The organism is Plantactinospora sp. B5E13 (assembly GCF_039871775.1).
In the GTDB taxonomy this organism is placed as follows: Bacteria; Actinomycetota; Actinomycetes; order Mycobacteriales; family Micromonosporaceae; genus Plantactinospora.
The window spans coordinates 115,344-164,595 of record NZ_JBDPLT010000016.1; the positions used below are offsets into that span (position 1 = coordinate 115,344).

56 protein-coding genes (1 of these 56 running past the window's edge) are annotated in these 49,252 nt (G+C 70.9%); 34 read left to right on the top strand and 22 right to left on the bottom strand.

Annotation, left to right across the window (positions count from 1 at the left end):
• Positions 1 to 39 carry the start of a hypothetical protein gene (locus ABGB05_RS17130; RefSeq protein WP_347654399.1) on the bottom strand. 288 nt of this gene lie to the left of the window's left edge, so only the first 39 of its 327 coding nucleotides appear in the window; its start codon is at positions 37 to 39; its stop codon lies beyond the left edge, outside the window.
• Positions 40 to 82: 43 nt separating this feature from the next.
• Positions 83 to 370 carry a hypothetical protein gene (locus tag ABGB05_RS17135; protein ID WP_347654400.1) on the bottom strand — a complete coding sequence of 96 codons (288 nt, stop codon included), beginning with the start codon at positions 368 to 370 and terminating at the stop codon, positions 83 to 85.
• A 537-nt stretch (positions 371 to 907) separates the two neighbouring features.
• On the opposite strand from ABGB05_RS17135, the gene ABGB05_RS17140 reads away from it, so the two are divergent.
• The 4 genes from ABGB05_RS17140 (at position 908) to ABGB05_RS17155 (ending at position 2,904) form a co-directional block, all read left to right on the top strand.
• A complete protein-coding gene (locus ABGB05_RS17140) occupies positions 908 to 1,762 on the top strand; it encodes a helix-turn-helix transcriptional regulator (RefSeq protein WP_347654401.1) in 855 nt (284 codons plus the stop codon).
• 5 nt (positions 1,763 to 1,767) lie between these two features.
• A complete protein-coding gene (locus ABGB05_RS17145) occupies positions 1,768 to 2,001 on the top strand; it encodes a DUF397 domain-containing protein (RefSeq protein WP_347654402.1) in 234 nt (77 codons plus the stop codon).
• Positions 2,002 to 2,133: 132 nt separating this feature from the next.
• Positions 2,134 to 2,367 carry a DUF397 domain-containing protein gene (locus tag ABGB05_RS17150; protein WP_347654403.1) on the top strand — a complete coding sequence of 78 codons (234 nt, stop codon included), beginning with the start codon at positions 2,134 to 2,136 and terminating at the stop codon, positions 2,365 to 2,367.
• Between the two features lie 108 nt (positions 2,368 to 2,475).
• Positions 2,476 to 2,904, top strand: a complete 429-nt coding sequence (locus ABGB05_RS17155; protein ID WP_347654404.1) for a DUF4259 domain-containing protein — start codon at positions 2,476 to 2,478, stop codon at positions 2,902 to 2,904.
• A gap of 83 nt (positions 2,905 to 2,987) precedes the next feature.
• Here ABGB05_RS17155 and ABGB05_RS17160 read toward each other — a convergent pair whose 3' ends face one another.
• The 3 genes from ABGB05_RS17160 to ABGB05_RS17170 all read right to left on the bottom strand — a co-directional run bounded on the left by ABGB05_RS17160 (position 2,988) and on the right by ABGB05_RS17170 (position 5,498).
• On the bottom strand, positions 2,988 to 3,476 hold the full coding sequence (locus tag ABGB05_RS17160; protein WP_347654405.1) for a hypothetical protein: 489 nt from the start codon (positions 3,474 to 3,476) through the stop codon (positions 2,988 to 2,990).
• Positions 3,477 to 3,711: 235 nt separating this feature from the next.
• Positions 3,712 to 4,374 carry a response regulator transcription factor gene (locus tag ABGB05_RS17165; protein ID WP_347654406.1) on the bottom strand — a complete coding sequence of 221 codons (663 nt, stop codon included), beginning with the start codon at positions 4,372 to 4,374 and terminating at the stop codon, positions 3,712 to 3,714.
• Positions 4,371 to 5,498 (bottom strand): sensor histidine kinase, encoded by a 1,128-nt coding sequence (locus ABGB05_RS17170; protein WP_347654407.1) that lies wholly within the window; start codon positions 5,496 to 5,498, stop codon positions 4,371 to 4,373. Before ABGB05_RS17170 ends, ABGB05_RS17165 begins: the two co-directional genes overlap by 4 nt.
• 144 nt (positions 5,499 to 5,642) lie before the next feature.
• Here ABGB05_RS17170 and ABGB05_RS17175 point away from each other — a divergent pair, with 144 nt between their 5' ends.
• The 3 genes from ABGB05_RS17175 to ABGB05_RS17185 are packed head-to-tail and all read left to right on the top strand — an operon-like array spanning position 5,643 to position 8,851.
• Positions 5,643 to 6,632: a carboxymuconolactone decarboxylase family protein gene (locus tag ABGB05_RS17175; protein WP_347654408.1), complete on the top strand. Its 990-nt coding sequence runs from the start codon at positions 5,643 to 5,645 to the stop codon at positions 6,630 to 6,632.
• 9 nt (positions 6,633 to 6,641) lie between these two features.
• A complete protein-coding gene (locus ABGB05_RS17180; RefSeq protein ID WP_347654409.1) occupies positions 6,642 to 7,094 on the top strand; it encodes a DUF6220 domain-containing protein in 453 nt (150 codons plus the stop codon).
• On the top strand, positions 7,091 to 8,851 hold the full coding sequence (locus ABGB05_RS17185) for a multicopper oxidase family protein (RefSeq protein WP_347654410.1): 1,761 nt from the start codon (positions 7,091 to 7,093) through the stop codon (positions 8,849 to 8,851). The genes ABGB05_RS17180 and ABGB05_RS17185 overlap by 4 nt, the downstream gene beginning before the upstream one ends.
• Positions 8,852 to 9,044: 193 nt before the next feature.
• Here the strand turns inward: ABGB05_RS17185 and ABGB05_RS17190 are convergent, their stop codons facing one another.
• The 3 genes from ABGB05_RS17190 to ABGB05_RS17200 all read right to left on the bottom strand — a co-directional run bounded on the left by ABGB05_RS17190 (position 9,045) and on the right by ABGB05_RS17200 (position 11,841).
• Positions 9,045 to 9,809, bottom strand: coding sequence for an ABC transporter ATP-binding protein (locus tag ABGB05_RS17190; RefSeq protein WP_347654411.1), 765 nt, complete (start codon positions 9,807 to 9,809; stop codon positions 9,045 to 9,047).
• A gap of 24 nt (positions 9,810 to 9,833) precedes the next feature.
• Positions 9,834 to 10,613 carry an ABC transporter permease gene (locus ABGB05_RS17195; RefSeq protein ID WP_347654412.1) on the bottom strand — a complete coding sequence of 260 codons (780 nt, stop codon included), beginning with the start codon at positions 10,611 to 10,613 and terminating at the stop codon, positions 9,834 to 9,836.
• Positions 10,614 to 10,824: 211 nt separating this feature from the next.
• Entirely contained in the window at positions 10,825 to 11,841 is a 1,017-nt protein-coding gene (locus tag ABGB05_RS17200) for an ABC transporter substrate-binding protein (RefSeq protein ID WP_347654413.1), read from the bottom strand.
• A gap of 396 nt (positions 11,842 to 12,237) precedes the next feature.
• Here ABGB05_RS17200 and ABGB05_RS17205 point away from each other — a divergent pair, with 396 nt between their 5' ends.
• The 10 genes from ABGB05_RS17205 (at position 12,238) to ABGB05_RS17250 (ending at position 24,834) form a co-directional block, all read left to right on the top strand.
• Positions 12,238 to 12,951 (top strand): GntR family transcriptional regulator, encoded by a 714-nt coding sequence (locus ABGB05_RS17205; protein WP_347654414.1) that lies wholly within the window; start codon positions 12,238 to 12,240, stop codon positions 12,949 to 12,951.
• A 122-nt stretch (positions 12,952 to 13,073) separates the two neighbouring features.
• Positions 13,074 to 14,009: a DUF6282 family protein gene (locus tag ABGB05_RS17210; protein ID WP_347654415.1), complete on the top strand. Its 936-nt coding sequence runs from the start codon at positions 13,074 to 13,076 to the stop codon at positions 14,007 to 14,009.
• The gene (locus ABGB05_RS17215) at positions 14,006 to 14,722 is read left to right on the top strand and encodes a PIG-L deacetylase family protein (protein ID WP_347654416.1); all 717 of its coding nucleotides are present in this window, start codon (positions 14,006 to 14,008) and stop codon (positions 14,720 to 14,722) included. Before ABGB05_RS17210 ends, ABGB05_RS17215 begins: the two co-directional genes overlap by 4 nt.
• Entirely contained in the window at positions 14,719 to 15,378 is a 660-nt protein-coding gene (locus tag ABGB05_RS17220; RefSeq protein ID WP_347654417.1) for a 4-carboxy-4-hydroxy-2-oxoadipate aldolase/oxaloacetate decarboxylase, read from the top strand. The genes ABGB05_RS17215 and ABGB05_RS17220 overlap by 4 nt, the downstream gene beginning before the upstream one ends.
• Before the next feature lie 203 nt (positions 15,379 to 15,581).
• Positions 15,582 to 17,201, top strand: coding sequence for a fibronectin type III domain-containing protein (locus tag ABGB05_RS17225; RefSeq protein ID WP_347654418.1), 1,620 nt, complete (start codon positions 15,582 to 15,584; stop codon positions 17,199 to 17,201).
• A 272-nt stretch (positions 17,202 to 17,473) separates the two neighbouring features.
• Positions 17,474 to 18,505 carry a helix-turn-helix transcriptional regulator gene (locus tag ABGB05_RS17230; protein WP_347654419.1) on the top strand — a complete coding sequence of 344 codons (1,032 nt, stop codon included), beginning with the start codon at positions 17,474 to 17,476 and terminating at the stop codon, positions 18,503 to 18,505.
• Positions 18,502 to 19,554, top strand: a complete 1,053-nt coding sequence (locus ABGB05_RS17235; RefSeq protein ID WP_347654420.1) for a GAF domain-containing protein — start codon at positions 18,502 to 18,504, stop codon at positions 19,552 to 19,554. The genes ABGB05_RS17230 and ABGB05_RS17235 overlap by 4 nt, the downstream gene beginning before the upstream one ends.
• A gap of 213 nt (positions 19,555 to 19,767) precedes the next feature.
• The gene (gene lon, locus ABGB05_RS17240; protein ID WP_347654421.1) at positions 19,768 to 22,104 is read left to right on the top strand and encodes an endopeptidase La; all 2,337 of its coding nucleotides are present in this window, start codon (positions 19,768 to 19,770) and stop codon (positions 22,102 to 22,104) included.
• A gap of 183 nt (positions 22,105 to 22,287) precedes the next feature.
• The gene (locus tag ABGB05_RS17245) at positions 22,288 to 24,159 is read left to right on the top strand and encodes an ABC transporter ATP-binding protein (protein WP_347654460.1); all 1,872 of its coding nucleotides are present in this window, start codon (positions 22,288 to 22,290) and stop codon (positions 24,157 to 24,159) included.
• 138 nt (positions 24,160 to 24,297) lie between these two features.
• Positions 24,298 to 24,834 carry a hypothetical protein gene (locus ABGB05_RS17250; protein WP_347654422.1) on the top strand — a complete coding sequence of 179 codons (537 nt, stop codon included), beginning with the start codon at positions 24,298 to 24,300 and terminating at the stop codon, positions 24,832 to 24,834.
• A 153-nt stretch (positions 24,835 to 24,987) separates the two neighbouring features.
• On the opposite strand, the gene ABGB05_RS17255 is transcribed toward ABGB05_RS17250, so the two are convergent.
• The 4 genes from ABGB05_RS17255 to ABGB05_RS17270 all read right to left on the bottom strand — a co-directional run bounded on the left by ABGB05_RS17255 (position 24,988) and on the right by ABGB05_RS17270 (position 28,116).
• A complete protein-coding gene (locus tag ABGB05_RS17255) occupies positions 24,988 to 26,250 on the bottom strand; it encodes an ATP-binding protein (protein WP_347654423.1) in 1,263 nt (420 codons plus the stop codon).
• Positions 26,251 to 26,541: 291 nt separating this feature from the next.
• Positions 26,542 to 27,294, bottom strand: a complete 753-nt coding sequence (locus tag ABGB05_RS17260) for a class I SAM-dependent methyltransferase (RefSeq protein ID WP_347654424.1) — start codon at positions 27,292 to 27,294, stop codon at positions 26,542 to 26,544.
• Between the two features lie 159 nt (positions 27,295 to 27,453).
• Positions 27,454 to 27,594: a hypothetical protein gene (locus ABGB05_RS17265; protein WP_347654425.1), complete on the bottom strand. Its 141-nt coding sequence runs from the start codon at positions 27,592 to 27,594 to the stop codon at positions 27,454 to 27,456.
• Between the two features lie 93 nt (positions 27,595 to 27,687).
• Positions 27,688 to 28,116, bottom strand: coding sequence for a hypothetical protein (locus tag ABGB05_RS17270; protein ID WP_347654426.1), 429 nt, complete (start codon positions 28,114 to 28,116; stop codon positions 27,688 to 27,690).
• 261 nt (positions 28,117 to 28,377) lie between these two features.
• Between ABGB05_RS17270 and ABGB05_RS17275 the strand changes: the two genes are divergently transcribed.
• From ABGB05_RS17275 to ABGB05_RS17285, 3 genes are read left to right on the top strand one after another with little or no spacing between them, the layout of a single operon-like run.
• The gene (locus ABGB05_RS17275; protein WP_347654427.1) at positions 28,378 to 29,181 is read left to right on the top strand and encodes a helix-turn-helix transcriptional regulator; all 804 of its coding nucleotides are present in this window, start codon (positions 28,378 to 28,380) and stop codon (positions 29,179 to 29,181) included.
• Positions 29,172 to 29,354 carry a DUF397 domain-containing protein gene (locus ABGB05_RS17280; RefSeq protein WP_347654428.1) on the top strand — a complete coding sequence of 61 codons (183 nt, stop codon included), beginning with the start codon at positions 29,172 to 29,174 and terminating at the stop codon, positions 29,352 to 29,354. Before ABGB05_RS17275 ends, ABGB05_RS17280 begins: the two co-directional genes overlap by 10 nt.
• Positions 29,355 to 29,401: 47 nt before the next feature.
• A complete protein-coding gene (locus ABGB05_RS17285; RefSeq protein WP_347654429.1) occupies positions 29,402 to 29,740 on the top strand; it encodes a cupin domain-containing protein in 339 nt (112 codons plus the stop codon).
• An 85-nt stretch (positions 29,741 to 29,825) separates the two neighbouring features.
• Here the strand turns inward: ABGB05_RS17285 and ABGB05_RS17290 are convergent, their stop codons facing one another.
• Complete coding sequence (locus ABGB05_RS17290) at positions 29,826 to 30,638, bottom strand: MBL fold metallo-hydrolase (protein ID WP_347654430.1); 813 nt, start codon at positions 30,636 to 30,638, stop codon at positions 29,826 to 29,828.
• Positions 30,639 to 30,685: 47 nt separating this feature from the next.
• On the opposite strand from ABGB05_RS17290, the gene ABGB05_RS17295 reads away from it, so the two are divergent.
• Positions 30,686 to 31,102, top strand: a complete 417-nt coding sequence (locus ABGB05_RS17295) for a MerR family transcriptional regulator (protein WP_347654431.1) — start codon at positions 30,686 to 30,688, stop codon at positions 31,100 to 31,102.
• 91 nt (positions 31,103 to 31,193) lie between these two features.
• Here ABGB05_RS17295 and ABGB05_RS17300 read toward each other — a convergent pair whose 3' ends face one another.
• On the bottom strand, positions 31,194 to 32,324 hold the full coding sequence (locus ABGB05_RS17300; RefSeq protein WP_347654432.1) for an erythromycin esterase family protein: 1,131 nt from the start codon (positions 32,322 to 32,324) through the stop codon (positions 31,194 to 31,196).
• Between the two features lie 81 nt (positions 32,325 to 32,405).
• Here ABGB05_RS17300 and ABGB05_RS17305 point away from each other — a divergent pair, with 81 nt between their 5' ends.
• Positions 32,406 to 33,104: a TioE family transcriptional regulator gene (locus tag ABGB05_RS17305; RefSeq protein ID WP_347654433.1), complete on the top strand. Its 699-nt coding sequence runs from the start codon at positions 32,406 to 32,408 to the stop codon at positions 33,102 to 33,104.
• A gap of 142 nt (positions 33,105 to 33,246) precedes the next feature.
• Positions 33,247 to 33,822 (top strand): hypothetical protein, encoded by a 576-nt coding sequence (locus ABGB05_RS17310; RefSeq protein WP_347654434.1) that lies wholly within the window; start codon positions 33,247 to 33,249, stop codon positions 33,820 to 33,822.
• On the opposite strand, the gene ABGB05_RS17315 is transcribed toward ABGB05_RS17310, so the two are convergent.
• Together ABGB05_RS17315 and ABGB05_RS17320 are read right to left on the bottom strand one after the other, a co-directional pair.
• Positions 33,748 to 34,848 (bottom strand): GlxA family transcriptional regulator, encoded by a 1,101-nt coding sequence (locus ABGB05_RS17315; protein WP_347654435.1) that lies wholly within the window; start codon positions 34,846 to 34,848, stop codon positions 33,748 to 33,750. The genes ABGB05_RS17310 and ABGB05_RS17315 overlap by 75 nt on opposite strands.
• Positions 34,845 to 35,078, bottom strand: coding sequence for an ankyrin repeat domain-containing protein (locus tag ABGB05_RS17320; RefSeq protein ID WP_347654436.1), 234 nt, complete (start codon positions 35,076 to 35,078; stop codon positions 34,845 to 34,847). The genes ABGB05_RS17315 and ABGB05_RS17320 overlap by 4 nt, the downstream gene beginning before the upstream one ends.
• Before the next feature lie 119 nt (positions 35,079 to 35,197).
• Between ABGB05_RS17320 and ABGB05_RS17325 the strand changes: the two genes are divergently transcribed.
• Genes ABGB05_RS17325 through ABGB05_RS17335 form a run of 3 tightly spaced genes read left to right on the top strand, consistent with a single transcriptional unit; the run spans position 35,198 to position 36,271 of the window.
• A complete protein-coding gene (locus ABGB05_RS17325) occupies positions 35,198 to 35,377 on the top strand; it encodes a hypothetical protein (protein ID WP_347654437.1) in 180 nt (59 codons plus the stop codon).
• Positions 35,374 to 35,832, top strand: coding sequence for an AraC family transcriptional regulator (locus ABGB05_RS17330; RefSeq protein WP_347654438.1), 459 nt, complete (start codon positions 35,374 to 35,376; stop codon positions 35,830 to 35,832). Before ABGB05_RS17325 ends, ABGB05_RS17330 begins: the two co-directional genes overlap by 4 nt.
• 10 nt (positions 35,833 to 35,842) lie before the next feature.
• Positions 35,843 to 36,271, top strand: coding sequence for a VOC family protein (locus tag ABGB05_RS17335; RefSeq protein ID WP_347654439.1), 429 nt, complete (start codon positions 35,843 to 35,845; stop codon positions 36,269 to 36,271).
• A 52-nt stretch (positions 36,272 to 36,323) separates the two neighbouring features.
• Here ABGB05_RS17335 and ABGB05_RS17340 read toward each other — a convergent pair whose 3' ends face one another.
• Together ABGB05_RS17340 and ABGB05_RS17345 are read right to left on the bottom strand one after the other, a co-directional pair.
• Positions 36,324 to 36,824 carry a nuclear transport factor 2 family protein gene (locus ABGB05_RS17340; protein ID WP_347654440.1) on the bottom strand — a complete coding sequence of 167 codons (501 nt, stop codon included), beginning with the start codon at positions 36,822 to 36,824 and terminating at the stop codon, positions 36,324 to 36,326.
• A gap of 76 nt (positions 36,825 to 36,900) precedes the next feature.
• Complete coding sequence (locus ABGB05_RS17345) at positions 36,901 to 37,812, bottom strand: LysR substrate-binding domain-containing protein (RefSeq protein WP_347654441.1); 912 nt, start codon at positions 37,810 to 37,812, stop codon at positions 36,901 to 36,903.
• Positions 37,813 to 37,914: 102 nt separating this feature from the next.
• On the opposite strand from ABGB05_RS17345, the gene ABGB05_RS17350 reads away from it, so the two are divergent.
• Positions 37,915 to 38,766, top strand: coding sequence for an oxidoreductase (locus tag ABGB05_RS17350; RefSeq protein ID WP_347654442.1), 852 nt, complete (start codon positions 37,915 to 37,917; stop codon positions 38,764 to 38,766).
• A 20-nt stretch (positions 38,767 to 38,786) separates the two neighbouring features.
• On the opposite strand, the gene ABGB05_RS17355 is transcribed toward ABGB05_RS17350, so the two are convergent.
• Positions 38,787 to 39,035 carry a cell division protein SepF gene (locus ABGB05_RS17355; RefSeq protein ID WP_347654443.1) on the bottom strand — a complete coding sequence of 83 codons (249 nt, stop codon included), beginning with the start codon at positions 39,033 to 39,035 and terminating at the stop codon, positions 38,787 to 38,789.
• Positions 39,036 to 39,139: 104 nt separating this feature from the next.
• Between ABGB05_RS17355 and ABGB05_RS17360 the strand changes: the two genes are divergently transcribed.
• Positions 39,140 to 39,841, top strand: coding sequence for a hypothetical protein (locus ABGB05_RS17360; RefSeq protein WP_347654444.1), 702 nt, complete (start codon positions 39,140 to 39,142; stop codon positions 39,839 to 39,841).
• A gap of 183 nt (positions 39,842 to 40,024) precedes the next feature.
• Here ABGB05_RS17360 and ABGB05_RS17365 read toward each other — a convergent pair whose 3' ends face one another.
• The gene (locus tag ABGB05_RS17365) at positions 40,025 to 40,489 is read right to left on the bottom strand and encodes a nuclear transport factor 2 family protein (protein ID WP_347654445.1); all 465 of its coding nucleotides are present in this window, start codon (positions 40,487 to 40,489) and stop codon (positions 40,025 to 40,027) included.
• 288 nt (positions 40,490 to 40,777) lie between these two features.
• Positions 40,778 to 41,680: a LysR family transcriptional regulator gene (locus ABGB05_RS17370; protein WP_347654446.1), complete on the bottom strand. Its 903-nt coding sequence runs from the start codon at positions 41,678 to 41,680 to the stop codon at positions 40,778 to 40,780.
• A gap of 115 nt (positions 41,681 to 41,795) precedes the next feature.
• Between ABGB05_RS17370 and ABGB05_RS17375 the strand changes: the two genes are divergently transcribed.
• From ABGB05_RS17375 to ABGB05_RS17390, 4 genes are all read left to right on the top strand, one after another.
• Positions 41,796 to 42,641 (top strand): oxidoreductase, encoded by an 846-nt coding sequence (locus tag ABGB05_RS17375; RefSeq protein WP_347654447.1) that lies wholly within the window; start codon positions 41,796 to 41,798, stop codon positions 42,639 to 42,641.
• A 190-nt stretch (positions 42,642 to 42,831) separates the two neighbouring features.
• The gene (locus tag ABGB05_RS17380; protein WP_347654448.1) at positions 42,832 to 43,836 is read left to right on the top strand and encodes an SDR family NAD(P)-dependent oxidoreductase; all 1,005 of its coding nucleotides are present in this window, start codon (positions 42,832 to 42,834) and stop codon (positions 43,834 to 43,836) included.
• 140 nt (positions 43,837 to 43,976) lie between these two features.
• On the top strand, positions 43,977 to 45,125 hold the full coding sequence (locus ABGB05_RS17385; RefSeq protein WP_347654449.1) for an aminotransferase class I/II-fold pyridoxal phosphate-dependent enzyme: 1,149 nt from the start codon (positions 43,977 to 43,979) through the stop codon (positions 45,123 to 45,125).
• Positions 45,126 to 45,200: 75 nt separating this feature from the next.
• Complete coding sequence (locus ABGB05_RS17390) at positions 45,201 to 46,076, top strand: alpha/beta fold hydrolase (protein ID WP_347654450.1); 876 nt, start codon at positions 45,201 to 45,203, stop codon at positions 46,074 to 46,076.
• Between the two features lie 62 nt (positions 46,077 to 46,138).
• On the opposite strand, the gene ABGB05_RS17395 is transcribed toward ABGB05_RS17390, so the two are convergent.
• On the bottom strand, positions 46,139 to 46,960 hold the full coding sequence (locus tag ABGB05_RS17395; protein WP_347654451.1) for a helix-turn-helix transcriptional regulator: 822 nt from the start codon (positions 46,958 to 46,960) through the stop codon (positions 46,139 to 46,141).
• A 169-nt stretch (positions 46,961 to 47,129) separates the two neighbouring features.
• Here ABGB05_RS17395 and ABGB05_RS17400 point away from each other — a divergent pair, with 169 nt between their 5' ends.
• Both ABGB05_RS17400 and ABGB05_RS17405 read left to right on the top strand, forming a co-directional pair.
• On the top strand, positions 47,130 to 48,155 hold the full coding sequence (locus ABGB05_RS17400; RefSeq protein ID WP_347654452.1) for an aldehyde reductase: 1,026 nt from the start codon (positions 47,130 to 47,132) through the stop codon (positions 48,153 to 48,155).
• Positions 48,156 to 48,475: 320 nt separating this feature from the next.
• Positions 48,476 to 49,192, top strand: a complete 717-nt coding sequence (locus tag ABGB05_RS17405; protein WP_347654453.1) for a C39 family peptidase — start codon at positions 48,476 to 48,478, stop codon at positions 49,190 to 49,192.
• Positions 49,193 to 49,252: the final 60 nt, after the last annotated feature.

A 49,252-nucleotide genomic window follows, 5' to 3' on the forward strand; every position in this document is an offset into this window, starting at 1 on the left:
GGTGGGTGGGTCGAGTGGGTCGAACGGCAGTCGGCTCATCGTCCGGTGGCCGGGTGGCGACGTGGGTCGAGTGGTAGGCGGGTCATCGGCCACCTGCCGGTGGTGGCAGCGGGTCGAGTCGGCGTCGCCAGCCGTGGGTGAGCAGTGGTGCGAGGCGCAGCAGCAGGGTCGGTGGCCTGGGTTCCGGCGTCGGTGGTAACACCGGGAACCCCAGTTCGACCAGGCGGTTCGCGGCCACGTTCGCCGGTTGGCACGGGCCGGGGGTCCGGCAGATCGGGCAGGTTCCGGTTTCGGGATCGGGTACGTGCGCGGCGAGGATCGTGTGTGCCGCCTCGGCTTCCCGGCTCGCCCGGGATCGGTACGTCGTCATCGGCTGTCCCTCCTCCCCGGGCGGTTCTGGAAACCGCGCGGGTGACGAAGGGCGGGCACCCGGCCGCCCGGCCCGCCGCTCTCCGAGGGGGGAAGAGGCGGGTTCGGCGGGCCGTGCCGTCGACGTTCCGGGTGCCCGCCCGGCTCAGGCCGGGCCGCGTGGACTGGTCGACGCGGCACCGGGTCGGGACCGGGCGGGACCGGGCCACCTGCCTCGACGTCGCCGCACCGGCACCACCACCGCGCCGACCCGTACGGGTGGGCTGTCTGGGCTGGTCGGGACGTGGTAGACAGACGGGGAGTCGTTCCCCGGGACGCGGTCCATCGTGCTCGCTCCCTTGTCGGCTCGTACGCCGGATCGGGGTGGGCTGGCCGCCAAACCGACCACCCCGGTCCGGATCTCTCCACTTCCGACAGTCACCCCTGGTGACCGTCGACACACGCCCAGCATGCACATGGAATCGTGGCTATGCAAGCTTGCATCGAAACTTTTCTTGCGGAATGCTGATGGCCATCGACGGATGCCGAGGAGGTTGTCGTGCCGAACGAGCAGGCGTTCACCCTGCGGGCCCAGTGGCTCGGTCAGCAGCTCCGCGAAATGCGTGAGTCACGGAAGCTGACCCTGAAGGCGGTCGGCGACTTCATCAAGCGCGACCCGTCGACCGTCAGCCGGATCGAGTCCGGCATGCTGCCGGCCCGGGTGCCCGAGGTGTTGGCCTACCTCGACATCTGCGGTATCGACGACCGGCAGCGCCGGGAAGACCTCAAGACGATGTCCGAGGACGCCTGGCAGAAGGGCTGGTGGGACGGCTTCACCGCGAACGTCGCCTCCTCACTCATCGACTGGATCTGGTTGGAGAGCCGCGCCGCCGAGATCTACTCGTTCCAAGTGAGCGTGCTGCCCAGCCTTTTGCAGACCCGGGAGTACGCCGAGGCGCTCATCCGGGCTGCCCATCCCGATGCGACCGAGGATCAACTCAGCCGGTTTGTCGACCTGCGGATGAACCGCCAGCAGCGCCTGAATGGCGACGGCCCGGTCCGGCTCAGCACCATCATCGACGAGGGCGCGCTGCGTCGGGTGGTCGGTGGTCCGGAGGTGATGCGAGCACAGCTCGCCCACCTGCGGGAAGTGACCCGACGCCGGCATATCGAGGTGCTGGTCCTGCCCTCCGAGGTCGGCGCCCACCCCAGCCCGAACGGCGCCTTCGACGTGTTCCGGATGCGCTCGCCCTACCCGGTCGCCGGCTTCGTCTCCACGCCCGCCGGCAACCTGGTGGTCGAAGGCGACAAGGCTGAAACGCTGTTCCAGAAGTACGATCGGCTGCGTGACGTGGCCCTGCGGGAGAAGGCCACGATCGCATTCCTGACCGAACTGGAAACGCGTCTGGAGTGAGCACCATGGCGGCACAGCACGCAGCGCGGGCCGTCGCGCTGCCCGAGGTGGCCTGGCACGTCAGTACCCGCAGTGGAAACGGGGACGGCAACTGCGTGGAGGCCGGTCCGGTCCTCGACACCAGCGGTCGGGTCGCGGTCCGTGACAGCAAGGACCGCAGCGGACCCGTACTCCTCTACACCGGCAACCAGTGGGGCGTCTTCCTCACCGCTCTCAAGGGCAACGCCCTCTGCGCCTGAACGTCGTGATCACGTAAACCGTGGCCTGCCGCAGCCGGCCAACGTTCACGTGATCACGGATGGCCCGTTCCGCCGGCGTTGGGTATCCGGGGGATTCCTGACCGATCTGGTGACGCGTCTGGAGTGAGCATCATGGCGGCACAGCACGCAGCGCGGGCCGTCGCGCTGCCCGAGGTGGCCTGGCACATCAGCAGCAAGAGCGACGGCGGCAGTGGCAACTGTGTAGAGGCCGGTCCGGTGCTCGACAACAGTGGCCGGGTCGCGGTCCGTGACAGCAAGGACCGCAGCGGCCCCGTACTCGTCTACACCAACAACCAGTGGGGCGTCTTCCTCACCGCTCTCAAGGACAACGCCCTCTGCGCCTGAACGTCGTGATCACGTAAACCGTGGCCTGCCGCAGCCGGCCAACGTTTACGTGATCACGGATGGCCCCAGTGATGCGTGACGTGGTTCTGCAGGAGGGGACGAGGCGTTGTGGGCACGTTCGGAACCGGACCATTCAGCAGTGACGGTGCGCTGGACTTTCTTGACGAACTCGCCGAACGCCCGCCACGGCAGCACGTCGAGGTGCTTCGGCACGTGTTCGAACACGTCCTTGCCCACCGCGAACTCCTATGGCGGGAGTTCTTCCCCGACCAGGTCGTCGCGGCGGCAGCCCTTGTGGCCGCCGCCCTCCCTGGCGGCGAGCAACTACAGCACCGCCTTGCGCAAGTGTTCGACGAACCAGACGCGGTGCTGCCCGAGCCGGTACCGAACCTTGCGGCGTCCGCGCTCGACGCGCTGCACTTCGTGGCTGGTCCCGGCGGGGCATGGCATCAGGGTTGGACAACCGAGACTGACCGTGCCGAGGCTCGGCAAGCCATCGACGACCTCGCAGCCATCCTCCGAGCAGCAAATTCGTAACATCACCAGACACGCCACTCAAGCGAAGATCGCGAAGTGCGGCTGGCGCTAGACGATCATGGAGGGGATCTTCCCGGCTCGGGTCAAAGATAGTCGAAGTAGCGGGTCCACCAGGTGGCGTCGCCCGGTGCGAAGGTGGCGGGGTCCCAGGTGCCGTCGTAGCGTTGCCAGAGGGGTTCTTCGGGGATGAGGGTGTAGCCCAGGTCGTCGAGGGCCTGGCGGATTCGGGTGGAGTCGTCCGGGTGCAGCAGTTGGCCAGCCGCCTCGGCGTCCCAGACGCCGGGGTTGTCGACGGCGAGGACCGCCAGGCCGCCGAAGTTGCTGATGACGATGACGAGCGGGTGGCCGGTGGCGGTGGCTGCGGCCGGGATGGCGATGCGGCCGTGGAAGCTGGCGTCTTGCACGTGCTGGTCGACGTCGGTCTGGCAGTTGAAGTCGCGGTCGAGTCGCTCGGACAGGTGCTTGAATCGTGCCCTGGCTCGTCGGTGGTCGTAATTCGCGGGGATCTCGAGGTGTTCGGGGTCGTCGAGAGAGTGCATCAGCTGCCAAAGCTGGGCTTCGTCGGCCGGCATCCACTCATTGTGCCTGTCCGTTTCTGACCTGAGGGTGCTGAGGTTGTGGGCGCTGGGCCGGGGCGGGGTGGTCCGGCGGGGCGGGCGGTCGCGCAGGCGGGCCCCCATTACGTGAAGTCATCGTGTGACGCTTCAACCGGAGTCGGACACTCGGCGCCTGAACGTCGTGATCACGTAAACCGTGGCCTGCCATGGCCGGCCAACGTTTACGTGATCACGGCGCGGTCGGGAAGGGTCAGCGGCGGCGGGGCGTGACCAGCCCCGACTCGTACGCCCAGACGACCAGTTGCGCCCGGTCCCGGCAGTGCAGCTTGGTCATCGCCCGGTTGACGTGGGTCTTGGCGGTCAACGGGCTGATCACCATGCGCTCGGCGATCTCGTCGTTGCCCAACCCCCGGGCGACCAGCTCGACGATCTCCTGCTCCCGGGCGGTCAGCACGTCCCGCCCGGCGGACGGGTCGGCCGGCGCCGGCCCGGCGACGAACTCACTGATCAGCGTACGGGTCACCGTCGGGGCGAGCAGTGCGTCACCGCGCGCCACGATCGTGATCGCCTGCAACAGGTCGGCGGGGTCGGCGTCCTTGAGCAGGAACCCGCTGGCACCGGCCCGGAGCGCGGCGAAGACGTAGGCGTCGAGCCCGTAGTTGGTGAGGATGAGGACCCGGACCGCGGCGAGGCCGGGATCGGCGGCGATCCGCCGGGTGGCCTCGATGCCGTCGAGTCCCGGCATCTGCACGTCCATCAGGACCACGTCCGGGCGCAGACGTCGGGACAGCTGAACGGCGGCGGCGCCGTCCCCGGCCTCGCCGACAACCGCCAGGTCGTCCTCGGCGTCGAGCAGTGCCCGGAACCCGGCCCGCATCAACGCCTGGTCGTCGACAAGAAGCACCCTGATCACGTTGGCCCGTCCAGCGGGAAGGTGGCCCGGACCGCGAATCCGCCGCCGTCGCGGGCGGCGGTGTGCAGGGTGCCACCCAGCCCGGTGACCCGTTCCCGCATGCCGCGCAGACCCACGCCGGGGGTCACCGGTCGGCTCGGTGACGCCCGGCCGTCGTCGGTCACGCAGACGGTCAGCCGCTCCGGGGCGTACTCGATGTCGACCCGGGCGGTGGCCGGGCCGGCGTGCCGGGCCACGTTGGTCAGCGCCTCCTGGACGACGCGGTATCCTGCCTGGTCGACCTCGGCCGGCAGCTCCCGCTGACCGGTGACGGTCAGCTGCACCGGTACGCCGGCCGCCCTCGTCCGCTCGGCGAGACCGTCTACCCCAGCCAGCCCCACGGGATCCACATCGGACGCGCTGCGCAGCACGCCCAGGGTGGCCCGCAACTCCCGCATCGCGGCGCCGCTGGCCTCCTGAATCGCCAGCAGCGTCGCCGACGGCTCCTTGCCCTGCTTACGGGCCAGGTGTACGGCGATCCCGGCCTGTACCTTGATGACGGAGATGCTGTGGGTCAGCGAGTCGTGCAGATCCCGGGCGATCCGCAGGCGTTCCTCCCCGGCTCGACGTAACGCCATCTCCTCGCGGGTTCGTTCGGCCTCGACCGCCCGCTGCTCGACCTGCTCCAGGTACGCCCGGCGCTGCCGCGCGACCAACCCGGCGACGTTGGCGGCCACGAACCAGCCGAGCAGCAGGGAGGTCCGCTCTGCGACCTGCTGCGCGGGCTGGTCGGCGGGCGCGACCGCGAAGTCGCGGAACAGAAAGCAGCCGAGGAAGACCAGGCTGGCCAGGGCGGCGGCCGCCCGGTGCCCCCGCCAGGCGGCGAGATAGACGGTGCCGAGGACCGGAAACGCGGCGGCCGGGCCGGGATGGAGCCGGAAGTGCACGGCGAGCATGGCGGCGGTCACCACCACCAGCGCCGGCACCGGGAACCGCCGGCAGACGGCCAGCGCCGCCACCATGACCAGGACCAGGGCGACGTCGAGGGCCCGGATCGGCCTGGCGTCGGGCGCGAGCGCGGCGTTGCCGAGCAGTAGGCCGCCGAGGGCGAGGCCACCGAGCGCGTACGGGAGGTCGCGGCGCATGCCCGCACTGTAGAGCGGCCGGTCAGCGGGGCGCATCCCACGGCTGCGGTAGCCGGGGCCTACCACGGACGCGGTATCGGCGGCCGGGCAGGTGTCCACGGCCGTACGACGTTTTCCCGACCCGCCCCGACGAGCATCGAGCCCATGACATACCGCTTCTTCCGTCCCGCACCGGTGCGGTCGGCGACCGGGCTCACCGCCGAGGTCTACCGGCAACTGCGGGACGAGTTCCTCGGGCCGGTGCCCACCTTCCGGGCGCTCTCGGCCGCACCGGAGCTGCTGGCCGCGACCTGGGCGTTGATGCGCGAGTCCCTGCTCGCCGGACAGACGTCCCGGGTCGACCGCGAGCTTGTCGCCTCGGCGGTGTCCCGGGCGAACCACTGCCGGTTCTGCGTCGACGCCCACGTGATGCTGCTGCACGCACTCGGCGAGTCCGAGCTGGCCGAGATGATCGCCAGCGGTGGAACGCCGTCGGAGCCGAGGTACGCCGCACTTGTCGCCTGGGCCGAGACCAGCCGCAGCCCTCGGTCGACCGACTGGACCAGCCCGCACCACCCCGAGATCACCGGCACCCTGCTCGCCTTCCACTTCGTCAACCGGGTCGTCTCGGCGTTGCTCGACCCGGACCTGCTCCCCGGCGGCCTGCAGCGTTCCCCGCTGGTGCGGACCGCCGGGGGCCGGCTCGCCGCGCGACCCGCCCGGCAGCCGAAGGAACCCGGCCGCAGCCTCCCACTGCTCGGCGATGCTGCCACGGCACCACCGGACTGGGCCGGGGACAGCCCGGTCGGTGTCGCGTACGCGGCGCTGCGCGACGCCGCCGCGCAGGGCGGAACCCTGCTGGGCGAGACCGCGCGGGAGACCGTGACCGCCACCGTGCACTGGGAGGACGGGCGGCACCCGGACCGGCCCGTCGAGTGGGCCACCGAACTGGTCCGGGGACTGCCCGACCGCGACCGGACCGGCACCCGGATCGCGCTGCTGGCGGCGTTCGCGCCCGGCGCGATCAGTGCCGACGACGTCGCCCGCTGGCGGCACGGCCATCCGGCCGACGCCGACCTGGTGCGGCTGGTCGCGTACGGCGCGATCACCGCCACCGACCACGTCGCCCGGGCGCTCGTCCCGGCCCACCCCTAGGAGGTCACCATGCGCAAGTCCCTGGTCGTCGTCACCCTCGTGCTGCTCTTCGCGTTCGTCGCGCAGTTCGTCTTCGCCGCCGTCGGCGCCTTCACCCGGCCGGGCGGAGACGGGGCGTACGTCCTGCACAGCGTCACCGGGATGATGGTCATCCCGGTGCTCATCCTGCTCACCATCCTGATCGCCGTGCTGGCGAAGGCACCGGGCCGGCTGGTCGGGCAGGCCAGCCTGACGCTCGGCCTGGTCGTGCTGCAGCCTTTCATCGCCATGCTCGCCAGGGCGTTCAACGACGCGGCGGGCACCAGCACCGGGGTCGGGCTGACCATCGGAGGGCTGCACGCGCTCAACGCGATCATCGTCGTACACGTGGCGGTCGGCGTACACCGGGCGGCGCGGAAGCTGGCCGAGCCGGCGCCGGCGGACCCAACCCCGGTCGGCGTCCGGGAAGTGGAGCCGGCGTGAGCACCGCCTCGCTGCTCGTGGCCGACCTGGTGATCGCGGTTCTGGCAGCCGCCGCGTGGCTGGGCGGCGGCGCCGCGTCCGCCGCCCGGCGGCGTCGGCCCGCCCTGTGGCTGGCCGCCGTCGCGCTGCTCGCCACGCTCGCCCGTGCGGTCACCGTCACCGCGCTCGCCCGCGCCGGCTGGTGGTTCGCGGCGGAGAAGGTCCTGATCGCCGCGCCCCTGTCGCTCGCGGCGCTGGCCGTCGCCGGGTCGCGGCTGCTGCGGGCCCCGGCCGACATCCGGTCCGTCGCGCTCGCGCTGCTCTTCGCCGGGTACGCACACAGCGCCGCCCTGCTCGTGACGGTCCTGCACGGCTACCCGGCGTCGGCGGGTGCCGGACTGCTCGCGGTCGCCGGGGTCGTCGCGGCGACCGCGGTGTCGTGGCGGGCCCTCGGCACGCAGCCGTCCCGGGCGGTGTCCCGGACCGCCCTGGTGGTGGCGGTCGCGGCGCTGGTGACCGGCACCGGGCTGGCCGTCACCCCGGGGGCCGCCCCCGCGGTCCCGCACGACCACGACTATCGCGACACCCAGCCGGTGGGCGAACCGACCCGACGGTTCACCCTGACCGCCGGGACCGCCACCGTGGACGTGGACGGCCGGAAGGTCGCGGCGTGGGCGTTCGACGGGCAGGTCCCCGGGCCGGAACTGACCGCCACCGTCGGCGACGTCGTCGAGGTGACGCTGCGCAACCGGGACATCGGGCGGGGCGTCACGCTGCACTGGCACGGGTACGACGTACCGAACAGCCAGGACGGGGTGCCCGGGGTGACACAGGCGGCGGTGCTGCCCGGCGAGGAGTTCGTTTACCGGTTCCGCGCCGACCAGGTCGGGACGTACTGGTACCACACGCACGCGGTGTCGGACGTCGGCGTGCGGATGGGCCTCTACGGCGTGCTTGTCGTCCGTCCGGCACCCACCTCCGGCGTCGACTCCTCCGTGCCGGGCGTCGACGTCACGGTGCCGGTGCACACGTTGGCCGGACTTCCACTGCCCGTGGCGCGGGTGGAGCCGGTCGGGGCGGGCGTTCCGGTACGGCTGCGTCTGATCAACACCGACAGCACCACCCACCGGTACGCCCTGGCCGGGACCCCGTTCCAGGTCGCCGCGATCGACGGGTACGACCTGCGCGGCCCGACCCCGCTGGTGGAGATCGCCGTGCTGATCCCGGCGGGTGGCCGCTACGACCTGGTCTTCAGCGCGCCGGCCACACCGGTGGCGCTCTTCGTCGACGGTCGGACGGTCTGGTCGACCGGGCCGGTGTCGGCGTCGACCGGCACGTGGCCGGTACTGGACCCGCTCGGCTACGGCGTCAGCGCGCCGGTGCCGTGGTCCAGGTTCGACCGCGAGTTCACCCTGGTCCTCGACCGTGGCCTCGACCTGCGCGGACTGCTTCCCCGGTACGCGCACACCGTCAACGGCGCGGCCGACCCGGACATCCCGTCCCAGGTCGTACGCCTCGGCGACGTCGTCAGGTTCACCATCGTGAACCGGTCACTGGAGGTGCATCCGTGGCACCTGCACGGCCACCACGTCCTGGTGCTGTCCCGCGATGGGGAGCCGGCGCGCGGCAGCCCGCTGTGGTTGGACTCGTTCGACGTACGCCCGGGTGAGGTCTGGGAGGTGGCGTTTCCGGCCGACAACCCCGGGGTGTGGGCCAACCACTGCCACAACCTGCCGCACGCCGACGCCGGAATGGTCCTGCACCTGATGTACGGCTGAACGTCGGCCGCAAGCCTGATCCTTGGAAGGTTGCGGTGCATGCCGAGCCGGAACTCGACACGAATCACGAGGATCTGAGCAGCATGTCGGACCGGGTCGCCGTTGGCCCAGCGGCGCCCGGTCACGGCCGTTGACGAGGGTCCAGCGGTCGGCGGGGTTCGCCGCGCCGCCGGCTCGTCACCCGGCGGCGGACTTACGGCAGGTACTCGTTGCCGAGCAGCAGTTGGTGCAACTCGGCGGAGATGGCGGCGACCTGTTCCATGTGCGCGTTGTGCCCGAACGATCGTGGACGGGGGATGTCCACGTCGACGAGCTTGTTCAGCCGGCCCGGTCGGGCGCTCAGCACCGCGACCCGGTCGGCGAGCAGCACGGCCTCCTGGATCGAGTGGGTCACGAAGACCACCGTCGTGCCGAGCTCGATGTGGATCCGCTGCAGCTCGACCGCCAGCTCCTCCCGGGTCAACGCGTCCAGGGCGGAGAACGGCTCGTCCATCAACATCACCTTGGGACGCTGGATCAGCGCCCGGCAGAGCGAGACCCGCTGCTGCATGCCGCCGGAGAGTTCGTGCGGCAGCTGCTTGGCGAAGCCGTCCAGGCCGGTCATCTCCAGCAGCCGCATCGCGTGGTCGCGGTGCTGTGCCCGCTTCATGCCGAAGATCTCGACCGGCAGCAGGACGTTGTCCAGCACGGTCCGCCACGGCAGCAGTGCCGGCCGCTGGAACACCATCGCGACGTCGCGGCGGGGACGGCTGACCCGCTCCCCGGCGACCAGCACCTCACCGTCGGTGGGTGGGATCAGACCGGCGATCAGCCGCAGCAGGGTCGACTTGCCGCAGCCGGAGCGGCCGATCACGGCCAGGAACTCGCCGTTGGCGATGTCCAGGTTGAGGTTCCGCAGCGCCTCGACGGGGCCGCTCTTGCCCTTGAAGGTCCGGTTCAGTCCGGCGATCTTGATCATTGGGCTCTCCATGAGGGATGCGGATCAGGATGAGATCGACCGCGCCCACGGCACGAGGATCCGTTCGAGACCCACCATGGCGTAGAACAGGGCAGCGCCCATGACGGCGAGCAGGGTCAGTGCGGCGAAGGCGAGCGGTGTGTCGGCCGACTGCCCGGAGGAGGAGATCACGTAACCGAGCCCCTGGCTGGGTTGAACCACCTCGCCGATGATGGCGCCGATGATGGCCAGCGAGGTGGCGACCTTCAACCCGATGAAGATCTGTGGCAGGGCCCAGGGCAGCCGGACCCGGATGAAGGTCTGCCACCAAGAGGCGGAGAGCGACCGGGCCATCTCACCGAGGTCGGCCGGCGTCGAGCTGAGCCCGGCCATGGTGGCGACCAGGATCGGGAAGAAGCAGAGCAGGATGGCCATCAGGACCTTGGCCTCGGGCTCGATTCCGACCCAGATCAGCAGCAGCGGGGCGAGCGCCACCTTCGGCACCGCGTTGATCCCGGCGATCGCCGGAAAGGTCATCCGCTCCACGGTCCGCGAGGCGGCGAGCAGGATGGCCAGCAGGATCGCACCGACCGTGGCGATGCCGAAGCCGATGACGGTCTCCAGCAAGGTCACGCCGGCATGCTTGAACAGGTCCTGAGGGATCTTCAGGAACGACTCCACCACGTCCGGCGGCGCGGGCAGGAAGAACGGCTCGATGCTGAATACCCGGGTGATACCCCACCAGAGACCGATTATCAGCACGGTGCCGAGGGTGGGTAACCCGATGTTGGTCCACCGTTGAGGTGGCCGGGAACTGTCAGTCATGGTGATTTCCCTGAGGGATGGGAGTGGGGGGCGGCGCGGGCCGGAATCACCGTGACGCGCACGTCGGCCGCGCCGCGAGGGGACCGGTGGTGGGACGGCGGCCATCTCGGCCACCGTCCCGACCGTCAGGTACGCCTGCCGCTCGGGCAGGGGATTCCGACCAGGGCCGGAACCGTTTGGTACGGGTGGTACTGGTGGTGCGGTGTTGTCGTCAGGACGCCTTCACGAAGTTGAAGTCGACGACGTTCTGCGGGGTCAGCCCCGACGGGATCAGGCCAGAGCCCTGGAGAACGGCGATGGTCCGGGCCACCCGCTGCTCGTCCATGAGGCCGATCGGGGCACCACCGGCCGGCCGAACGTACGGGGTCATCACGTCGATCTCGCCCTTGCCCGCCGCAACCGCGTACGTCGGCTTGGCCTTGTTCAGGATCGCCGCCGCCTCGTCCGGGTGCTCGATGCTGTACTGCAGACCCTTGAGCGCCGCGTTGGTGAACCGCTGCACCAGGTCGGGGTCGTCCGCGATGAGCTTCGGCGTGGTGATGATCGCGTTGCCGAACAGGTCCCGCAGGTAGTCGCTGTACGGCAGGGTCACGACCTCCTTCTTGGAGGCGGTCGCCAGGGCGCCACGGCTGAGCAGGAAGGTGCCGAGCGCGTCCACCTGCCGGCTCGCCATCAGGCCGTTGAGCGCGGTGGCCTGCACACCCTGGATCTTGACCGACTTCGGGTCGAGCCCGGCCAGCTGGGCGTACGCCGGGAAGAGCAGCTCGGTCACCGAGCCGGCACCCGTGGCGATGGTCTTGCCGGCCAGGTCCTTCGGGGTGGTGATGTTGGTGTCCTTGGTGGTCATCACCGAGATGAGGGTCTGCTGGTGGATGGCCGCGATGGCCCGCCAGTCGGTGAACTCGCCCTTACCGGCCTGGATCACGGCACCGGTGAAGTCGAGCGCGGCGAACTGGACCTGGCCCGCCTTGAGCGCGGTCAGGTTCGGCTGGTTACCCGCACCCTCCTTGATGTCCACCTCGATGCCGGCCTCGGCGAAGAAGCCCTTCTCCTTGGCCACCCAGGCGAACGCGTCCCGGCCGACGGCGCCGAACGCGGTGATGTAGGCGACCTTGTCGGTCTCCTTGCTGCCGACGTCACCTCCCTTGTCGTCGGAGCCGCTGCAACCGCTCACGGCCATCGCCGTGGCCAGCAGCCCTGCTGCCAGCACGCGCGAGCGTCTGATCATTGTGAATGCCTCCAGCTTCAAACGGATCGACGGGCAGCCAGCCGCCGGTGCGCCCGCGCAGGCCGGACATCTCAGGATCGACGCCTGTGCGCGCTCGGCTCTCGCCCGGTCGAGAATGGTAGATGACCCGGGTTGCGCCTGTCACCGCAGAGATCCACAAAGTTGCGGCAAACGCCCGATGTTTTCTGTGCTGCCACAGGTTTCCGCAGCTCACCGCAGTGTTGACATTGTCCGGTCGGGCGGCGATCCTGTCAGCACGATTGTAAATAATCTTGGAGACAATGTTGCGGATGGTGGCCTCCAACCAGGGCGCGGCACACTCTCGCCCCCCGTCTGACCAGGGAAGTTCCCGTTCTTCCAGGTTGGACACAATGTATGGGCACGGAGGGTGACGCGGTGACGACCGAATCACGGGAGGCGAAGTCCACAGTGCGGCGTCCGGCGACCCGGACCGCCGACGAGGCGTACGAGCAGCTGCGGCAGGCGATCCGCAGCGGTGAGCTGATGCCGAACGAGCGGCTCATCGAGGTGGAGTTGGCGGCCCGGCTGCAGGTCAGCCGCGCGGTGGTGCGTACCGTGCTGGTCCGGCTCGGGCAGGACGGCCTGGTGGTGCTCACCCCGAACCGGGGTGCCCACGTACGGCTGGTGACCGAGGCCGAGGCGGTCGAGATCCTCCAGGTGCGGGCGGTGCTCGAGGCACTTGCCGCCCGCCAGGCGGCGATCAACGCGACCGCCCGGGAGATCGGCGGCCTGCGGCGGGTGCTGAACCGGATGACCCAGAAGCTGGAGCAGGACGACCTGCTCGGCTACTCCGAGGGCAACGCCAGCCTGCACAAGGCGATCATCGCGGCGGCGCGGCACGACACCGCCGCCCGGCTGATCAGCGGGCTCCGGGCCCAACTGGTCCGGTTCCAGTACCGGACGATCCTGGTGCCCGGCCGTCCGGCCCAGTCGCTCGGTGAGCACACCGACATCGTGGCGGCGATCGCGGCCCGCGACCCGGACGCCGCCGAGGCCGCCATGCGCCGTCATCTCGGCCAGGTGGAACTGACCCTGTCCAACACCGCCCGCGCGCGATCCGCGACGGTCAACCCCCTCCGTCCGTCCTGAGTCCGCGCCGCGCCCGTGCCGACCGCCGCTCGTGCCGACCCACGTACCCCGACCGATCCGAACCGACCGTCCCGGCCGCCCGTCGTGAACCGACGCGGCGGCAGAGCCCCTCAAGGAGCAGCATGTCCGATCATCCCGTCCCGTCCGCGCGGGCTCGTGCCCTGGTCGCCGGGGCGTACGACACCCACGTACACGTGGGTCCCGACGTGATGGAGCGCCGGATCGACGACCTCGACCTGGCGCGCCGCTGCGTCGAGGTGGGCCTCGCCGGCTTCGTCCTGAAGTCGCACTACGTGGCGACGGCCGAGCGGGCGGCGGTGGTCCGCAAGGTGGTGCCCGAGGTCGACGTCCTCGGCGCGGTCACCCTCAACGGCGCCATGGGCGGAATGAACCCGGCCGCCGTCGAGGTTGCCGGGCGCCAGGGCGCCCGGGTGGTGTGGATGCCCACTGTGGACTCCGGTAACCAGCGGCGCAGCACCGCCACCGACCTGCCCGGGTCCAAGCCGGCGATGTGGGGTGCGCTGCAGGCGGACCTGCACGCCCAGGGCATCGTGCCGGACGTCGTCGAGGTCGTCGACGACGAGGGACGGGTCCTGGAGCAGGTGCGCAAGGTGCTGCGGGTGATCGCCCGGCACGACATGGTGCTCGCCACCGGCCACCTGAACGGTGCCGAGATCCTGGCCGTCGTCCGGGCCGCCAAGGAGGAGGGCGTACGCCGGGTCGTGGTCACCCACCCCGAGTTCACCTCGCAGCGGCTTCCGGTGGAACAGCAGCGGGAACTGGCCGAGGCGGGTGCGCTGCTGGAGCGTTGCTTCACCACGCCGCACACCGGAAAGGTCGCCTGGGCGGATCTGATCGCCAACATCCGGGCGGTCGGCCCGGAGCACTCGATCCTCTCCAGCGACCTGGGACAGCCCTTCAACCCGCCGGTCGAGGACGGTCTGGCGCTCTTCGCCGACCACCTGCTGGAGGCCGGCTTCACCGAACAGGAGATCCAGACCATGGCGGTGGTCAACTCCCGTTTCCTGGCCGCCGCGAAGGCTGAGGTCATCGCATGAGCAAGCGGCGGATGCTGGTGGTCGGGGCGCACTCGGCCGACTTCGTGTGGCGGGCCGCCGGCGCGGTCGCCAAGCACACCGCGGCCGGGGGTGAGGCCCTGGTCGTCGCCCTCTCCTACGGCGAGCGCGGCGAGTCCGGTGAGCTGTGGAAGGACCCGAACCAGACGATCGAGAACGTGAAGCGGCTGCGGCACGCCGAGGCGGAGCGGGCCGCCGCCGCCGTCGGTGCCACGTTCGAGGCGTTCGACCTCGGCGACTACCCGTTGCGGATCCGGGACGAGGACATCGACCGGCTCGCCGGGCTGATGCGGGAGTACGCCCCGCACGTCGTACTCACCCACCCGGACCGGGACCCGTTCAACCCCGACCACCCGGTGGCGCACGCGGCGGTGGCGACCGCGCGGCAGCTCACTGCCGGCGCCGGGGTCTCCAGCGGGTTCAAGACCGCGCCGCCCTCGGAGTTCCTGATCTTCGAGCCGCACCAGCCCGAGCTGTGCGGTTTCGTGCCCACCGTCTTCGTCGACATCACCGACGTGATGCCGGCGAAGCAGGAGGCGATGGCGGCGATGGGTGCCCAGGGCTACCTTCGGGAGTACTACACCCAGCGGGCCGACCAGCGGGGCAACCACGCCCGTCGGGTCACCGGCAACGCCGCGATCAAGCAGGCGGAGGCGTTCCAGCGGCTGATCCCGAACGTGGTGGGGACGCTGTGAGCGGGGCGGACGACACGACGGCTCCGATCGACCCGGAGGTGCTCGGCACGCTGGCCGACGCCGGGGTGGCCGCCGTCTACGAGGCGTCCGGGCGACGCGGCCTGGTCGACGCCGACCTGACACAGATCGTCCCGGGGACCCGGGTCGCCGGTCCGGCCCGTACGGTGCGCTGCGGCCAGGACGACAACCGGGCCGTGCACGAGGCGATGACCCGGTTGCGCCCCGGTGAGGTCCTGGTGCTCACCATGCCGGAACCGGCCCCGGTGGCCCTGGTCGGCGAGCTGCTGGCCACCCAGGCGAAGGTCGCCGGCGCAGTCGGCGTACTGGTGGACGCCTCGGTGCGGGACGCCGACGAGCTGCGGGACCTCGGTCTGCCGATCTGGGCCCGTTGGGTACGGGTGCGTGGGGCGACCAAGCGCGAGCGGGGCGAACTCGACATCCCGGTACGGGTGGGCGGTGCGACGGTCAACCCGGGGGACGTCGTGGTGCTGGACGCCGACGGTGCGGTGGTCGTCGCCCGGGAGAACGTGGCCGAGGTGGCCGCCGCGACGACCGCCCGACTCGCCAAGGAGGCCGGGCTGCGCGCCCGGTTGGAGGCCGGCGAGCTCAGCTACGACCTGCACGGGATGCGGGCGGAGGACGAGTCCGCCGGATGAGGACGAGCCGTCCCGGGCTGGCCCAGCAGCCCGGGACGGCTTCCCCACGCGCCGCCGTCGGTTCCAGCCGGGCCGGTCGCGCCAACCCGCTCGCGTCAAACCCGCTCGATCGGTGGTTACCGCACGGCGAAGTCATCGCTCATGATGAATGTCCGGGTGTCGGGGGAAGCCCTCGACGCCGGCCGTCGAGAGCGAGGATCCGCATGTCCGACCGATCATCCCGTCCTGCCCGGTGGAGGGCCCGCACGCTCTGCCTGTCGATCGTCGCCGCCGTCGCGCTCGCCGCTGGCGGCGCACCGGCGTACGCGGCCGCCGACGACACCGAACCACCGACCACGCCCGGTCCGGTCACCGTCGTCGAGGCCACCGAAACCTCCGTCGTCCTCACCTGGGCACCGTCCACCGACAACGTCGGCGTGGTCAGCTACCAGGTCGCCCGCTTCTACACCGACGTGGGCAACAGCTACACCACCAGCACCAACCGCATCGAGATCACCGGCCTCCGGGCCTCGCAGACCTCCTTCTACCAGGTCGTCGCGATCGACGCGGCCGGCAACCGGTCCGCCTACAGCGACAGCGTGGCGGTGACCCAGCCACCGGGGGACAGTCAGCCGCCGAGCGTGCCCGGCCAGCCGGTCGCCTCGCAGGTCACCAAGACCAGTGTGCTGCTGACCTGGGCCCGCTCCACCGACAACATCATGCTCAACCGCTACGAGATCCTGCGGATCACCGACGACGGCAGCACGGTGGTCGGCACCGCCTCGCAGCACCCGCCGGGGCGCAACCAGTTCACCGTCACCGGGCTGGCCCCGCAGACGTCGTACACCTTTGCGGTGCGGGCGGTCGACGACGCCGGCAACGTCTCGGCGCCGTCCCCGTCGGTCAGCGTGACGACCCTCGACGCGGACGCCGACACCACGCCGCCGAGCCGGCCGGGTGAGATCACCGTCGTCGAGGCCACCGAGACCTCCGTGCTGCTCACCTGGGCGGCCTCCACCGACAACGTCGGCGTCGAGCGGTACGAGGTGACCCAGATCTTCACCGACGTGGCGATGCTGCACCGGACGACGACGAACAGCATCCGGCTGACCAACCTGCAGCCGTCCCGGACGTACACGTTCGGGGTCTTCGCGGTGGACGCGGCCGGGAACCGTTCGGCGGCGCCGCCGACGCTGCGGTTCATCGCGCCGCCGGGGGACGACGAGCCGCCGACCGCACCGACCGACCTGGCCACCACCGTGGTGGGCGAGGAGACGGTCGGTCTGACCTGGTCCCCGTCCACGGACAACGTGGTGCTGCAGCGGTACGAGGTGGTGTCGATCACCCCGGACGGCAGCACCGTGGTGGCCACGGTCGGGCTGCTCCCGCCCGCGTTGCCGAGCACCGGTGCGGTGGTGTACGGCCTGTCCGCAGGGACGACGTACGCCTTCGGTGTGCGGGCCGTGGACGAGGCCGGCAACGTGTCCCCGCTCTCCGCGCCGATCACCGTGACCACCCGGAGTGGACCGGAGGAGAGCTGCACGATTGCCTACGACGTGTCGACGTGGCCCGGCGGCATGCTGGTGCACATGACGGTCCGCAACACCGGCTCCACGGTCTTCGACGACTGGACGTTCGGCTGGACCCTGCCGGCCAGCCAGCAGTTGTACAGCGTCTGGGGAGCCGAGTTGGTCAACCGGGGCGGCGACAGTGTCATCGTCCGGCATCCGCGCCACCGCCCGAGTCTCGAACCCGGTGACAGCGCGACGATCTCGTACGTCGCCTCGGGCTCGACCGGGCCGGCCAATCCGATCCTGAACGGCATCGTCTGCCGGGCCGGCTGACCGTTCCGCGCAAGCCCTTCGTCTCGGGCCGTGGGCGGTGGGATGTGGGGGTGGAGGGCGCGCCGGAGCGTGCGCGCCCTCCACGACCGTAGCGGTCCCCGGCGGCGGCCGATGTCGGGAACATGCCGATCCGGGGTGCCGCGTGTCCTACGCCGTGAATCAGCGTTTCCTTAGGTAATCGCACCGGCGCCGCCGTTGTCGATTGACAGGACTGCCGATATGGCGAAGGAGTGGACGGACGGCCATGCACCCATCGTCGGAACGGTGACCGGGTGACCGAACTGCCGGACGGTGCCGCTGAGATTGCCGTGGACATCGAGCGGGTGGTGGCGTCACCAGTCACCGTGGAGGAGCGGGTCGCGGAGCTGTTCACGGTGCTGCGCCGACTGGCGCCGATCCAGGCTGGTGTCCTTCATCTGCTGGATCCCGAGCATCGCGGCTTCGAATCACTCGGCGGCTTCGGCTACTCCGAGTCGACCATCGCCTGGCAGCGAGGGCTGGAGCACTACCGCGAGATGGAACTGCTCGGAATGGACCGGGACCGGCCGCCGCTGCGGGTCAAAGACACCCCTGTCCCGGTGGCCGAACTGGTCTCCTGGAGCACGCACTTCGCGCCGGCCGGCTTCAAGGAGGGCATCGGGGTCGGGCTGTTCAGCCCGGACGGCCGCCACGTCGGCATGCTGACCATGCACACCGACACCGTCGACCATCCGACCGACGCGGTCCGGGACTTCCTCGGCCTGCTCGCTCCGGTGATCGCCGAGGGAGTGGACCCGCTGCGGTCCATCGTCACCCTCGCCAGGATTGTCGCCAACGCGACGGCCGGCGTGGTGCTGACCCGGGCAGGGAACGTGGTCGAGCTGGCGGGGCTGCCGGACCATCCGGTACTTCGGCCCGGCTCGCCCGTGCTCGGCGCGGTGGCCGAGAGCCTGACCGAGGGGGAGCCGCACGCCGCGTTTCTGTGTCCGTACCGCTCGGGCGCGGGGTGCCGCGAGTTCCTGCGAATCAGTGTGTTGGCCTGTCCGGATCATGCACCGGCGTACCTGCATGCCGTGGTGCTGGTCTCGCCTCCCGGCAACCTGCACGGGCTGACCCGCCGGGAACTGGAGATCCTTGGCATGCTGATCGAGGGCTGGTCCAACCATCGGATAGCCGACACCCTGGTGATCGCCCAACGGACGGTCGCCGCGCACATCGAGCACATCCTGGCGAAACTGGCGGCCCCATCCCGCACCCTGGCCGCGGTACGCGCGGTCCGGCTGGGTCTGTACCTGCCACGATCACTGACCGGGAGCATCAGATGACCCGTACCCCCTCGCTACCCGACATCGTCCGCCAGGCGGCGGCGATCACCGCGAGTCCGATCGGGGAGGACCGGCCGGCCCAGTGGCTGTCCCTGCTGCGCCAGGTGGTGCCCTACGACGCGGCGTGGCTGTCCCTGGCCGACGATCGGAACCACCGGTTCGTCGAGGTGACGTCAACCGGCTACCCCGAGCGGATCCAGACCTACTTCGGCACCCGGGCATCGATGGACCAGGCCGAACAGGCGGGCCTGACCGAGTCGCCCGTCCCGCAGTGCGGCCGGGACCACCCGATACCGGCCGTCGAGTACGAGATCTGGAGCGACTACTACCTGCCGGCCGGGTTCCGGGAGGGGCTGGCGGTCGGTCTGCTCAGCCAGGATCGCCGCCACATCGGCATGCTCGCGCTCAGCACCGAGGACGCGGGCCACCCCACCGACGCGGAGCGGGACCTGATCGGGGTGTTGGCACCCCGGATCGCGGCGACGCTCGATCCGTTGCGGTCGCTGGCGGTACTGGCGCGTGTAGTCCACGACGCCGTCGCCGGGCTGGTGCTGACCCGTGCGGGCGAGCCGTTCTCCCTGTGCGGCCTGCCCGGGCACCCACTGCTGGCAGCCGGGTCGCCGTTGCTCGCGGTGATCGACGAGATGGCCCCACGGGGCGAGGGCTCGGTGTCCTTTCTCTGGCCCGTCCGACAACGGTCCGAACTGGTGCGTGATGTCCCGGAGGCTATCGACGGTCTGTTCCGGGTCGTGCTGCTGGGCTGCGCCGCCGCACCGGCGCCGGTGCTCGGACTGGCGATGCTCGCCCCGCTGCCGAAGGGTTGGTCCGTCCTGAACCGGCGCGAGCTGGTGGTGCTGGGTCTGCTGCTGGCCGGCTGGACCGACGAGCAGGTCGCGGTCGGTCTGGATTTGCCGCTGACCACGGTCATCGACACGGTGTGCCGGAGCATTGTCGCGCTTCAGGCGCCGGACCGGCACGTCGCCCTGCTGCGGGCGGCCCGTCGGGGCTGGTTCATCCCACACCGGGCAGGGACGGCGCCACGGGGCTGACCGGACGGCCGGTATGGAGGTCCCACCGCTCGGATGTCGTGAATCGACGTGTCCCGGTGAAGTGTGGGCCGCTTGGTTAGCTAACCGGATCAGCCGGGGTTTTTGTCGGTGGACAGGACAGTGTCGGTGGCGTGGCGTGGGTCACAAGCCGGAACATGGGACACCGTTTGTTACTTGAGTCGTACAAGCTCAACTAACGATGGCAGGTGTTCGATGGCAACTCTTCCGGTTCTTCCGCTGACCGACGCTGTCCTTCTGCCCGGCATGGTCATTCCGGTGACCCTCGACGCGACCACCCAGTCCGCGGTCGACGCCGCCCGGGCGACGGGTGACAAGAAGCTGCTCGCCGTACCCCGGGTCGACGGGGAGTACGGCTCCACCGGCGTGATCGCCACGATCGAGAAGGTCGGCCGGCTGCCCAGCGGCGAACCGGCCGCGGTGGTCCGTGGCCTGGCCCGGGCCCGGATCGGCTCCGGTGTGCCCGGCCCCGGCGCCGCGCTCTGGGTCGAGGCGACCGAGAGCACCGAACCCGCTCCGGCCGGCAAGGCGAAGGAACTGGCCCGGGAGTACCGCGCGCTGGTCACCTCCCTGCTCCAGGAGCGGGGCGCCTGGCAGGTCATCGACGCCGTCGAGCGGATGACCGACCTGTCGGAGCTGGCCGACTCGGCCGGCTACGCACCCTGGCTCACCCTGGAACAGAAGATCGAACTGCTCGACGCGCCGGACGTGACCACCCGACTCGAACTGCTGGTCGGCTGGGTGAAGGACTACCTGGCCGAGCAGGAGGTCACCGAGCGGATCAACAACGACGTACGCGAGGGGCTGGAGAAGTCCCAGCGCGAGTTCCTGCTCCGCCAGCAGCTCGCCGCGATCCGCAAGGAACTCGGTGAGGACGAGCCGGACGGCTCGGCCGACTACCGCTCCCGGGTGGAGTCCGCCGACCTGCCGGAGAAGGTCCGCGAGGCGGCGCTGCGCGAGGTCGGCAAGCTGGAACGGGCCAGCGACGCCTCCCCGGAGGCGGGCTGGATCCGTACCTGGCTGGACACCGTGCTGGAGATGCCGTGGAACGTCCGGACCGAGGACAACACCGACCTGGTCCGGGCCCGCGAGGTGCTGGACGCCGACCACGCAGGCCTGGCCGACGTGAAGGACCGGATCCTGGAGTACCTCGCGGTGCGTAACCGGAGGGCGGCCCGCAACCTGCAGGTCGTCGGGGGTCGCGGCTCGGGTGCCGTACTGGCCCTGGGCGGCCCGCCCGGAGTCGGCAAGACCAGCCTCGGCGAGTCCGTCGCCCGGGCCCTCGGCCGGAAGTTCGTCCGGGTCTCGCTCGGCGGCGTACGGGACGAGGCCGAGATCCGGGGCCACCGCCGGACGTACGTCGGTGCGTTGCCCGGCCGGATCGTCCGGGCGCTGCGCGAGGCCGGGTCGATGAACCCGGTCGTGCTGCTCGACGAGGTCGACAAGCTCTCCGTCGGGTACGCCGGTGACCCGGCCGCCGCCCTGCTGGAGGTGCTCGACCCGGCGCAGAACCACACCTTCCGGGACCACTACCTGGAGGTCGACCTCGACCTGTCGGACGTGCTCTTCCTGGCCACCGCGAACGTGGTGGAGGCGATCCCCGGCCCGCTGCTGGACCGGATGGAGCTGGTCACCCTGGACGGCTACACCGAGGAGGAGAAGGTCGCGATCGCCCGGGACCACCTGCTGCCGAGGCAGATCGAGCGGGCCGGGCTGACCGTGGACGAGGTGAGCGTCTCCGACGCCGCCCTGGCCGCGATCGCCGGCGAGCACACCCGGGAGGCGGGGGTACGTCAGCTCGAACGCGCCCTGGCGAAGATCCTCCGCAAGGTCGCGGTGGCGCTGGCCTCGACCGAGGGCCCGGTCCGGGTCGACACCGACAACCTGGCCAGCTACCTGGGTCGGCCGAAGTTCACGCCGGAGTCGGCGGAGCGGACGGCGGTGCCGGGGGTGGCGACCGGGCTGGCGGTGACCGGTGCCGGTGGTGACGTGCTGTTCATCGAGGCAACCAGCATGGAGGGCGAGCCGGGGCTGACCCTGACCGGGCAGCTCGGCGACGTGATGAAGGAGTCGGCGCAGATCGCTCTCTCCTACCTGCGGTCGAACGGTCGGAAGCTGGGGTTGGACCCGAACGCCCTGGCCGGGCGGCGGATCCACGTCCACTTCCCGGCGGGTGCGGTGCCGAAGGACGGCCCGAGCGCGGGCATCACCATGGTCACCGCGCTGGCGTCGCTGGTCACCGGTCGCCCGGTACGCCCCGAGTTCGGGATGACCGGCGAGGTGACCCTCTCCGGTCGGGTGCTGCCGATCGGCGGGGTGAAGCAGAAGCTGCTCGCCGCGCACCGGGCCGGTCTGACCGAGGTGATCATCCCCGCCCGTAACGAGCCGGACCTGGACGACCTGCCGGCCGAGGTGCGCGAGGCGTTGACCGTGCACACCCTGGCCGACGTCGCCGACGTACTGGCGCTGGCCCTGCGGCCGGCCGACATCGGCGCGGAGGCGCTGGACGGCCCGGCGCTCGCCGCCGCCTGATCCGCCTGACCTGACGGTGGGCGCCCACAACGGTGTGGGCGCCCACCGTCGTTTCGGCTCCCTGGTCGCGGTTGACCTCGACAATGGTTGAGGTTTTACTGTCGGACCCCACCGGTACGGTCCGAAACCGCGGCCGGGCGAAGGGGCGTAGCGATGAGCATGGAAGTCACCGCGTGGAACTCGATGTACCGGATGACCCACGCGCAACAGGACAAGCGGCCGTTCTCCATGGCCACGCTGCGCCGGATCGGGGGTTTCGCCCGGCCGCACCGGCGCCGGATCATCGGCTACCTGCTGCTCAGTGTCGTGTTGGCGGTGCTGGCGGTGGCCACCCCGGTGCTCGCCGGGCGGGTGGTCGACACCATCGTCGGCGGCGGTGACCCCGGGCTGGTGATCCGGCTCGCCCTGCTGATCGCCGTGGTCGCGCTCGCCGAGGCCGGTCTCGGGCTGCTCAACCGCTGGCTGTCGGCGAGCCTCGGCGAGGGGCTGATCCTCGACCTGCGTACCGCCGTCTTCGACCACGTGCAGCGGATGCCGGTCGCGTTCTTCACCCGTACCCGGACCGGCGCCCTGGTCAGCCGGCTCAACAACGACGTGATCGGCGCGCAGCGGGCGTTCAGCGACACCCTCTCCGGGGTGGCCGGCAACCTGGTCACCCTGCTGCTCACCCTCGTCGTGATGATCAACATCTCGTGGCGGATCACCCTGCTGGCCCTGGTGCTGCTGCCGGTCTTCGTGCTGCCGGCCCGGCGGATGGGCAACCGGCTGGCCCGGCTCGGCCGGGAGGCGGCGGACCACAACGCGGCGATGGGCAACCAGATGACCGAGCGGTTTTCCGCGCCCGGCGCCACCCTGGTCAAGCTCTTCGGCCGCCCCGGCCGCGAGTCGGCCGAGTTCGCCGACCGGGCCCGCCGGGTCCGCGACATCGGGGTCCGCACCGCGATGGTCCAGACCGTCTTCCTCACCGCGCTCACCGTGGTCTCGACGCTGGCCCTGGCCCTGGTGTACGGCCTCGGCGGCTGGTCGGCGCTGCGCGGCGACCTGGAGGCCGGCGCGGTCGTCGCGCTCGCCCTGCTGATCACCCGCCTCTACGCGCCGCTGACCTCCCTGGCCAGCGCCCGGGTCGAGGTGATGAGCGCGCTGGTCAGCTTCGAACGGGTCTTCGAGGTGCTCGACCTGAAGCCGCTGATCACCGAGAAGTCGGACGCCCGGCCGGTGCCGGCCGGGCCGGTCTCGGTCGAGCTGGCCGGGGTCCGGTTCGGCTACCCGTCGGCGGAGAAGGTCTCGCTCGCCTCGCTGGAGGAGGTGGCGACCCTGGACACCCGGGGCGGCGTCGAGGTGCTGCACGACGTCTCGTTCCGGGTCGAGCCGGGGCAGCTGGTGGCCCTGGTCGGCTCCTCCGGGGCGGGCAAGTCCACCATCGCCCAGCTGGTGCCCCGGCTCTACGACGTCGACGCCGGCGCGGTACGCCTCTCCGGGGTCGACGTACGGGACCTGAGCTTCGAGTCGATCCGGGACACCCTCGGCCTGGTCACCCAGGACGGGCACCTGTTCCACGACACCATCCGGGCCAACCTGCTGCTGGCCCGCCCCGAGGCGACCGACGACGAGGTGTGGGACGCGCTGCGCCGGGCCCGGCTCGCCGACCTGGTCGAGGCGCTGCCCGACGGGCTGGAGACCGTGGTCGGTGAGCGCGGCTACCGGCTCTCCGGCGGCGAGCGGCAGCGGCTGACCATCGCCCGGCTGCTGCTGGCCCGCCCCCGGGTGGTGATCCTCGACGAGGCGACCGCCCACCTGGACTCGACCTCGGAGGCGGCGGTGCAGGCGGCGCTGGCCGAGGCGCTCGCCGACCGTACCGCGCTGGTGATCGCCCACCGGCTCTCCACGGTCCGGGCCGCCGACCAGATCCTGGTGGTCGAGGCCGGCCGGATCGTGGAACGCGGCACCCACGACGAACTGCTCGCCCTCGACGGCCGGTACGCCGAGCTGTACCGCACCCAGTTCGCCCAGGACAGCCCGGCGCGGGTCGAGGACGGCGAACTGGTCGCGGGCTGAGCCGGGGAACACCGACCCCGGCGATCGGCCAACAACAGGCATGACACGACAGAGCCGGGTCGGAAGACCGACGGATCGAGTGGGATCCGACGGGATCGGACGTGGCAGGTCGGGGTGGATTGGTCGGACAATGGCCCGGTGACATTCGAGCCACCCCGTTCCGGACAGCCCGCGCAGTCGCTCTCCGGGTCGGTCCCCGCCCAGCCCTCCCCGCCCGAGACGACGCCGCCGCCGGAGACGGCCCCGCTGCCGGCCCCGGCACCCGGCCCGGAGACGTCGCCGGAACCGGCCCCCGCGCCGGAGGTGCCGCCGTCGGTGGAGCCGCCGGCCGTGCCGACCGGCTCGCCGTCGACGGTCACCGTGCCGGCCGGAACACCGACCCCGGGCGGCGAGCCGTCCGGCGCGGAGACCCCGGCCGCGAAGTCGGACGACAAGGACGCGCACCAGACAAAGGTGCGGATCGACACCCCGGGCGCCACGATCGAGATCGAGGCGAACGAGCCGCTCTCCGAGGTCGTGGCGACCGCGTTGCGGCTGTTCCACGAGGCCGGCGGCTGGCCGCAGGTGCCGTACCGGTCGGCCGGGTTCGCCCAGGCCGAGCGCCGCGACACCCTCCCGGTCCAGCCCAGTTCGATGCCGTACGGGCCGGGGTCGTACCCGATCCAGATGCCGTGACGGGACCGGCTCAGGCCGGCCCGGTCGCCTGTCCCCGGCGGCGGTGGTGGTCACCGCCGCCGGGGACGGTGGCCGCCCGGCGGGGTACCACCCGGGTCTGATCTGAGCGTGTCGCCGGTCACCGCCCTGATGGTTGCCCTGCCCTGCGCGAGGTCAGGCGGTTGGCGGGGTGGGGGTCTGCCACAGGGCGCTGACCGGCATGGCACGGAGTCTGTCGCCGAACGGCAGCGTGGCGGTTCCGGTGTAGAGGACGATGCCGGCGACGAATTCGTCGCCGAGGCGCTCGGCGAGTCGGCGTAGTCCGCGGAAGTCGCCAGGTCCGACCGTGGTGGCCGCTTTGACCTCGATCCCGACGACCTGGCCGGATCGGTTCTCTAGCACCGCGTCGACTTCGTACCTGCTCTGGTCGCGGTAGTGGGACAGATCGACGAACTGTGTAGACCAGGTGAGCTGCCGGGACAACTCGGACAGGACGAATGACTCGAGCAGCGGGCCGAACGGTGCACCCGGCCGGAGTAGCGCCCGGGCGTCGGTTGCGATCTCGTTGGCGGCGATTCCCGAGTCGACAAAGATCAGTTTGGGTGCGGCCGTGGTGCGGGTGCCCAGGTTGCGGGACCAGCCGGGAATTCGTTTGACCAGGAAGATCTCTTCCAGGGCCCGGAGATAGCGTGCGATCGTCGGCCGGCTCAACCCGAGTGCGGACTCGAGGGAGTTGGCGGCGATGATCGTCGCGGACCTGGCCGCGAGGAGGCGGACCAGCTTGCGGAGCTCGCCCTTGTGCTGGATGTCCGACAGTTGCCGGACATCGCGGTCGATGAGCGCCTGGACGTACGCGTCGAAGAACCGTTGGCGACGGCGGGGGTCCGCGCGGGCGGTGGCCTCGGGTAGACCGCCGCGGACGATTCTGGCCGCGTAGTCGGCGCGGGTCACCTCCGACTCGTGTCGCAGGTCCGGACCGAGCGCGAAGATGGCGTCGACGAATCCGTCCGGCGCACTGTCGAGTTCTCCCTGGGAGAACGGCCACAGCTCGACGGTTTCCATCCGGCCGGGCAGCGCGTCCGGGGCTGCCACCATGCCGAAGAGCCGAGACGAGCCGGTGAGCAGATACCGGCCGGGACGGGGATCCTCGTCGACGGCTGCCTTGATCGCCAGCAGGAGCTCCGGAGCCCGCTGGATCTCGTCGACGACCAGGAGTTCGGGGGAGTCGACGAAGCCGACCGGGTCGGCGATCGCCGCCTCCCGGTCCTGCGCCCGGTCGAGATCGCGGCGCTCGGCGAGACGATCGCCGGCAACGATGCGAACGAGGGTGCTCTTGCCTGCCTGGCGCGCGCCACTGATCAGCACGACACGGGTGTCGGCCAGGGCCGCGTCGACCTGCGCGGCAGCGTGGCGGGGAACCAGGTGCGGTGTGGGCACGCGTCATGATAGCTGGCGCGGTTTCGATCTGCGGGGCCAGGTGCTTTCGATCTGCGGCAGAAGTCATGTGCGGAATGCGGGTCCTGGGTGTTCGATCTGCCGGCCCTGTGGTGCCCGCTCCCGCTCCCGCTCCCGCTCCCGGTTCCGGTCCCGGCACCGACGTCGGTCGGGACGATGGCACGGGCGCCCGCCGAGAAGCATCACTGCCGGTTCAACGTTATGCCTCAGCGGCATAAATATGACTCGGTGGCATGTCGCCCGACCGGCATGTGTCGACCGGAGGTCTGGCGATCAGGGCGTCGGCCGGTCCGACGGCAGACGGTAGACCGAGACGTGGGACCGGGACTCGGCGGTGAACTCGGCACCGGCCCAGTCCGCGTACCGGCTCTCCAGCTCGAAGCCGGCCAACCGCGCCATCAGGTCCAGTTCGGCGGGCCAGATGTAACGGTGCGGGCTGCGGAACAGCCGGGCGTCGGTGTTGTCGCCGAACCGGAAGTGGTGCGACACCACCTGCTGCCGCAGCACGTCGTAGGTGTCCAGTCCGACGTACCCGGCCTCGGAGCGCCAGACCACGGCCTGCTGACCCGGTGGCAGCTTGCGCAGCTCCGGCACCCACAGCTCGACCACGAACCGGCCGCCCGGGCCGAGGTGCCGGGCCGCGTTGCGGAAGCACGCCACCTGGCCCTCCTGGGTCAGCAGGTTGGAGATGGTGTTGTAGACGAGGTAGACGAGGGTGAACTCGCCGGGCGCCCCGGTACTCGCCATGTCGCCGACGACCACCGGGATCGTCGCCTCGTCCACCTTCGTCCGGAGCTGGTCGACCATCGGCTGGGACAGCTCGATGCCGGTGATCGGTACGCCCCGCGCGGCGAGCGGTACGGCGACCCGCCCGGTGCCGATGGCGAACTCCAGCGCCGCCCCGCCATCGGCCAGTTCGGCGAGCCGGTCCACCGCCGGTCCCAGCACCTCGGGCGCGAACATGCCGGTGCCCGGAGTGTCGTACCGTCGGGCGCTCTCGGCGTCCCAGATCTCGTCCTGCCACATGCCGACCACGGTTGCCGGCCGAGCCGGCGCTGTCCACCGTTTATCAGGCCGGTCCCCGGGCGTGGCGGCCTGATCAGGCGGGCAGGTCGAGCACCTCCCGCCAGACCTCCGGGCTCACGTCGTTGCCCCACAGCACGCCGTGACCGCTGTCGCCGGCGATCACGGCCATGGTGCGGACCGGAAGATCTGGTCGAGCCACGACGGCACCGCGCCGGTCCGGAGCAGTTCCACGATCGTCGGGACGACCTCGTCCCGGTATCGCCGGTCGTCGAAGACGAAGATCTCGGCATTCGTGCCCACCGTTCCACCTCCGGAGGGTGATCATGCCCGACCGGGTCATGGCTGGCGCGGCGTTTCCGGTCGCGCCTCACGTGCCCCAGCGACGGTTGCGCCTCAGATGCTGTGGCGACGGTTGCGTTCGATGTCGAGGCGGGGCCTGGCCCAGGCGAGGAAGCGCTGGTAGAGCTGGCCGGTGTCGGGGCCCGGGTCGGGGTTGAGCCGGTACAAATCGTCCACGGCGGCCTGCAGCATCGTCGCCAGATAAACGTGCAGTGCGACCGGGTCGTCGACGTACTCGACGGTGAGCAGGCTGCGGGCGGCCAGGCAGGGCCAGTCGACGACACAGACTCGGCAGAGCCAGAGCGGACGTTGCGGCAGGTGCGTGTTCGCCGCTACGGCCGGCTTCCTGGCGTACGGGTTTCTGGGGTCCGACGGTCCTCCGCTGCGGTCGGCGGCTGTCATCGCGCCGTATCCCGGAACCGGAAGCGGAAATGACCCGCGTTGCGGGCTCGGGTCGGGCCGGGGCAGACCAGGAAATTCCACCACTCCTCCTTTCCCCGGATGTGGAAGCGGGGGCCGTCTCGGGTGGGGGAGAGGGGATTCCCGACGGCCCCCGCGCGGTTCCATCCGTCCTTCACCTGAACCCGGATCCGAATGGTCCCGCTGCCCACACTCTGCTATGGACATTGCGCCCCGGACTAGCAAAGATGGATGACTGTGGTTGTTCCGAGGGGGCCGGGACGAGTCATGTGGGCAGCCTGTGGTGGGCGCCGGGAAATTTGTGGAAACGATGGGGGATTACTCATGGGTATGTCGGCGGCGGAATTCCTGCTCGACGAGTTACGGCACGTACGTCTGGCCCTGAATCTCAGCCAGGAGGAGTTCGGAAAACTGATCAACTATTCCGGTTCACATGTCGGCTCGGTGGAGAATGGCAGCCGGGCGCCGAAGGAGGACTACCTCGCCGCGATCGACAAGCACTTCCACACCGGCGGGATCTTCGTCCGGATGTTGCGGAAGGTCATCGTCTTCGACGTCGTACCGCCCTGGTTCCGGGAGTGGGCCCGCAACGAGCTGCGGGCGGTCTTCCTCCGCTGGTTCGAGCTGGCCTTCGTCCCCGGCCTGCTGCAGACCGAGGCGTACGCCCGGGCGGTCGTCTCCGCCGACAACCGGTTGACCCCGGAGCAGGTCGACGTCCTGGTCGCGGACCGGTTGAAGTGGCAGGCGCGGCTCGACGACAAGAGTCTGGCCCAGGTGGTGACGGTGCTGGACGAGGCGGTGCTGCACCGCGCCATCGGTGGCGCGGCGGTGATGCGGGAGCAACTGCTCCACCTGGCCCGGCTCAACCAGGAGCATCCCCGGGTGCGGATCCAGGTGGTGCCGGCCACCGTCGGTGCCTATCCCGGGCTGGACGGGCCACTCATCATCGCGACCCTGCCGGAGAACGACGAAGTCGTATACCTTGAGAGCCGGATCAAGGGCCAGGTGCTCAGCCGCCCCGACGACGTGGCCGAGGTGCGCAAGCACTGGGAGGACATCCTGGCCGAGGCCCTGCCCCCGACCCAGTCGACCGAGCTGATCCTGGAGGTGGCCGAGCGATGGACCTGACCGGGGCCCGCTGGCGCAAGAGCAGCCGCAGCAACTCGACTGGCGCGTGTGTGGAGGTGGCGGACAACCTGCCCGGGATGGTGGGGGTACGGGACAGCAAGGACCCGGGCGGTCCGGCCCTGATCTTCACCCCGTCCGCCTGGCGTCTGTTCGTCGCCGGCAGCCGCCGTTAGCGCCGCCTGGGGGGCCGGATTCGCGGCTGCCGTACTAGGCTCGCGCGATGCGGATCATCGATGGCGCGGGTGTGTGGACGCCGACCCCCACCGGACAGGCGAACGACTGGGTCGAGCACCTGAGGGTGCCGGCCCTGTCGGTGGGCACGTACTGCATTCCGGCCGGCGGGGTCGACAACCAGAGCCCACACACCGAGGACGAGATCTACGTGGTCACCACCGGACGGGCCACGATCGTGACACCCGACGGCACGGCCGAGGTACGTCCCGGCTCGGTGATCTTCGTGCCGGCCGGTGAGGAGCACCGGTTCGTCGAGGTGACCGAGGACCTGACCCTGCTGGTGGTGTTCGGCCCGGCGTACGGCTCACTCGCGCCGGACCGGTAGATTCCGGCGACCCTCCCGGCGCAGCCTGGCCCAGGAGGGTCGGGGCCGTTCGTGGATCGCGGCGACGAGACGTGGTTCCGACCGGTCAGGCCGCCGGCCCACCCAGGTGACGCGACAGCTCCCACGGGTCGTGCGCGGAGAAGACCGACACCTCGTTCCCGTGGTCGCGGACGAGTTCCCGCAGCCGCGCCTGGGTGCCGAGCCGGAGGTCGTGGTGCACCTCCGAGCGGCACTGCACGATGTCCAGCATCGGATGCGGGTGATGGTCCCGGTCGAGTTCCCGGTGGTAGTAGTACGCGTCGCCACAGTGCAGCAGCCAGCGGTCGCCGTCGCGTACCGCCACTCCGGTGTGGCCGACGGTGTGCCCACCGAGCGGAATCAGCCGGATCTCCGGCGGGAGCCCCTCCGGCTGGATCGAGGTGAAGCCGTACCAGTCCGGGCCGGGGCCGGTCGGGTAGGTGACCCACTTCGGCCCGTGCGCCCAGTGCGCCGGGCGGTACCGCAGGCTCGGCGCCTCCGCGAGCGCGGCGTCGAGTTCGGCGGCGAGGACGTGCACCCGCGCGTCCGGAAAGTCGGGCAGGCCGCCGCAGTGGTCCACGTCGAGATGGGTCACGAGGATGTGGCGTACGTCGTCGGGCGAGTAGCCGAGCCGCGCGAGCTGTCGTACCGCCGTCTCCTCCTCGTCGAGCACCGGCTGGACCATCTCGACCCAGCCGGCGTCGAGACTGCCGCCCGGATTCCGTACGTCGTCGAGCCCGAGACCGGTCTCGACCAGGACCAGGCCGGCGGAATCGGTCTCGACCAGCAGACAGTGGTTGACGGCCGGCGCGGGGGCCGGGCCCTCGTAGGTGGCCTCGATCTGCCGCATCGAGCCACAGTTCAGGTGATGAATCTTCACGCCGGCTACCCTCTGACTTGAACCGCGATTCAAGTCAAGGAGGCGGGATGAGCGAGGCACTGCTGGACATCGCCGAGGTGGCCGAGCGGGCCGGGGTGACCCCCTCCGCGTTGCGGTTCTACGAGCGGCGGGCGCTGATCTCGCCAGCCGGGCGCCGGGGGCTGCGCCGCACCTACCGGGCGGACGTGCTCGAACGCCTGACGTTCATCGCCTGCGCCCAGAACGCCGGATTCACCATCGCCGAGATCGCCCGGTTCCTGGTCTCCACCCCGGACGACACCCAGCTCCGGGCGCGGATGGCGGGGAAGGCACGCGAACTGGACGAGAACATCCAGCGGCTCAACCGGATGCGGGCGAGCCTGGAACACGCCTCGACCTGCCTGCACGAACTGCTGGTCGAGTGTCCCGCGTTCCGGGCCGCCCTCGTCCGTCCCGGTACCGGCGATCCCGCCCGGTCCGACTGACCCGCACCTGCCCCCGCAGCCCTGCCCCCGCAGCTGACCAGCAGCCCTGCCCCCGCAGCTGACGCCGAGCGTGCCGTCGGCCGACCCCGGATCAGCCGGTGACGTGCAGGATTACGTCGGCTCCGTCGACGGTCGGCTGGTCGAGCGGGAAGTAACCCTGCTGCGGAACGGGGTCCGTACGGGTCCGCGCTGGGGACACCTCGGCGGCCGGGAGCAGGCCCCAGCCGGTGAAACGGCGTTGCAGCTGACCCTCGAAGGTCTCCGGCTCCGGCTCGCCCAGGTTGATGACCGCACTGCGCCCGAGACTGCCGGCGACAAAAAGGTAGCCCTCGGTCCGCAGCGAGTCGACGATCGCCCCGGCGCCGAACCACCGGGCGCTGTGGTCGCCCAGAGTCCAGGCGCTACCGTTGCGTTGCAGGTGGAGGTTGTGGGCGGAGACCATCGTCGGGCCGCGCCCCGCCTCGACGCCGCGGATGTCGAACAGGTTCCGCGCCATCAACGTGTCCCGGGTCGCCAGCAGCAGGGTGATCCGATCGCCCTGCTTGAGCGGCTGCGCCGCCTGCCAGTGGTAGTGGAGCAGCCAGCGGCCGGCCGCCAGGTGCGTCCTGGCCCGGAGCCACTCGGCACGTGAGGTCGCCGCGACCAGCTCCGGTGCGTGGGCGTAGAGCTTCGTGCGCAGGTCCTCGCCGATGCTCCGCAGCCGCTCCGCCTCCGGGGTGGCACCCATGGACTGCGTGAAGTCGAGGATCGCCTCGTCGCGGCTCCAGCGGTGGTCGTCGCCGGCAACACCCGCGATGTCGAGGTTGTCGATCCGGAGATAGTCGCGGGCGTACTCGAAATAACTCCTCGGGCTGGGTGCGCTGGTGTTCTCGGTCGGGGCGTCGAAACCGTGGAAGGTCAGGCGCTCGGTTGACGGCCGGTCCCGATTGTGGTCCCGCATCCAGGCGACCAGCCGCCGGTTGGCCTCGTGCGTGCCGAAGTTGTGGCTGAAGCCCTCGGCCAGCACCGAGTCGAGGTTCCCGGTGCCGTGCAGCACGTAGTCGTTGACCGCGTACCCGGCCACCCGGTCCGTTTCCAGGGCGATCGACCGGAAGCCCTGCCCGACCAGCTGGGCGAAGAGTTCGTTGCGGACCGCGCCGAAGGCGGGCTCCTGGTGGGTCGGCTCGCCGAGGGCGAGAAGGTCACATGACTCGGGTACGAAAGCGCGAATGTCCTGGCTCATGTGGCTCAAACGTACCGTTGAAGGTTCGGTGGAGACTCTCGGCGGAGAAGCCAGCATGCTGGCGCGGTAAAGTTTCAAACCGTGCGACCAGCCGACCTGGCCCGCGAGCACGGCCTGTCGACCCAGGCGGTCCGCAACTACGAGCGGGACGGGTTCATCCCGCCGGCCGACCGCACCCCCAGCGGTTACCGGATCTACACCGAGGTGCACGCCGCCGCGCTCCGCGCCTATCTGGCGCTCGTCGCGGCGTACGGGCACCGCGCCGCAGGTCAGATCATGAACGCGCTGCACGACAACGCACTCGACGACGCGCTGATCGTCATCGACCGTGGGCACGGCCAGCTGCTGCGCGACCGGGAAACCCTCGACGCGGTACGGGAGGCGGTCGGGACCCTGCCCGCCACACCGGAGACCACCGCCGGACCCGGCGTGGTGTGGAGCATCGGCGAACTCGCACGCCGGCTCCGGGTCACCCCGGCCACCCTGCGTACCTGGGAGAGTGTCGGCATCCTCGCCCCGGTACGCGATCCGGCCACCGGCTACCGGGTGTTCCGGGCGGCCGACGTCCGTGACGCCGAACTGGCCCATCTGTTGCGGCGCGGAGGATATCCGTTGGAGCACATCGCGACCGTGGTCCAGCAGATCCGCACGGCGGGCGGCACGGAGTCGCTCGCCCGCGCCCTGGACGACTGGCAGCGCCGGCTCACCGCGCGGGGCGTCGCGATGCTCGACGCCGCCGCCCGGCTCGGCCACTACCTGCGCCTCGCCGCGATCCGCTGACTCCGGCGGCCGGTCCGGGACCCGGTGGCCGGTCCGGGACCCGGCGGCCGGTCCGGGACCCGACGGACCCGTACCCCAGGATTCTGGACCGGATGGCGGAGGCACCTCGACCTGTCGCGCGGCAGCGGGGACCGTCGGATGCATGGAGATCTCGACATCAGTCGCCGCCGCCGGCAGCCACCCACGACACCGGCCGGCGATCCTGCACCGCTGGCCGAGCGCGCTCGGGCTGGCCGCCGCCGTAGCCGTGCTGGCCACCGGACCGGATCGGCAGACCCTGGCGATCACCGCCGTCGCGGCCACCCTCTGCTACCTCGGCGCCGCCGCGCTGGCCCGGCCCTGGGTCGCCTGGGCGGCGGTGCCCGGGTTCAGCCTGGTGATCGTCCTCAGTAGTCTTTTCAGCCTGCCCTGGTGGGTCGTGGCCGGGATCGCCGCCGCCATCCTGGTGGTCGTCGGACTGGTCGGGCGGGTGTCGTACCCGATCCTCACCGCCCAGACGGTGGCGGTGGCGGGCTACGGCGGGCTCGCGGTGGCCGCCGTCCTGGTCGCCCCGGAGGTCGGCCTGGTGCTGGCCGGTCTGGTCCTCGCCGCACACGGGATCTGGGACGCCGTTCACTACCGGCGGAACATCGTGGTGCCCCGGTCACTGGCCGAGGCCTGCATGCTGCTGGACGTGCCGCTCGGCCTCGGCTTCCTCGTCCTGGCGGCGGTCGGCTGACCGGCGCCGGCCACCGGAACGCCAGGTCGGGCCGGCCGGCGGCCGTTGCCCGGCGAGGCTGCTCGCGAAACTCGACCGGTAGAGCGACGGGGTGACGCCGTACCGGTCGACGAACGCCTGCCGCAGCGCCTCCGCCGAGGTGAAACCGCAGCGGGCGGCGACCCGGGCCAGTGGCAGCCGGCTCGACACCAGCAACTGGGCTGCCGCCTCCAGGCGGACCGTGCGGACGTACCGGGCCGGGGTCTGGCCGAGGTGGGCGACAAAAAGCCGGGTCAGATGCCGTTCGCTGACCGCCGCCCGGGTGGCGAGCGCAGACAGGCTCAGGTCCGCGTCCGGTGTCTCGCGGATCAGCGTGACGAGGTCGCGTACCAGGTCGTCGTCGGGTGCCGGCGCCGCGAGGAACATGCTCATCTGCGCCTGGTTGCCCGGCCGTTGCAGGTACGTCACCAGCCCGCGCGCCACGTGCCGGGCCACCTCGCCGCCGAGGTCCTCCTCGACGAAGGCCAACGCCAGGTCGAGTGCGCTGGTGACCCCGGCGGCGGTGGTCAGATCGCCGTCCCGGATGTAGATCGGCGCCGGATCGACCTCGACGGCGGGGTACCGGGCGGCGAGCAGGTCGGCGAACATCCAGTGGGTGGTGGCCCGGTGGCCGTCGAGCAGCCCGGTCGCGGCGAGGATCCAGGCACCGGTACAGACCGAGGCGACCCGTCGGGTCTCCCGGGCCAGTCGGCGTACGTGTGCGACGAGCCGATGGTCGTCGGCGGCGGCGACCGCACCCTCCCCGCCGGCGACGATCATCGTGTCGATCGGGCCGCGCAGCCGCTCGATCGGTGCCTGCGCGTTCAGGGTCAACCCCGACTGGCAGGTGATCGGCTGGCCGGCCGGTGACACGACCAGGGTCTGGTAGTGCCGACCGGCCCGGTTCGCGTAGTCGAACGTGGTGGTCAGGCAGGCGAGGTCCAACAGCTCGGTCCCGGGATAGCCGACGACGACAACGGTTCGGGGCTTCTCCACCGGCGTCGTCACGACTGCTCCCGGTGAACCGGCCGGCCGACCCCGGCACCGGCGGCGAGTAGCACCCGCACGATCTCCGCGTTCCCCTGCACACTCGCCCGGTAGAGCAGGGTGCTGCCGTCCCGGTCCCGTTGGTTCGGGTCGGCTCCACCGCGTAACAACCGTGCCACCTGCGCCGAGGTGCCCCAGACGACCGCGCTCATCAGACGCTTCTGCGATTTCTTGCGCTTCCGGGCGTTCACGGGCACCAGCTTGCCGCATCACCGCACCACCCGGATATCGACATACGCGGGATCCGCAACCTGGTCCAGACCGGGCGACGCGGCTAAGGTAACCGGTCATGTCGGGAGGAACAGGCCGGGTGCCCGCGCTCCTGGCGGCCGGCCTTGCCGCCGCGGCCTGCTGTGGCTGCTTCTCCGACTGGTTGTCCTGGTGGCAGGCGGTCGCCGTCGCCGCCGTCGCCCCGCTGCTCGTCCTGCTGCTCCGGCAGCCGGACGGCCGGTGGCGGATCGCCGACACCAGCACCGGTCAACGCTGGTGACCGCCCCGCCCCGCCGGGTCCCCGGCGACCTGCTGGTGCACCTGCGCCGGGCCCGCGACCACGCCGACCGTCACTACACCGAGCCACTCGACCTCGCGACCCTCGCCGCCGTCGCCGGCCTGAGCAGGTTCCACTTCCAACGGCTCTTCACCGCGACGTACGGTGTCTCGCCCGCCGCCCACCTGTCCCGCCGTCGGGTCGAACGCGCCCAGGACCTGCTCCGGTCCACCAACCTGACGGTCACCGAGGTCTGCCAGGCGGTCGGCTTCGCCAGCCTCGGCTCGTTCAGCAGCCGGTTCCGGGAACTGGTCGGGGAGACGCCGAGCGAGTTCCAGCGTCGCTGGGCGGCGAAGGGCGCACCCCGGATCCCCGGCTGTTTCGTCTTCATGTGGGGTCTGGCCGAGCGGCGCGACCGCGCAACCGAGGAGAAGCCCGGGACCGGCGGCACCTCCTAGCCTCGGTCACATGATTACCAACATCTCCATCACCAGCGTCTTCGTGAAGGACATCGACGCGTCCAAGGCGTTCTACCTCGACGTACTCGGCTTCGCCGAACACACCGACATCACGCTCGGCGACGGATACCGCTGGTGCACCGTCAAGCACCCGAACCAGCCGGAGCTGCAGGTCCACCTGACCATTCCGGGGCCGCCGTACTCGCCCGAGATGGTCGACGCGATCAACCGGGCCATGGACGACGGCGGCACCTTCGCCCTCGGCCTCAGCGTCGACGACTGCCGGAAGACGTACGACGATCTCCGAGCCAAGGGCGTCGAGTTCATCAACCCGCCGGAGGACCGCCCGTACGGGGTCGAGGCGGTCGCCCGGGACAACTCCGGCAACTGGATGGTCCTGGTCGAATCCCGGGAGTTCACCCCGGCCGACTTCGACTGACGGTGCGGGGCCGCCCCGCCCGGTGCGCGGCGGCCCGTCAGCCGGGCTGCCGTCAGGCGTACTGGAGGTCGGCGGTGGTGATCGTGGTGGCGGTCATGGTGAAGCGGTAGTGGGCCCGCCAGCCGGCCGAGCCACCGGGCGCCCAGTGCACCAGCAGGTCCTGGCCGCCGGGTTTCGCCGCCACCTCCAGCACCCGCAGCGTGCCGCCGATCACCTCGGCGTCGGCCCAGGCGCGGATCGCGTCCCGGCCCTCGATCCGTCGATTCACGTCGACGACCAGCCCGTCCGGGGCGAACGCGGCGACGAGCGCGTCCAGGTCGCCGGCGTTCACCGCGTCGACGTACGCCTGGGCCGGCCCGGCCACCGCCGGACCCGATCCGGGGGCTGCGGTGGCCGGCCCGTCGGAGCCAGCCGGGCGGGAGGCGCTGGTCGCCCCCGTACGCTCCGCCGTGGAACCAGCGCACCCGGCGACCAGGACGCCCGCGACCACGAGCGGGCCGACCAGCCGGTATCCGTGCCCCAACCGCCGGGCAGCGGTGTTGGACCAGTTCATCACCGTCTCCTCTCGACGCGACGAGCGTGCCGGACGACGACCCGGCTGGTCCAAGACCTGCGTCGATAACCGGCGGTTATCCCACGACGGGCGTGCCGAGCGAACGTCGTACCGCCTCGACCAGGGTGTGCAGCAGCGGGCGGCGGTCGTCGGCCCGCCAGGCGAGCACAAGTTCGCTGGGGGTCACCCCGGTCACCGGCCGGGTGGTGACCCCGTCCCGGGTGACCAGCGGTTTGTTGCCGGCCGCGACCAGGCACACCCCGAGCCCGGCAACCAGCGCCTCGACCACCTCCTCCGCGTTCGCCACCTCGGCGCCGACCACCGGCGGCCGGCCGGCCCGGGCCTCGACGGCCAGCCAGTGGTCCCGCAGGCCGCCGCTGCCGGCTGGCAGCGCCAGGAACGGCTCGTCGAGCAGGTCGCCGATGTCGACGCTGGTCCGTCCGGCGAGCCGGTGACCGGCCGGCAGTGCCACCAGCCGTGGCTCGCTGGTCACGGTCAGCCAGCGGTAGCGCGCCGGATCCGGCATCGGCAGCCAGACGAACGCGGCGTCGGTCCGGGCCGGCCCGTCGGCCGCCAGCCCGCCGGTCGGGTCGTCCCACGGCACCTGCCGCAGCCGTAGTTCGGCCTGTGGTGCGGCGGTGCCGAACCGGGCCCGCACCGCCGGTAGCAGGCCCCGTCCCACGCCCGTACTCATGCCGACCACCAGGGTGGCCGCCTGGACCGCGGCTGCGACCGCGACCGCCTCCACACCCTGCCGCCACCCGTCGAGGAGGGCCCGGGCGGTCGGCAGCAACGCCGTACCGGCCGGGGTCAACCGCACCTCGCGGTGGTCCCGCTCGAACAGCGGTGTCCGCAGTTGCGCCTCCAGGGTGCGGATCTGCCTGGAGAGCGCGGGCTGGCTGACGAACAGCGCCTCGGCGGCCCGGGTGAAATGCAGGTGCTCGGCCACGGCCACGAAATAGCGCAGGTCCCGCAGGTGCACGTCCATGCCATCTGGTTATCACGACAGGTATTGGTTCCCAAGGCGACGACCCCGGCAGGCTGGAGCCGTCCCGCACCGGGACTCATCCGCCAAGCACCGAGGAGCAGCATGAACCTGAGTACCCGCCGCGTCTGGCTGGTCACCGGAGCCGGCAGCGGCTTCGGCCGGGCACTCACCGAGGCCGCCGTCGCGGCCGGCGAGATCGTGGTGGCCACCGCCCGTCGCCCGGAAACCCTGCAGGCGTACGCCGACGCGCATCCCTCCCAGGTCGAGGTGCTGCCGCTCGACGTCACCGACAGTGGCGGGATACCTCTGCTGGTCGCCGACGTCGAGGCCCGCTATGGCCGGATCGACGTACTGGTCAACAACGCCGGCCGGGGTCAGGTCGGCGCGGTCGAGGAGACCACCGAGGCGGAGCTGCGGGACCTGTTCGAGCTGCACGTCTTCGGTCCGGCCGCGCTGGTCCGGGCGGTGCTGCCGGGGATGAGGTCGCGGGGCGGCGGTGCGATCGTGCAGATGTCGTCATTCGGTGGCCAGGTCGCGTACCCCGGGTTCTCCGCCTACTGCGCGACGAAGTTCGCGTTGGAGGGGTTCTCGGCGGCGCTGGCCGCCGAGGTCGCGCCGTTGGGCATCCGGGTCCTTGTTGTCGAGCCGGGCGCGTTCCGGACCAGCTTCTCCGGCGCCGGCCTGGTCGAGAGTGTGCCGATGCCGGCCTACCGGGCGACGGTCGGCCCCACCCGGGCAATGATCAAGGGTATCGACGGCACTCAGCCCGGCGACCCTGCGAAGGCCGCGGCGGCGATCCGGGCCGCCCTCGCCGCGGAGAACCCGCCGCTGCGGCTGCCGCTCGGTGACGACGCCGTCGACGGCATCCTGGACCATCTGGCGGCGGTGAGCGCCGAGGTCCGTGCCTGGGAGTCGACGTCCCGCGCCACCGGGTTCGCGGCGTCACCCGCCTGACAGGTACGCCGTCACACCGCTCAACCGACCGCCTCTGCCATCGCGCCGGACCGGGCGAGCGGACGAGGCTGGAGCAGGAACACCTTGGGGGCGACCCGTTCCATGCCACCGTCGCGGGCCACCACCAGACCGGCGGCGAAGTCGACGAGGTGCAGAGCCTCCTCATTGGTCAGACCCGTCAGGTCCATTACCACCGGAAAGCCCTGGCAGAAGTAGTGTCCGACGTAGAACACCTCGCTGTAGTTGCGCGGCCGTACCGTCTTGACCATGGGGTCAGTCTGCCCGGCGCGGCGCGGACGTCAAGTTGCCTGCTCACGGGCACGATCCGTGCGCGGAGGGGTCGGTACCCTGCCGACGGGTATGCTCACCGCCCGTGACGAACTCCGATATCACCCACGACGAGGACTTCGACGACGAGGACTTCGACGACGAGGACTTCGAGGACGAGGACTTCGAGGACGAGGACGACGAGGAGGAGTTCGACCCGGGCGAGACGTACGTCGCCGTCTGCCCGGTCGACCCCGAGTTGGCCCGCCAGGTCGTCGAACTGGCGGAGCTGAACTGGGACGACCGGGCGGCCGTCAACCGGGCGGTGCGCGGGTTCGGCTGGCGCGGCGGTAGGGCGGTACCGGTCGACGAGGGCCGGTTCGTCACTGCTCAGGGCCACGTCGGCTACGGCCACGACTGTCTCTACCTGCCGTTCGCCCACTGCTACCAGATTGACGGGGAGGTCTGGACAAAGGACTTCTGGGGGTCGCTGCCCGGCTGGTCCAGCGAGAAGGGCGCGTACCGGCCGGAGTTCGACGGGCATGTCGAAACCGCGGTCGCCCGGTTCACCGAGCTGCTCGGCCCGCCGGAGTCGGATGTCCGGGTCGAGGGCCGGAACGTCTCGGTCGGCTCCTACTCGTGGCGGTACGCCGCCTGGCGTCGGGGCGGCAACGTCATCGTCGTCGGGCAGACCCTGGACGGCTTCTCGTACAGCCAGTACGAGGAGGCGGTGGTCTACATCGGACGGTTGTCCGAGGAGGCTCCGCTGCCGGAGGGAGCCGAGTTCCGGAACTTCCTGAAGTGGTAGACCCCGCCACGGCAGGGCATGCGATCGCCACGTCCGGAGCCGTCGCTGGCGCGGTGCAGGCAAGTGCCTGGATCGCGGCTTCGATCTCCGGGCCGGGTGCGAAGCGGGCCGTCGGTAACGGCCCCGGGCCTCCGGACGGCCGGTGTCACGACCTGGGGAACCCTGTGCTGACGCTGGAGATTGTCAGGCGTTCGAATGCCGACCGTCGACCCAGTCGGTGATGAGCCGGCGTTCGGCGAAGAGCCAGCGCCCGCCCTGCCTGACGAAGGTGTCCTGGTACCGGATCGACATGACCATGAGGGTGCGCTGTCCCTCCTCGGTCCAGAGGTGGTGGGCCAGGCAGTAGGTTTCCCCGGTGGCGCGGTCACCGTCGACGGTCACCGTGCTCTGACCGTTGAAGTGGGTCGTCTTGTCGTAGTTTCCCAGCGAGGCGAAGGCCGCGGCCAGTTGGTCTCGACCGTTGAGGGTTTGCACCGGCTCGGTCGTGTCGGGCCCGCTGTCGTACACCGCGAGGCGGGCGTCGTCGGTGAAGAGTGCTGCCTGTCCCTGGGCGTCGCGTCGGTCCGCGAGGTGGGCGTAGGCGTCGACCAGCTCGCGGATCGCCAGCCGATCGGCAGCCTGCTTAGGCGACGGGTTGGGATTGCTCATGGTGGTTCCCCGTGCTCGGCGGGACGGTAGCCCGCGGTGCGTTGTCAGGGACGATACTGGTCCGCGCCGGTCCGGACCGGCCAACACGGATTACCTGGCACGGTGGCAGCCGCAGTCTGTGGCCCTGGTTCCGCTGCCGGGATCCCCGAAGGCCGGTCTGGTGTTGATCAAGTCTGAGAACCGCCTCCGCGGCTCGGCGGGGGCTTCCAAACCCTGCCGACCGTCGGGCTGGCGCGGGAGCGCGACGGGATCGGTGATCCGGGTTGGTGTCCGGGTTGTTGGTGCTGGTCAGCCGGTGGTGGTGAGGTCCGTCGTGGCGGCCAGGTCGGTCACCACGTCCACCATCCGGCGCAGTGTGGGCGAGGTGTTGTCGGACCGCCAGACCATCTCGGTGGGCATGGTCTCCCCGGCGAGCGGTATGAACACCACGCCGGTACGGCGCAGGTTGTGCGCCGACCAACCCAGCCGGGTGATCCCGACGCCCGCCGCGACGAGGCCGAGCAGCCCCTGAACGCTGGCGTCCCGGGCGACGATGTCGGGGGTGAACCCGGCGGCGCGGAAGTTCTCGTCGAACGCCCGGTGCCAGGGTTCCCAGGCGCTGCGCGGGGTCATCACCCAACGTTCGTTCGCCAGTTCGGACAGGGTCAGCTCGGTGCGGTCCGCGAGGGGGTGCCCCTGGGGCAGGACGACGCACACCTGTTCGGTGGCCACGGTGCGGGCGGCAAGGCCGGGGACCTGCGGCGGGCGGGTGAACGCGAGGTCGTACCGGCCGTCGAGCAGGCCTTCGACGAGCGGCCCGATGGTGGTCTGCTCGGTGCTGAGTCGCAGGTTGGGGAGAAGCTGCCGGGCGGCCCGGACCACCGGCGGGAGCAGATGATTCGCGGTGGTGGCCAGGAAGACCAGGCGGAGCTGGCCGATCTCGCCGCGGACGGCCCGGCGGACCACGGCGACGGCCTCGTCGGCGCGGTCCAGCACCGCGCGCGCCTCGGGCAGGAACAACGCCCCCGTATCGGTAAGTCTGGTACCCCGGGTGTCTCGGCTGAACAGTTTTGCGCCGAGAATCCGCTCCAACGCGTTGATCTGCTGCGACAGCGACTGCTGCGTGATCATCAGTCGGGCGGCGGCACGGGTGAAGCTCGACTCCTCGGCGACGGCGACGAAGTACCGGAGCTGCCGAAGATCAGGGGTCACAGGCCGAGCCTACCGCCGTACCAGGTAACCCGTGTTGGCCGTCGCCAACCATTCGCCGGCAGCATCGTTCGTGTTCAGGACGAACACGTAATCGGCAATAACCACGTTAGAGGGCATGGGAATGACGAATTCAAGGCAGGGTCGCGTCTGGTTGATCACGGGCTGCTCGACCGGGTTCGGCCGGCAGGTCGCACTGGCCGCGTTGGCCGCCGGCGACCAGGTCATGGCCACCGCACGTCGTCCGGAGACGCTCGCCGACCTTCCGGAGATTGGCGGCGACCGGGTCAGGACAACGGCGCTGGACGTCACGGACCCGGCATCCGTCCAGGCCGCGGTAAAGGCGACGGTGGCGGCGTTCGGTCGCATCGACGTCCTGGTGAACAATGCCGGATTCACCATGATCGGGGCCGTCGAGGAAACCTCGATGGAGCAGCTGCGCTCGCTGATGGAGGTCAATTTCTTCGGGGCTGCGGAGGTCACCAAGGCGATTGTTCCCCTCATGCGCGAGCAGGGGAGCGGGACGATCGTGCAGATGAGCTCCCTGGGTGGCCGGATGACCTACCCGGGGCTGGGCGGCTACGACGCCGCGAAGCACGCGCTCGAGGCGTTCAGCGAGGCGCTGTCGAGTGAACTGGCCCCCCTGGGCGTCCGGGTACTGCTGGTGGAACCGGGCATGTTCCGCACCAAGATCACCAACAACATGGTTCTGGCTATCGAGAACCCGGCCTACCAGGCGAGTTCGGGAGGTCTCCGGCAGATGGTCGCGGGGATCGCGGGCAACGAACCGGGTGACCCCGCGAAGGCCGCCGCGGCCATCATCAAGGTGCTCGACGCCGAGAACCCGCCGCTCCGCCTCGTACTCGGCGGCGACGCGGTCGATGCGCTGCGTGCCCACCACGAGTCCCTGCTGGCCGACATGGTCACCTGGGAGACGCTCAGCCGCTCGACGGCGATGTCGTGAGTCGGTAACCGCCTCTCGGCGACCGGCGCCACATGGTGGCCGCTCCGGACAACGTCGATGGCAGAACAGACACGCAGGAACAGGTTGCGTTGATCATCCCATCATCCTCCGGCTCCGGTCTGGCGGTGGCCGCCGACGATCGGGTGACGGTCCACCGCCGACCCGGCCGAAAATCCAAGGAGACATTGATATGCCCAGTCCACAACAACCGATCGGCTCCGGCTTCGGGGCCGCGTCCACCGCTGCGGAGGTCATCAAGGGGATCGACCTGTCGGGCCGAACCGCGATCGTCACGGGCGGCCACTCCGGCCTCGGCCTGGAGACCACCCGCGCCCTGCGCTCTGCCGGCGCCACGGTTGTCGTCCCCGTGCGGTCCCCCGAACGTGCCCGCGACGTGCTTGCCGGAATCGACGGCGTGGAGATCGACCAGTTGGACCTGATGGATCGCGCCTCGATCGACGCGTTCGCCGACAGGTTCCTCGCCACCGGGCGGCCGCTGCACATCCTGGTCAACAGCGCGGGGATCCAGAACGTGCCGCTGACCCGGGACGCCCACGGGTACGAGGCGCAGTTCGCGACGAACCACCTGGGACATTTCCAACTGACCACACGGCTCTGGCCCGCCCTGCGCCGGGCCAGGGGCGCCCGGGTGGTCACGGTTTCGGCCTGGGCCCACAACCTCTCGCCCGTGGTGTTCGACGACCCGAACTTCGAACAACGCGAGTACGACGGCTGGCTGGGTTACGGCCAGTCGAAGACGGCCAACATCCTGTTCACGGTCGGGCTGGACCAGCGCGGTGAGGCCGATGACATCCGGGGCTTCGCCCTGCACCCCGGTTTGATCATCGGCACGAACCTCAGCCCGTGGACCACACCGGAGTACCTGCGTACGAACAACCTCGTTGACGAGCACGGCAACCGTGTCGTCGACCCGGAGTCGGGCCGCAAGACTGCCGAACAGGGGGCGTCGACCATCGTTTGGTGCGCCACCGCTCCGCAGCTCGACGGCATGGGCGGTGTCTACTGCGAGAACAACGAGATCTCCCCGCTACTCACCTCGGATCAGGAAACCATCGACGTGATGACGGGTCGGGTGGAAACAGCCGTCGGGGTAAGGCCCTACGCCGTCGACCCGCAGTTCGCCGACCGCCTGTGGAACCTGAGTGAACAGCTGACCAACAGCAGGATCCAGTAGCGGCGCCTCGTCCGAACCCGCGTTCATCGCCGCTGACCCGCACCGGCGACGCCGTACCGCCGACGCCGCACCACCAGGCCCTACCGGCGGCGCGGTCTGCGGCGGTCCGGCGCGACCGGTCCGGCGTAAGGTGTGAAGCCGTGGACAACCCCTTGCAGAGCCGTATTCTGGCCGAACTCCGGGCGCGGACCAGCGAGAAGTGGCGGCGGTACGCGCCGGACGTACTCCCGGTCTGGGTCGCCGAGATGGACGTGCCACTCGCCGAACCGGTCGCCCGGGCGCTCACCGACGCGATCGCCCGCAGCGACACCGGCTACCCGATGGGTGAGGACTACCTCGACGCGCTCGCCGGGTTCGCCGGTCGGCGCTGGGGGTGGACCCCGGACATCGACCACGCCCGACTCGTGCCCGACGTGATGATCGGCATCGTCGAGGTGCTGAAGCTGGTCACCGGGCACGGCGACGCCGTGGTGATCAATCCGCCGGTCTACCCGCCGTTCTTCGACTTCATCGCCGGAGCTGACCGGCGGGTGGTCGAGGCGCCGCTCGGCGCCGACCACCGGCTCGACATGACGGCCCTGGAGCGGGCGTTCACCGGGGCGGTGGCGGGTGGACGCCGGGCCGCGTACCTGCTGTGCAGCCCGCAGAACCCGACCGGCACCGTGCACACCCGCGACGAACTGCGCACCGTCGCCGAACTCGCCGACCGGTACGGGGTACGGGTTGTCGTCGACGAGATCCACGCCCCGCTGGTGTACCCCGGGGCGACCTTCGTGCCGTACCTCTCGGTGCCCGGCGGCGAACGCGGATTCAGCCTGCTCTCCGCGTCGAAGGCGTGGAACCTGGCCGGGGTGAAGGCCGCGGTCGCGGTCGCCGGACCGGACGCCGCCGCCGACCTCGCCCGGATGCCGAAGGTGGCCGGCGACGGGGCGAGCCACTTCGGCGTGATCGCGCACAGCGCCGCACTCCGGTACGCCGAACCGTGGCTCGACGCGCTGCTCGCCGGCCTCGACCGGAACCGTCACCTGCTCGGCGACCTGCTCGCCGAACACCTGCCCGAGGTGTCGTACCGGCCACCGGACGGCACCTATCTGGCGTGGCTGGACTGCCGGGTCCTGGACCTGCCCGGCGATCCGGCAGAGGTGTTCCTCGACCGGGGGCGGGTCGCCCTGGTCTCCGGGCCGACCTTCGGCACCGGCGGTGTCGGGCACGCCCGGTTCAACCTGGCGACCTCGCCCGAGATCATCACCGAGGCGGTACGTCGGATGGCCACCGCCGCCCGCTCCTGACCCCGCCCGGGTCCCCGGGCACGCCGCGACACCAGGTTGTCGGTATGACGGCTGGTCGATGGCAGACTGCTCGGCATGGGCGGCGGGGAGTCGGCGACACTGCGGGTGTGGACCTGGCACGGCGTACGGCTGCATGGCGGTGGCAGCGGTGACGGTGGCCGGCCGGTGCTGCTGCTCCTGCACGGGATGGGCGCCACCGGCGACGTCTGGTACGCCTGGTCCGACCTGCTCGCGTCTCGGTGGCCCGGTCGATGGCTCGCCCCCGACCTGCCCGGACACGGCGGGTCGGCGCCGCTCGACGAGTACACGTTCGACTCGCTGGCCGCCGCGGTCGCCGAGGTGCTCGACCCCGGTGACCGGGTGGTGGTGCTCGGGCACTCGCTCGGCGGGGTGGTCGGGCTGGCCCTGGCCGCCCGGCTCGGCGATCACCACGGCGTCGGGGCCACCGGTGGTGCCAACCGCGTCGGGGCCACCGGCGGTGCCGACCGTGCCCGGGTCGAGGCGGTGGTGGGGCTCGGCGTGAAGGTTGCCTGGAGCCCGGACGAGTTGGCGAAGGCGGCGGCGCTGGCCGGCCGGCCCGTCGCCTGGTACGACTCCCGGGACGAGGCGGTTCGACGACACCTCCGGGTCTCCGGGTTGGCCGACCTGCTGACCGTTGGCGACTCCAGAGTGGACGCCGGGCTCCGGGTCGAGGACGGACGGTGGCGGCTCGCCATGGATCCACGCTGCTTCGCGGTCGGCGATCCGGAGATGGTGGACCGGCTGGCCCGCGTACCGGTGCCGGTACTGCTGGCCCGGGGCGAACACGATCCGATGGTCGGGGACGCGGACCTGGCCGCGTTCGGCATACCGGTCCGGACCCTGGCCGGGCTCGGACACAACGCGCATGTCGAGGACCCGGTCGCGGTGGCGGCGCTACTGGAGCCGTACGGCCTGATGCCGGCACGCTGAACACGCCGGGATTCGCGCGCCCATGAACACGCCGGGATTCGCGCGCCCGGGGCCCGGCCGGGTCAGCCGGACGTCGTGAGCATGCCGAGCAGGTGCAGCCGTTGCTCGGACTCGGATCCGGGTTCGGCGTGGTATGTGATCAGCATCTGGCCGGTTCCGGGTAGCGCGAGTTTTTCGTACCGCAGGTCGAGGGGGCCGACCTGGGGATGCAGCAGCCGGCTCTGGCCGCTGGTCTGGTGCCGGACGTCGTGCCGGGCCCACAGGGTGCGGAAACGTTCGCTGCGCAGGCTCAGTTCGCCGATGAGCCGGGCCAGTCGGGGATCGTCGATCTCGGGGCCGAGCACCGAACGCAGGTAGGGAACCGCCTTGGCGGTCATCGTCTCCCAGTCTCGGTAGAAGACCCGCATCTCCGGGTCGAGGAAGGCGGCGCGCAGGCTGTTCGCGCCCGGCGCGTAACTCGGGGACAGGGCGACGGCCAGTGGATTCGCGGCCAGGACCGTCAGGTCGCGGCCGTGCACGTACGCCGGGGTGGTCGTCCAGTTGTTGATCAGGTTCCGGACGCTGTCGCTGACCCGTTGGGGACGAGGCGCCCGGCGGCGCTTCGGCGGCTGGGGGCGGGCCAGACTGTGCAGGTAGGCGGCGGCGTCGGGGTCGAGTTGCAGCGCCCGCGCGATGCTCGCCACCACCTGGTCGGACGGGTGCCGGTCGCGGCCCTGTTCGAGACGCAGGTAGTACTCGACGCTGATGCCGGCGAGCAGCGCCACCTCCTCGCGGCGCAGCCCGGTCACCCGGCGCCGGGTGCCGGCGGGCAGGCCGACATCGCCCGGTCGGAGGAGTTGTCGCCGGGTCCGCAGATAGTCACTGAGTGTGGCGGAGACGGTCACGCCGCCAACCGTAACTCCGTCGGCCGGGCTCATCCTGTCCCTGCTGGTCCCGGTATCAGCCCTATCTGGTTTGTCCGTTTAATCCCGGGCATCGTGGGGAGCCGGTCGCCGCACGAACCCGCCCGGCGACCGGGACGCGACAACCGGAGAAAGACGAGGACTACTGGATATGAGTGACGAACTGGTGCTGGTCACCGGCGGATCGGGATTTGTCGGCGCGCACTGCGTGGTGCGGCTCCTGACGGCCGGCTACCGGGTCCGGACCACCCTGCGTTCCCTGGCCCGGGCGGACGAGGTGCGGCAGATGATCCGGGCCGGTGGGGTCGAACCGGGCGAGGCGTTGTCGTTCGCCGCCGCCGACCTCACCTCCGACGAGGGCTGGCCGGAGGCGGTCGCCGGGTGCGACTACGTGCTGCACGTCGCCTCGCCGTTCCCACCCGGGGCGCCGAGGCACGAGGACGAACTGATCGTCCCGGCCCGGGAGGGGACGCTGCGGGTGCTCCGAGCGGCCCGGGAGGCCGGGGTCCGACGGGTCGTGATCACCTCCAACTTCGGTGCCATCGGGTACGGCCACGGACCCACCGACCGGGTCTTCACCGAGGCGGACTGGGCCGACCTGGACGGCGACGACGTGACCGCGTACATCAAATCCAAAACCCTGGCGGAGCGGGCGGCCTGGGAGTTCGTGGCCCGGGAGGGCGGGCCGGAACTGGCGGTGGTGAACCCGGTCGGCATCTTCGGCCCGGCGCTCGGCCCGGACTACTCCGGTTCGATCGGCCTGGTCCGGGGCCTGCTGCTCGGGGCGATGCCCGGTCTGCCCCGGATGTACTTCGGCGTTGTCGACGTGCGGGACGTGGCGGATCTGGAGTTGCGGGCGATGACGGATCCGGCGGCCCGGGGTGAGCGGTTCCTGGCCACCGCCGGTGAACCCGTGAGCATGGCCGAGGTCGCCGCGATACTGCGGTCCCGGCTCGGTGCGACGGCGGCCCGGGTGCCCACCCGGGAGATGACCGACGACGAGGTCCGGGAGGCCGCCCGACAGAACCCGGCGTTCCACGGCATCGCGCGCGATCTGGGCAAGATCCGGCGGGGTTCGAGCGACAAGGCGCGCCGCCTGCTCGGCTGGACGCCCCGGACCGCCGAGGAGGCGATCACCGCGACCGCCGAGAGCCTGGTACGGCACGATCTGCTCTAGCTGTCCGGTTCGCCGGGTGCCGGTCCGGGGGAACATCTCGCGGGCCGGCCCGGTTGTATCCCCCGTACGACCGCAGCAGCAGGCGACACCAGGTTGACCGGTGGGGCCGTTGCGCCCGGCTGGGTGTGGTGTCCGGTTTTCGGTCGTGATCAACACTGTCGGGTGGGCGGATCGGCGGAATGCCGACCGGCCGGCCGCGGTTGAATCCCCGGTACGCCCGCAGCAGCGGCTCGTACCTGTTCTTCTCTCCCGCTGAACGTTTTCGGTGCCATCCCCGCGCGTCCCGGATGCGCCGGGTTGGGATCTCTCATCCCCGGAAAATGGAAGGCGAGACCATCATGGCTTTTGTCAACCGGTGGCTTCCGGCCATCACCGAAACCCCGATCCGTAAGACCGCGCTCGGTATCGCCGGGCTCGCCGTCGCCGGCGGTGCGATCGCCGGACCCGTCGCCACCATGGGCGCCACCGCCCCGTCGATGAGCATGACCCCGACCGCCGTGACCCAGCAGATCGGCGAGCTCGACAAGGGCCAGCCGTCGAAGGTCCTCGACGTGCAGTACCAGCCGCAGTCGACGTACTTCTACTGCGCGCCGGCCGCGACCCGGATCGCACTGTCCGCCCAGGGCCACACCCCGTCCCAGGACGACGTGGCCAAGCAGCTGGGCACCACCGAGGCCGGAACGAACTCGGCCGAGGACACCACCCGGGTCCTCAACACCGCCGGCGGTAAGGACTACCGCACCGTCGCGATCCCGGACGAGGCCGCCAAGCCGGCGCAGATGGACCAGCTGCAGGTCGACGTGGTCCACGCGATCGACAACAACCGGCCGGTCGTAACCAACATCAAGGGCACCGCGGTCGACACCGACGGTATGGCCCACTCCTACGAGGGCGGGCACTACCTGACCGTGATCGGCTACGACGACCACGGCCGCAAGGTCAAGATCGCCGACCCGGCCGACCCGAACCACGGCGAGTACTGGATGAGCACCATCAACCTCGCCAACTGGGCCGCCACCCGCGGCTACTCCGCCTGACCGGCGGCACACGGTAGACAACCAGCGAGCGGGCCGGCTCCCCACCCCGGGGGGCCGGCC

Coding starts and splice junctions, on each gene's coding strand:
- ABGB05_RS17135 (WP_347654400.1), bottom strand. CDS start 370: ATGACGACGTACCGATCCCGGGCGAGCCGGGAAGCCGAGGCGGCACAC.
- ABGB05_RS17145 (WP_347654402.1), top strand. CDS start 1,768: ATGGCGGCACAGCACGCAGCGCGGGCCGTCGCGCTGCCCGAGGTGGCC.
- ABGB05_RS17150 (WP_347654403.1), top strand. CDS start 2,134: ATGGCGGCACAGCACGCAGCGCGGGCCGTCGCGCTGCCCGAGGTGGCC.
- ABGB05_RS17160 (WP_347654405.1), bottom strand. CDS start 3,476: ATGCCGGCCGACGAAGCCCAGCTTTGGCAGCTGATGCACTCTCTCGAC.
- ABGB05_RS17170 (WP_347654407.1), bottom strand. CDS start 5,498: ATGCGCCGCGACCTCCCGTACGCGCTCGGTGGCCTCGCCCTCGGCGGC.
- ABGB05_RS17175 (WP_347654408.1), top strand. CDS start 5,643: ATGACATACCGCTTCTTCCGTCCCGCACCGGTGCGGTCGGCGACCGGG.
- ABGB05_RS17180 (WP_347654409.1), top strand. CDS start 6,642: ATGCGCAAGTCCCTGGTCGTCGTCACCCTCGTGCTGCTCTTCGCGTTC.
- ABGB05_RS17190 (WP_347654411.1), bottom strand. CDS start 9,809: ATGATCAAGATCGCCGGACTGAACCGGACCTTCAAGGGCAAGAGCGGC.
- ABGB05_RS17195 (WP_347654412.1), bottom strand. CDS start 10,613: ATGACTGACAGTTCCCGGCCACCTCAACGGTGGACCAACATCGGGTTA.
- ABGB05_RS17200 (WP_347654413.1), bottom strand. CDS start 11,841: ATGATCAGACGCTCGCGCGTGCTGGCAGCAGGGCTGCTGGCCACGGCG.
- ABGB05_RS17210 (WP_347654415.1), top strand. CDS start 13,074: ATGTCCGATCATCCCGTCCCGTCCGCGCGGGCTCGTGCCCTGGTCGCC.
- ABGB05_RS17215 (WP_347654416.1), top strand. CDS start 14,006: ATGAGCAAGCGGCGGATGCTGGTGGTCGGGGCGCACTCGGCCGACTTC.
- ABGB05_RS17225 (WP_347654418.1), top strand. CDS start 15,582: ATGTCCGACCGATCATCCCGTCCTGCCCGGTGGAGGGCCCGCACGCTC.
- ABGB05_RS17235 (WP_347654420.1), top strand. CDS start 18,502: ATGACCCGTACCCCCTCGCTACCCGACATCGTCCGCCAGGCGGCGGCG.
- lon (WP_347654421.1), top strand. CDS start 19,768: ATGGCAACTCTTCCGGTTCTTCCGCTGACCGACGCTGTCCTTCTGCCC.
- ABGB05_RS17245 (WP_347654460.1), top strand. CDS start 22,288: ATGTACCGGATGACCCACGCGCAACAGGACAAGCGGCCGTTCTCCATG.
- ABGB05_RS17260 (WP_347654424.1), bottom strand. CDS start 27,294: ATGTGGCAGGACGAGATCTGGGACGCCGAGAGCGCCCGACGGTACGAC.
- ABGB05_RS17275 (WP_347654427.1), top strand. CDS start 28,378: ATGGGTATGTCGGCGGCGGAATTCCTGCTCGACGAGTTACGGCACGTA.
- ABGB05_RS17280 (WP_347654428.1), top strand. CDS start 29,172: ATGGACCTGACCGGGGCCCGCTGGCGCAAGAGCAGCCGCAGCAACTCG.
- ABGB05_RS17285 (WP_347654429.1), top strand. CDS start 29,402: ATGCGGATCATCGATGGCGCGGGTGTGTGGACGCCGACCCCCACCGGA.
- ABGB05_RS17295 (WP_347654431.1), top strand. CDS start 30,686: ATGAGCGAGGCACTGCTGGACATCGCCGAGGTGGCCGAGCGGGCCGGG.
- ABGB05_RS17300 (WP_347654432.1), bottom strand. CDS start 32,324: ATGAGCCAGGACATTCGCGCTTTCGTACCCGAGTCATGTGACCTTCTC.
- ABGB05_RS17310 (WP_347654434.1), top strand. CDS start 33,247: ATGGAGATCTCGACATCAGTCGCCGCCGCCGGCAGCCACCCACGACAC.
- ABGB05_RS17335 (WP_347654439.1), top strand. CDS start 35,843: ATGATTACCAACATCTCCATCACCAGCGTCTTCGTGAAGGACATCGAC.
- ABGB05_RS17340 (WP_347654440.1), bottom strand. CDS start 36,824: ATGAACTGGTCCAACACCGCTGCCCGGCGGTTGGGGCACGGATACCGG.
- ABGB05_RS17345 (WP_347654441.1), bottom strand. CDS start 37,812: ATGGACGTGCACCTGCGGGACCTGCGCTATTTCGTGGCCGTGGCCGAG.
- ABGB05_RS17350 (WP_347654442.1), top strand. CDS start 37,915: ATGAACCTGAGTACCCGCCGCGTCTGGCTGGTCACCGGAGCCGGCAGC.
- ABGB05_RS17355 (WP_347654443.1), bottom strand. CDS start 39,035: ATGGTCAAGACGGTACGGCCGCGCAACTACAGCGAGGTGTTCTACGTC.
- ABGB05_RS17365 (WP_347654445.1), bottom strand. CDS start 40,489: ATGAGCAATCCCAACCCGTCGCCTAAGCAGGCTGCCGATCGGCTGGCG.
- ABGB05_RS17375 (WP_347654447.1), top strand. CDS start 41,796: ATGGGAATGACGAATTCAAGGCAGGGTCGCGTCTGGTTGATCACGGGC.
- ABGB05_RS17380 (WP_347654448.1), top strand. CDS start 42,832: ATGCCCAGTCCACAACAACCGATCGGCTCCGGCTTCGGGGCCGCGTCC.
- ABGB05_RS17390 (WP_347654450.1), top strand. CDS start 45,201: ATGGGCGGCGGGGAGTCGGCGACACTGCGGGTGTGGACCTGGCACGGC.
- ABGB05_RS17400 (WP_347654452.1), top strand. CDS start 47,130: ATGAGTGACGAACTGGTGCTGGTCACCGGCGGATCGGGATTTGTCGGC.
- ABGB05_RS17405 (WP_347654453.1), top strand. CDS start 48,476: ATGGAAGGCGAGACCATCATGGCTTTTGTCAACCGGTGGCTTCCGGCC.